The sequence below is a fragment of the Streptomyces sp. NPDC059906 genome, assembly GCF_042730645.1.
Lineage (GTDB): Bacteria > Actinomycetota > Actinomycetes > Streptomycetales > Streptomycetaceae > Streptomyces > Streptomyces rubrogriseus.
This window is the reverse complement of the sequence record NZ_JBHWKU010000007.1, coordinates 166,009-221,821: the sequence shown is the minus strand read 5'-3', so window position 1 is coordinate 221,821 and position 55,813 is coordinate 166,009. Positions and strand designations below refer to the sequence as shown.

The 55,813-nt window shown below is 73.2% G+C and carries 50 protein-coding genes and 1 riboswitch (2 of these 51 running past the window's edge); of the genes, 25 read left to right on the top strand and 25 right to left on the bottom strand.

The window, feature by feature from the left end; translation table 11 throughout:
- On the top strand, positions 1-475 hold the 3' portion of the coding sequence (locus ACFV9J_RS14450) for a helix-turn-helix domain-containing protein (RefSeq protein ID WP_385353958.1). It extends 365 nt beyond the left edge of the window; the window shows 475 of its 840 coding nt (coding positions 366-840); its start codon lies beyond the left edge, outside the window; the stop codon is at positions 473-475.
- Positions 459-659, top strand: coding sequence for a DUF397 domain-containing protein (locus ACFV9J_RS14445; RefSeq protein ID WP_385353956.1), 201 nt, complete (start codon positions 459-461; stop codon positions 657-659). Before ACFV9J_RS14450 ends, ACFV9J_RS14445 begins: the two co-directional genes overlap by 17 nt.
- A gap of 771 nt (positions 660-1,430) precedes the next feature.
- On the opposite strand, the gene ACFV9J_RS14440 is transcribed toward ACFV9J_RS14445, so the two are convergent.
- Entirely contained in the window at positions 1,431-2,972 is a 1,542-nt protein-coding gene (locus tag ACFV9J_RS14440; RefSeq protein ID WP_385353954.1) for a carboxylesterase/lipase family protein, read from the bottom strand.
- Between the two features lie 188 nt (positions 2,973-3,160).
- Between ACFV9J_RS14440 and ACFV9J_RS14435 the strand changes: the two genes are divergently transcribed.
- Positions 3,161-3,700: an AAA family ATPase gene (locus ACFV9J_RS14435; protein WP_385353952.1), complete on the top strand. Its 540-nt coding sequence runs from the start codon at positions 3,161-3,163 to the stop codon at positions 3,698-3,700.
- Here ACFV9J_RS14435 and ACFV9J_RS14430 read toward each other — a convergent pair.
- The 7 genes from ACFV9J_RS14430 to thrC all read right to left on the bottom strand — a co-directional run bounded on the left by ACFV9J_RS14430 (position 3,625) and on the right by thrC (position 12,125).
- On the bottom strand, positions 3,625-4,272 hold the full coding sequence (locus ACFV9J_RS14430; RefSeq protein ID WP_385353950.1) for a hypothetical protein: 648 nt from the start codon (positions 4,270-4,272) through the stop codon (positions 3,625-3,627). The two genes, ACFV9J_RS14435 and ACFV9J_RS14430, sit on opposite strands and share 76 nt — an antisense overlap.
- A 312-nt stretch (positions 4,273-4,584) precedes the next feature.
- On the bottom strand, positions 4,585-6,213 hold the full coding sequence (locus ACFV9J_RS14425; protein WP_385353948.1) for an IS200/IS605 family accessory protein TnpB-related protein: 1,629 nt from the start codon (positions 6,211-6,213) through the stop codon (positions 4,585-4,587).
- A 412-nt stretch (positions 6,214-6,625) separates the two neighbouring features.
- Positions 6,626-7,756, bottom strand: coding sequence for an NADH:flavin oxidoreductase (locus ACFV9J_RS14420; protein WP_385353946.1), 1,131 nt, complete (start codon positions 7,754-7,756; stop codon positions 6,626-6,628).
- Positions 7,757-7,989: 233 nt separating this feature from the next.
- Positions 7,990-9,615 carry a chaperonin GroEL gene (gene groL, locus ACFV9J_RS14415; RefSeq protein ID WP_061444067.1) on the bottom strand — a complete coding sequence of 542 codons (1,626 nt, stop codon included), beginning with the start codon at positions 9,613-9,615 and terminating at the stop codon, positions 7,990-7,992.
- 325 nt (positions 9,616-9,940) lie between these two features.
- Positions 9,941-10,144 carry a cold-shock protein gene (locus tag ACFV9J_RS14410; RefSeq protein WP_004929928.1) on the bottom strand — a complete coding sequence of 68 codons (204 nt, stop codon included), beginning with the start codon at positions 10,142-10,144 and terminating at the stop codon, positions 9,941-9,943.
- 407 nt (positions 10,145-10,551) lie between these two features.
- Entirely contained in the window at positions 10,552-10,827 is a 276-nt protein-coding gene (locus ACFV9J_RS14405; RefSeq protein WP_030186288.1) for a MoaD/ThiS family protein, read from the bottom strand.
- On the bottom strand, positions 10,824-12,125 hold the full coding sequence (thrC, locus tag ACFV9J_RS14400; protein ID WP_385353943.1) for a threonine synthase: 1,302 nt from the start codon (positions 12,123-12,125) through the stop codon (positions 10,824-10,826). The genes ACFV9J_RS14405 and thrC overlap by 4 nt, the downstream gene beginning before the upstream one ends.
- A 17-nt stretch (positions 12,126-12,142) precedes the next feature.
- Positions 12,143-12,290, bottom strand: a riboswitch (SAM riboswitch).
- Between the two features lie 152 nt (positions 12,291-12,442).
- Here thrC and ACFV9J_RS14395 point away from each other — a divergent pair.
- Positions 12,443-13,387 carry a glucosyl-3-phosphoglycerate synthase gene (locus ACFV9J_RS14395; RefSeq protein WP_385353941.1) on the top strand — a complete coding sequence of 315 codons (945 nt, stop codon included), beginning with the start codon at positions 12,443-12,445 and terminating at the stop codon, positions 13,385-13,387.
- Positions 13,388-13,409: 22 nt separating this feature from the next.
- Here ACFV9J_RS14395 and ACFV9J_RS14390 read toward each other — a convergent pair whose 3' ends face one another.
- Positions 13,410-14,114, bottom strand: coding sequence for a hypothetical protein (locus ACFV9J_RS14390; protein WP_385353939.1), 705 nt, complete (start codon positions 14,112-14,114; stop codon positions 13,410-13,412).
- A 149-nt stretch (positions 14,115-14,263) separates the two neighbouring features.
- Here ACFV9J_RS14390 and ACFV9J_RS14385 point away from each other — a divergent pair, with 149 nt between their 5' ends.
- Positions 14,264-15,667 (top strand): trehalose-6-phosphate synthase, encoded by a 1,404-nt coding sequence (locus tag ACFV9J_RS14385; RefSeq protein WP_385353937.1) that lies wholly within the window; start codon positions 14,264-14,266, stop codon positions 15,665-15,667.
- 6 nt (positions 15,668-15,673) lie between these two features.
- Here the strand turns inward: ACFV9J_RS14385 and ACFV9J_RS14380 are convergent, their stop codons facing one another.
- From ACFV9J_RS14380 to ACFV9J_RS14365, 4 genes are all read right to left on the bottom strand, one after another.
- Positions 15,674-16,168, bottom strand: a complete 495-nt coding sequence (locus tag ACFV9J_RS14380) for a hypothetical protein (protein ID WP_385353935.1) — start codon at positions 16,166-16,168, stop codon at positions 15,674-15,676.
- A 139-nt stretch (positions 16,169-16,307) separates the two neighbouring features.
- Positions 16,308-17,183, bottom strand: coding sequence for a trehalose-phosphatase (otsB, locus tag ACFV9J_RS14375; RefSeq protein WP_385353933.1), 876 nt, complete (start codon positions 17,181-17,183; stop codon positions 16,308-16,310).
- Positions 17,184-17,706: 523 nt separating this feature from the next.
- The gene (locus ACFV9J_RS14370; protein ID WP_385353931.1) at positions 17,707-17,940 is read right to left on the bottom strand and encodes a DUF3263 domain-containing protein; all 234 of its coding nucleotides are present in this window, start codon (positions 17,938-17,940) and stop codon (positions 17,707-17,709) included.
- A 36-nt stretch (positions 17,941-17,976) separates the two neighbouring features.
- Positions 17,977-19,242, bottom strand: coding sequence for an extracellular solute-binding protein (locus ACFV9J_RS14365; RefSeq protein WP_385353929.1), 1,266 nt, complete (start codon positions 19,240-19,242; stop codon positions 17,977-17,979).
- Positions 19,243-19,350: 108 nt separating this feature from the next.
- On the opposite strand from ACFV9J_RS14365, the gene ACFV9J_RS14360 reads away from it, so the two are divergent.
- The 3 genes from ACFV9J_RS14360 to ACFV9J_RS14350 all read left to right on the top strand — a co-directional run bounded on the left by ACFV9J_RS14360 (position 19,351) and on the right by ACFV9J_RS14350 (position 22,553).
- Positions 19,351-20,352 carry an ROK family protein gene (locus ACFV9J_RS14360; protein ID WP_385353927.1) on the top strand — a complete coding sequence of 334 codons (1,002 nt, stop codon included), beginning with the start codon at positions 19,351-19,353 and terminating at the stop codon, positions 20,350-20,352.
- Positions 20,352-21,497 (top strand): N-acetylglucosamine-6-phosphate deacetylase, encoded by a 1,146-nt coding sequence (gene nagA, locus ACFV9J_RS14355; protein WP_385353925.1) that lies wholly within the window; start codon positions 20,352-20,354, stop codon positions 21,495-21,497. Before ACFV9J_RS14360 ends, nagA begins: the two co-directional genes overlap by 1 nt.
- Before the next feature lie 123 nt (positions 21,498-21,620).
- Positions 21,621-22,553 (top strand): 1-phosphofructokinase family hexose kinase, encoded by a 933-nt coding sequence (locus tag ACFV9J_RS14350; protein WP_385354105.1) that lies wholly within the window; start codon positions 21,621-21,623, stop codon positions 22,551-22,553.
- 208 nt (positions 22,554-22,761) lie between these two features.
- On the opposite strand, the gene ACFV9J_RS14345 is transcribed toward ACFV9J_RS14350, so the two are convergent.
- Entirely contained in the window at positions 22,762-23,739 is a 978-nt protein-coding gene (locus ACFV9J_RS14345; protein WP_385353923.1) for a CBM35 domain-containing protein, read from the bottom strand.
- Positions 23,740-23,857: 118 nt separating this feature from the next.
- The gene (gene cdgB / locus ACFV9J_RS14340) at positions 23,858-25,522 is read right to left on the bottom strand and encodes a diguanylate cyclase CdgB (RefSeq protein WP_385353921.1); all 1,665 of its coding nucleotides are present in this window, start codon (positions 25,520-25,522) and stop codon (positions 23,858-23,860) included.
- Between the two features lie 335 nt (positions 25,523-25,857).
- Here cdgB and ACFV9J_RS14335 point away from each other — a divergent pair, with 335 nt between their 5' ends.
- Together ACFV9J_RS14335 and ACFV9J_RS14330 are read left to right on the top strand one after the other, a co-directional pair.
- The gene (locus ACFV9J_RS14335; RefSeq protein ID WP_385353919.1) at positions 25,858-26,466 is read left to right on the top strand and encodes a flavin reductase family protein; all 609 of its coding nucleotides are present in this window, start codon (positions 25,858-25,860) and stop codon (positions 26,464-26,466) included.
- Between the two features lie 49 nt (positions 26,467-26,515).
- Entirely contained in the window at positions 26,516-26,986 is a 471-nt protein-coding gene (locus tag ACFV9J_RS14330) for a GNAT family N-acetyltransferase (protein ID WP_385353918.1), read from the top strand.
- A gap of 21 nt (positions 26,987-27,007) precedes the next feature.
- Here ACFV9J_RS14330 and arfB read toward each other — a convergent pair whose 3' ends face one another.
- On the bottom strand, positions 27,008-27,445 hold the full coding sequence (gene arfB / locus ACFV9J_RS14325) for an alternative ribosome rescue aminoacyl-tRNA hydrolase ArfB (protein ID WP_003974697.1): 438 nt from the start codon (positions 27,443-27,445) through the stop codon (positions 27,008-27,010).
- 157 nt (positions 27,446-27,602) lie between these two features.
- Here arfB and ACFV9J_RS14320 point away from each other — a divergent pair, with 157 nt between their 5' ends.
- On the top strand, positions 27,603-28,178 hold the full coding sequence (locus ACFV9J_RS14320) for a TerD family protein (protein ID WP_003974698.1): 576 nt from the start codon (positions 27,603-27,605) through the stop codon (positions 28,176-28,178).
- 115 nt (positions 28,179-28,293) lie between these two features.
- Here ACFV9J_RS14320 and ACFV9J_RS14315 read toward each other — a convergent pair whose 3' ends face one another.
- Both ACFV9J_RS14315 and ACFV9J_RS14310 read right to left on the bottom strand, forming a co-directional pair.
- Complete coding sequence (locus ACFV9J_RS14315; RefSeq protein ID WP_385353915.1) at positions 28,294-28,965, bottom strand: response regulator; 672 nt, start codon at positions 28,963-28,965, stop codon at positions 28,294-28,296.
- The gene (locus tag ACFV9J_RS14310; protein ID WP_385354103.1) at positions 28,962-30,257 is read right to left on the bottom strand and encodes a sensor histidine kinase; all 1,296 of its coding nucleotides are present in this window, start codon (positions 30,255-30,257) and stop codon (positions 28,962-28,964) included. The genes ACFV9J_RS14315 and ACFV9J_RS14310 overlap by 4 nt, the downstream gene beginning before the upstream one ends.
- A 256-nt stretch (positions 30,258-30,513) precedes the next feature.
- Here ACFV9J_RS14310 and ACFV9J_RS14305 point away from each other — a divergent pair, with 256 nt between their 5' ends.
- A complete protein-coding gene (locus ACFV9J_RS14305; protein ID WP_385353913.1) occupies positions 30,514-31,083 on the top strand; it encodes a heme-binding protein in 570 nt (189 codons plus the stop codon).
- 91 nt (positions 31,084-31,174) lie between these two features.
- Complete coding sequence (locus ACFV9J_RS14300; protein WP_385353911.1) at positions 31,175-32,626, top strand: M1 family metallopeptidase; 1,452 nt, start codon at positions 31,175-31,177, stop codon at positions 32,624-32,626.
- Between the two features lie 33 nt (positions 32,627-32,659).
- Here the strand turns inward: ACFV9J_RS14300 and ACFV9J_RS14295 are convergent, their stop codons facing one another.
- Both ACFV9J_RS14295 and ACFV9J_RS14290 read right to left on the bottom strand, forming a co-directional pair.
- Positions 32,660-33,631 (bottom strand): GNAT family N-acetyltransferase, encoded by a 972-nt coding sequence (locus ACFV9J_RS14295; RefSeq protein ID WP_385353909.1) that lies wholly within the window; start codon positions 33,629-33,631, stop codon positions 32,660-32,662.
- 9 nt (positions 33,632-33,640) lie between these two features.
- On the bottom strand, positions 33,641-34,714 hold the full coding sequence (locus tag ACFV9J_RS14290) for an NAD(P)-dependent alcohol dehydrogenase (RefSeq protein WP_385353907.1): 1,074 nt from the start codon (positions 34,712-34,714) through the stop codon (positions 33,641-33,643).
- Between the two features lie 108 nt (positions 34,715-34,822).
- On the opposite strand from ACFV9J_RS14290, the gene ACFV9J_RS14285 reads away from it, so the two are divergent.
- Positions 34,823-35,458 (top strand): TetR family transcriptional regulator, encoded by a 636-nt coding sequence (locus ACFV9J_RS14285; RefSeq protein ID WP_385353905.1) that lies wholly within the window; start codon positions 34,823-34,825, stop codon positions 35,456-35,458.
- Between the two features lie 2 nt (positions 35,459-35,460).
- Here ACFV9J_RS14285 and ACFV9J_RS14280 read toward each other — a convergent pair whose 3' ends face one another.
- Positions 35,461-37,254 (bottom strand): DUF4328 domain-containing protein, encoded by a 1,794-nt coding sequence (locus tag ACFV9J_RS14280; protein ID WP_385353903.1) that lies wholly within the window; start codon positions 37,252-37,254, stop codon positions 35,461-35,463.
- Between the two features lie 182 nt (positions 37,255-37,436).
- Between ACFV9J_RS14280 and ACFV9J_RS14275 the strand changes: the two genes are divergently transcribed.
- Together ACFV9J_RS14275 and ACFV9J_RS14270 are read left to right on the top strand one after the other, a co-directional pair.
- On the top strand, positions 37,437-37,943 hold the full coding sequence (locus tag ACFV9J_RS14275; RefSeq protein WP_385353901.1) for a hypothetical protein: 507 nt from the start codon (positions 37,437-37,439) through the stop codon (positions 37,941-37,943).
- 22 nt (positions 37,944-37,965) lie between these two features.
- Positions 37,966-38,715: a hypothetical protein gene (locus ACFV9J_RS14270; protein ID WP_385353899.1), complete on the top strand. Its 750-nt coding sequence runs from the start codon at positions 37,966-37,968 to the stop codon at positions 38,713-38,715.
- A gap of 635 nt (positions 38,716-39,350) precedes the next feature.
- On the opposite strand, the gene ACFV9J_RS14265 is transcribed toward ACFV9J_RS14270, so the two are convergent.
- On the bottom strand, positions 39,351-39,845 hold the full coding sequence (locus tag ACFV9J_RS14265) for a DUF5919 domain-containing protein (RefSeq protein WP_385353897.1): 495 nt from the start codon (positions 39,843-39,845) through the stop codon (positions 39,351-39,353).
- Positions 39,846-40,295: 450 nt separating this feature from the next.
- Between ACFV9J_RS14265 and ACFV9J_RS14260 the strand changes: the two genes are divergently transcribed.
- Complete coding sequence (locus ACFV9J_RS14260; RefSeq protein ID WP_385353895.1) at positions 40,296-40,676, top strand: DUF6415 family natural product biosynthesis protein; 381 nt, start codon at positions 40,296-40,298, stop codon at positions 40,674-40,676.
- 154 nt (positions 40,677-40,830) lie between these two features.
- A complete protein-coding gene (locus ACFV9J_RS14255; protein ID WP_385354101.1) occupies positions 40,831-41,289 on the top strand; it encodes a glycine-rich domain-containing protein in 459 nt (152 codons plus the stop codon).
- 381 nt (positions 41,290-41,670) lie between these two features.
- On the opposite strand, the gene ACFV9J_RS14250 is transcribed toward ACFV9J_RS14255, so the two are convergent.
- Positions 41,671-42,402: a pentapeptide repeat-containing protein gene (locus tag ACFV9J_RS14250; protein WP_385353893.1), complete on the bottom strand. Its 732-nt coding sequence runs from the start codon at positions 42,400-42,402 to the stop codon at positions 41,671-41,673.
- A 164-nt stretch (positions 42,403-42,566) separates the two neighbouring features.
- Here ACFV9J_RS14250 and ACFV9J_RS14245 point away from each other — a divergent pair, with 164 nt between their 5' ends.
- From ACFV9J_RS14245 to ACFV9J_RS14230, 4 genes are all read left to right on the top strand, one after another.
- The gene (locus tag ACFV9J_RS14245) at positions 42,567-43,727 is read left to right on the top strand and encodes an NAD(P)-binding protein (protein ID WP_385353891.1); all 1,161 of its coding nucleotides are present in this window, start codon (positions 42,567-42,569) and stop codon (positions 43,725-43,727) included.
- A gap of 54 nt (positions 43,728-43,781) precedes the next feature.
- Positions 43,782-44,762, top strand: a complete 981-nt coding sequence (locus tag ACFV9J_RS14240; RefSeq protein ID WP_385353889.1) for a zinc-binding dehydrogenase — start codon at positions 43,782-43,784, stop codon at positions 44,760-44,762.
- 79 nt (positions 44,763-44,841) lie between these two features.
- Complete coding sequence (locus ACFV9J_RS14235; protein WP_385353887.1) at positions 44,842-46,353, top strand: MFS transporter; 1,512 nt, start codon at positions 44,842-44,844, stop codon at positions 46,351-46,353.
- Positions 46,354-46,473: 120 nt separating this feature from the next.
- Positions 46,474-47,355 carry an aminoglycoside phosphotransferase family protein gene (locus tag ACFV9J_RS14230; RefSeq protein ID WP_385353885.1) on the top strand — a complete coding sequence of 294 codons (882 nt, stop codon included), beginning with the start codon at positions 46,474-46,476 and terminating at the stop codon, positions 47,353-47,355.
- A gap of 25 nt (positions 47,356-47,380) precedes the next feature.
- On the opposite strand, the gene ACFV9J_RS14225 is transcribed toward ACFV9J_RS14230, so the two are convergent.
- Positions 47,381-51,319 (bottom strand): AAA family ATPase, encoded by a 3,939-nt coding sequence (locus tag ACFV9J_RS14225; protein WP_385353883.1) that lies wholly within the window; start codon positions 51,317-51,319, stop codon positions 47,381-47,383.
- 309 nt (positions 51,320-51,628) lie between these two features.
- Between ACFV9J_RS14225 and ACFV9J_RS14220 the strand changes: the two genes are divergently transcribed.
- The 3 genes from ACFV9J_RS14220 to ACFV9J_RS14210 all read left to right on the top strand — a co-directional run bounded on the left by ACFV9J_RS14220 (position 51,629) and on the right by ACFV9J_RS14210 (position 55,345).
- Positions 51,629-52,348: a LuxR C-terminal-related transcriptional regulator gene (locus ACFV9J_RS14220; RefSeq protein ID WP_385353881.1), complete on the top strand. Its 720-nt coding sequence runs from the start codon at positions 51,629-51,631 to the stop codon at positions 52,346-52,348.
- Between the two features lie 193 nt (positions 52,349-52,541).
- Positions 52,542-53,219 (top strand): DUF4255 domain-containing protein, encoded by a 678-nt coding sequence (locus tag ACFV9J_RS14215; RefSeq protein WP_385353879.1) that lies wholly within the window; start codon positions 52,542-52,544, stop codon positions 53,217-53,219.
- Positions 53,220-53,224: 5 nt separating this feature from the next.
- A complete protein-coding gene (locus ACFV9J_RS14210) occupies positions 53,225-55,345 on the top strand; it encodes an ATP-binding protein (RefSeq protein WP_385353877.1) in 2,121 nt (706 codons plus the stop codon).
- Positions 55,346-55,369: 24 nt separating this feature from the next.
- Here ACFV9J_RS14210 and ACFV9J_RS14205 read toward each other — a convergent pair whose 3' ends face one another.
- Positions 55,370-55,813, bottom strand: the end of a protein-coding gene (locus ACFV9J_RS14205) for an RICIN domain-containing protein (RefSeq protein ID WP_385353875.1). Its footprint extends 1,011 nt past the window's final position; only the last 444 of its 1,455 coding nucleotides appear in the window; its start codon lies beyond the right edge, outside the window; the stop codon is at positions 55,370-55,372.

Sequence of the window (55,813 nt, the reverse complement as noted above, 5' to 3'; positions counted from 1 at the left end):
AGCGGTGTGCCGTGCCTATCAGCCCACCGCACCGGACGCCGTGATCGAGTCGCTCGTGACGGCACGAATGGAGAGGACCCAGCTGCTCGACGATCCAACAGAACCCTTGTTGTGGGTGGTGCTGGACGAGGCTGCGTTACGTCGGCCGACGGGAGGACGCCAGGTGATGGCCGAGGCGCTTGGCCACATCGTCGCCCTTGTCCGCCTAAACCGAATCATCGTGCAGGTACTGCCCTTCGAGTCGGGAGCACACGCAGCGCTGGAGGGCGCCATCAAGTTGATGGACTTCGACAACGCCCCGCCGCTGGCGTATTTCGAGGGCGTTGGGATGGGACGGCTTGAGGACGATCCTTCAACCGTGCGCTACCAGCGCCAGACCTACGACCTCCTTTCGGCCTGCGCCCTCCCCCCTCAGAACTCCCTGGCCCTTATCGAGGCGATGGCGCAGGATTACGCCCATGAGGAGCGACACTGAGGCGACTTGGTACAAGTCCAGCTACAGCGGCGGGAGCGGTGGCAACTGCCTCGAAGTCGCCACCGGCACCACCACCATCCCGGTCCGGGACTCGAAGAACCCCGAAGGGCGCACGCTCCGGTTCCAGGCCGATGCCTGGTCGGTCTTCCTCGACGGCATCAAGGCGACCCCGGCTTCCAAGTGACCGTGGGGCCACTCGCTTCCTTGCCAGTGTCGTGCCTCCGCAACCCGAGTAAAGGGCGCTGCGCGTCGGCTCCGCCGATGGGCCTGCGGCCCACCCTTGACTCGGCTCGTTCCAGCACGAGGGAGAAGCGAGCGAGCGGCCCGGAAAGACGGGTGGCCGAGGCACGCCGGTCCCCCAGGTCGGCCACCCAGTCCCCGGCACGAGGGAGCGCGCTCGCGCCTCGCCAGCACGCCGGGCAGGCTTAGCGGCTTTCGGCCGGAGGATGGATGGGCGGAGCATCCCTCTCGGCGTGACGGGGTGGCCGGGCATGGGCACGCGGCGCAGCCGACGGGACGGCGGGCCGGGAGGCACCCGTCCGGCGGCACAAAGGGACGATCGGACCCCTCACCACCCACCAGCGTTCGCCGCCAAGCGCACCCGGCGTGCAGGCGAGCAGCCGACGCGCACCCCGCACCACCCACCCACCGATCGCCGCTGAACCGGCCCGGCGTGCAAGCGAGGCGAGGCGCCGTCGCGCCCCCACACCCCGCCCGGCGACGCAACCCGCCCAAGGGACCGGCCCACCCGGGACACCCACCCTCCCCGGCCGCCCGCACGCTTCTCACCCGTGCTGGAGCGAGCCGGGTCAAGGGGGACCCGAAGGGGCATCGCCGCAGGCGACGCGGAGCGCCCTTGACGCGGGTCGCGGAAGCACGACACTGGCCAAGAAGCGGGCGGCCCCACGGCCACTTGGAAGCCGGGGATGCCTGAGATGCCTGAGGCCCCGGAAGGTCATGCCGGCGGATCCAGCAGGGGCAAGGGTGCGAACTCGTACCCCTCCCACAGGCGTCGGGAGGTCTCCTCCGGGTACGGCGCGACGGTCGGCTCGGCGTCGAAGACCCGCACCAGGCGCCGCTCCGTGTCGTACGCGGGCCAGTCCGGGTCGCCGGTGCGGGCGAACGCCGTCCAGGCGGTGCGGAAGCGGGCGGACAGGGCCAGCGCCTCCTCGGAGGGCTCCGCACCGCCGAACTGGAGCAGCGCGAGGCTCTCCTGGAAGGTGCCGAAGACGAGCGGGATGTCCAGGGCGTGACAGGCACCCAGGGCGCCGTCGAAGGCCGGTGCGGGCCAGGTGAGTTCGTAGACGTGGGACCGGCCGCCGCCCGCGAGGTGGGCCTCGGCCAGGTGCAGGGACGGCATCGCGAACAGCCAGTCGGTCTGGACACGTTCGTAAAGGTCGTTGGCCGACGCCTCCGGGAACGCGGCGCGGTAGGCGGCCTCGCCGCCCGGGGCGTACAGGCGCAGGGCGGCGCTCGCACGGTCCTCGCCGATCTCGCCGAGCTTGCCCGCCATCGCAGTGAACAGGCGGTTCTCGTCGCGGTTGTGACCGGCAATCAGCTCGACGTCGCGGGCCGCGCCGGACGCGAGCGCCTGCCACGGCGTGACCGGCAGGAACTCGCCGTCCACGACGGGCGCGTACGGGGTGACCGTGGGCGCCGCCTGGCCCCAGCGGGGGACGTTGCCCGGCATCTTCGGGGCAAGGGCCTGGCCCGCCTTGACGAGCTGGTCCGGAGTGACCTCCGAGAGGTCGGAGACCGTCGGGCGCAGGCCCAGCTCGGCGGCGAGGGCGGTGCCGATGTCGGCGGCGAGGGCGGTGGAGAAGAACGTGCCCGGCACGCTCTGGGCGATGGCCCGCCGGAAGAGTCCGGCCGCCCGGGGCATCGCGAGCAGGGAGGCCACGGAACCGGCCCCGGCCGACTCGCCGAAGACGGTGACCTGGTCGGGGTCACCGCCGAACGCGGCGATGTTCTCCTGCACCCAGGCCAGCGCCGCGATCTGGTCGAGCAGGCCCCGGTTGGCGGGGGCGCCCTCGATGTGGGCGAAACCCTCCATGCCGACGCGGTAGTTGAGGGTGACGACGACGAGGTCGCCGTCGGCGGCTATGCGGCGGGCGTCGTAGGCGGGGCTGCCGGAGTGGCCCAACTTGTAGGCGCCGCCGTAGATCCAGACCATGACCGGGCGGTGGGCGGCCGGGTCGGGTGCGGGGGTCCAGACGTTGACCGTGAGCCAGTCGTCGCCCTCGGGGACGGCCGGGACACCGGTGGCGCCCACGGCGCCGAGGTCCTGCGGGGGCGGCGGGCCGAAGGCGTGGGCGTCGCGCACGCCGTTCCAGGGGCGGGGGCGGCGCGGGGCGGCGAAGCGGGCGTCCCCCACCGGGGGTTGTGCGAAGGGGATGCCGCGGAAAACGGTCAGCCCGTCCTCGGTCCGGCCGCGCACCGCACCGGCGGAGGTGCGCACCACGGGTTCCACCGACTCGACAGGTCCAGGGATCGTCATACTCCGGACCCTATGCCGTGCGACTCCCTGTCCGTCCGCGCTTGATGGCCGAGCGTCTCAACAAACTGTGCGTGCCTGCACCGGGATCAAGAGGAGAGAGGCACGGCACTCGTGGATCTCAGGGCCCCGAGGCCTTGGAGGTGGCAGTCTGGAAGTGGAGAGAGCGATGCCACGCGAGGAGTGCACGAGTGAACACCGAGTCCAGGCAGAGAGCCGCCTCGGACGCCGCCCCGACCGTCTACCTGCTGGTCGGGCTGACAGGGTCGGGCAAGACCACGTACGCAAAGCAGCGACTGGAGCCCGCAGGCGCTGTCCGGCTCTCGGTCGACGAGCGGGTCCACGAACGGCACGGCCGATACGGCGTCGACTACCCCGAGCCCGACTACTTCGCTCTGGAGACGCCGATCGTCGCCGAGATCCGCGAAGAACTGCTCGAGCTCGTCTCAGCCGGCCGGGACGTCGTCCTCGACCACGGCCTGTGGCTGCGCCCGGCCCGGGAGGAGTGGAAGAAGCTCGTGGAGTCGGCAGGCGGCCAGTGGCGGCTGCTGTACTTCCCCGTCGACCGGGCCGAGCTGCTGCGCCGCCTGGAAGAACGCAACCAGCGCCAGGACGCCAACGCCCTCACGGTCAGCGAAAGCGCCCTGGACGACTTCTACGCCCGGTTCGACCCGCCCTCCGTGGAAGGCGAGGAAGTCATCGACCAGGACTCGTTCCAGGCGCGGCCGTAGACGGGGGGCCGCCAGGCGGAGACAAGCTGAGTCGCCTCGGCCGCCCACCAGTCGGGCACCGCCCTCAGCGACACCGGCCGGAAGCCGAACCTCGGATCGTCCACGTTGATCCGTCCGCCATGCTGGACGAGGTGGCCCATGCACTGGCGGGCCTCGGAGAGCCACGCAGGAGAAGCGGTCTGCCATGTGCCATCCGCCGAGTGCAGGGCCCGCCGCTCGACGTCCTCGGCGACGCCGCCGCGCCACTTGAAGTGGTGCACGACGACCGGTGGGCGGTTCCCTGGCCGGTGTCCTTCCGCCCGGTGATTCCCGGACGGCCGCACCTGCACCCGGAGCTCGGCGAAGCGGCCGGCGAGATCGGTACGGACCGCTTCCGTGGGCGCGAGCACCTGCACCCGCCGCTCACCGGGGCGCACGAGGCGGCCCAGCAGCCGCAGCGCGGCGTCCTCTGTGGTGACGACCTCGTGGACGAAACGAGTGTGCGGGCCGCCGAGGAGACCGGCGAGCCCGTGCAGGGCCTCGCTGGCACTGAGCACGACCACGGCACCCACGCCGAAGCGGTACTCAGGCACGCCGCTTCGGCCATGCAGCGGGACAGCAGCGTCACCTGGTGCGGGAGACGGCGTAGGGCGTCGGGCCAGCGGCGGGAGCGCAGCACCCGCCGCCCGACCTCGGCCACGGCATCCAGGACGAGCGCTGCCGCGGCCAACGGCGCCGCCGACGCCCCCGCGGGGGGTACACCCGGGCGCCGGCCGCCCGTAGTTGCCGCCATGTCTCACCAAGGACACCTGTACACCTATCGGATGAGGCCCGGCGTGGAGCCCATCCCAGTGGCCGAGTACCGGCAGACGGGCCGCAGTTGGTCGTACGAGCCCTGACCGTTCCTATTCAGTGAGCAGGAGTGGGTCTTGGACCCACTCCTGCCCGCTGCGGACATCCCGAACGGTGTTGGGTGTCCTGGTCGCCCGCGTTCGCTCCGTGTCCGGTGGCACGGATCGTGTCCGTGGTCCGGGGATACGGGGGCGGGTTCCCTCACGTCCAGGAGTCTCCGGTCCGGCCTGGACGGTCCGATGCCCGCATCCATCGCTCTGGTGGGTGCGGGGCGGTGCCGTCCGACGCCGGATGGGAAAGCCCTGGGCGCGTCGCCCGATCGCGATGCTCGCCGCATCGTGCCGGGTCGTTTTACGGGTGCTGCTGGTGAGGGGTTTCTGCCAGTGCTGGGCACCCCAGCGGGAGGTGTAGGCGGGGTCGACTGCAATGATCGTGATGCCGGTCTGGTCGGCCATGGAAATGAGTCGGGCGCGGAGCCGTCCGGTGGGCATGCCGGAGACCAACTGCCGGAACCGCTTCCTGCGGCCGTGCTTCTCCCTGGTCTTCTCCGCGGTGAAGTCCAGGTCCTCGACGGCGATCGCTTTCACGCCGCAGGTGGTGGCCCAGTGCAGGAGCCGGGTCAGGGTGTGGCGGACCTGCGCGTCACGATGCTCAGCGGGGCCGGTGAGGTCGTAGGAGAAGCGGCGCGGATTGCCGACGGGGTTGCCGTGGAGGTCGAGGCGCCAGGCGGCGAGGTGGCCGGCGTTCATGTCGACCCCGATCACCCCCTCTGCCAGCGCCGCAGTCAGCGGGAGGGTGCGGGTGACAGGTTTCTGCCAGGACGCGGTCAGATACCAGCGGCCGCGCGTCGTGTCGTGGTGGATGCGGTAGGCGACAGCCCGGTGCGCGGCCACGCGGTCGGCCCACTCCTGCCCCCGGTGCGCAAATACCACCCGGCCGGTGAGGACGTACCGGCCGTGCGCCGCGTTGGCCAGATGAGCGAGCGGAGCCGGGAGCCGGAGGGACACCTCGCCGTCAGGGCTGATGCGGATGGTTTCGTTGCCGAAGCGTTTCCCGGACTCCCCGTCCGCCTGCACGAACCAACGCTCTGCTTCCCACCGCTCACGCCACCCGGCCTCGGTGAGCCTGGCGTCCGTCAGGTGATGCCGCGTGCGAGCCAGCCGCTTGCCACCCCGCACCACGCGCACCCGCCCGGCCTCCCAGTCCGCACGCGCCCGCGCGAGCCGGTCCTCCAGCACGTGCAGGCGCCGGGCCTTGGCGTGCCACTCCCGCCCACTCCTGTACCCACCCGGAGCGCGTTTCGAGCCCTTCTCACCGACCGGGAGTGACAGCCGGTGGCGCAGCGTCCGCACCCCCGCCTCCAGGGACTGGATGTGGGCGTGGGCACCGCGTCGGGCCAGCGCCCACTGATCATGCGTGGCTTTGGTGATCGCACCCGCCCAACGGGCCGACGACACCGGCGTCAACTCCCGCTTGCGCACCGCCCACGCCCCGGCATCATGGTCCAGCCCGTCACGACAGCGCGCCCTCAGGTCACGGGACGCCAGTGCGCCCAGATGCGCCCCGACCTGCCGCAGTACCTCCACGTCCATGGTGGTGAGCTGTTTGAACCGGGTACGCACCGCCACCCCCGACGGGCCCAGTGCCACGAACGGCGCCGCAAGCTTCCGCAGACCACCCACCCGGAACCCCCGATCAGCCGAGACGACCTTGCACACCACCCTCAACGAACGCCCTCGCCAAAGGACACGCATTCGGCAGGCGAACTCTCATTCGCTCTCGGAGACAGAACCTTCCAACCCCACCACCGTGCTCACCCATTCATGCCAGAGCACACTCCTACACAGTCAACGGCCAGCAGTTCCCAACCCCTTGCCCACACCGGTGCAGGCAGGTTCTCAATCTTGGGCCGGTGTGCGGACGTGGTGGGCGTTCTCCCCCGGGGTGCGTGGGTGCCGGCACCCGCACGGAGGCCGGACACGACAACGCGTCGATGATCAGCGGCGTGCGGGTGGGTGCAGGGGCGCAGGCCAGTTTGCGTGCCGGCCGGGTAGCGGCGGCTACACGATCACCAGCTGGAGGCCCGCACTCCGCTCAGCTCAGGGTCCTGATAGCCGACGCGTCGTACGGGGCGAGCGTGTCGAAACGGCCGGTGAGGACCTTCTCGGCCCACCGCGGGTCCTGGAGCAGCGCGCGGCCGACGGCGACGAGGTCGAACTCGTCGCGCTCCATGCGGTCGAGGAGGTTGTCGAGGCCGCGCACGGAGGCGCCCTCGCCCTGGAAGGCCTTGTCGAAGTCGCCGTCGAGACCGACCGAGCCGACGGTGATGGCGGTCCTGCCGGTGAGCTTCTTGGTCCAGCCGGCGAGGTTGAGGTCCGAGTCCTCGAACTCCGGGACCCAGTAACGGCGGGTGGAGGCGTGGAAGGCGTCCACTCCGGCCGAGGCGAGCGGGGCGAGGATGGCCTCCAGCTCCTGGGGGGTCTCGGCGAGACGGGCGTCGTAGGCCTCCTGCTTCCACTGCGAGTAGCGGAAGATCACGGGGAAGTCCGGGGAGACGGTCTCCCGTACGGCGGCCACGATCTCGGCGGCGAACTTCGCCCGGGCCACGGGGTCGCCGCCGTAGGCGTCGGTGCGGCGGTTGGTGCCGGACCACAGGAACTGGTCGATCAGGTAGCCGTGGGCGCCGTGGATCTCCACGCCGTCGAAGCCGATGCGCTCGGCGGCCGCGGCGGACTCGGCGAAGGCGCCGATGACGTCGGCCAGGTCGCGCTGGGTCATCGCCCTGCCGGTGGGCTCGTCCTCGCCGATGCGCAGGCCGGACGGGCCGACGGCGGGGGCCTCCGGGAAGGGCTGGTCCCCGGCCTTGCGGACCATGCCGATGTGCCACAGCTGCGGCACGATCGTGCCGCCCGCCGCGTGCACCGCCCCGGCGACCTTCGCCCACCCGGCGAGCTGCTCCTCGCCGTGGAAACGCGGCACGCGGTCGCTCTGCCCGGCGGACTCGTGCCCGACGTAGGTGCCCTCGGTGACGATCAGGCCGACCCCGGCGGCGGCGCGGCGCGCGTAGTACGAGACCACGTCCTCGCAAGGGATGCCGCCCGGGGAGAACATGCGGGTCATCGGCGCCATCGCGATGCGGTTCGGCACGGTGAGGCCGTTGATCGTGGCCGGGCGGGCGAGCAGTTGGGCGGCGCGGGTGGCGGCCTCGGTGGGGGTGGCGGTCACTTGCGGGCTCCCTGGAGTAGGTACCGGGTGGTATGTGCGCGCGCATTCATCGCACTCCTCGGTGAACGGCCCGGCCCGCTCGGGGCATTCCGTCCGTGGCCGCCGATCCGCCGTGACCCGGGACACATACGGCGCCCGGCCGGGAACGCGGAAAGGCCCGAGGGCGGCACCCCCCTCTCGGGGAGTGCCGCCCTCGGTCCGTGCTGGACGGTCGATCAACCGGAAACGGTCGATCAGAAGTCCATGTCACCGCCCGGCATGCCGCCCGGGGCGCCCGCCGGAGCGGCCTTCTCGGGCTTGTCGGCGATGACGGCCTCGGTGGTGAGGAACAGCGCGGCGATGGAGGCGGCGTTCTGCAGGGCAGAGCGGGTCACCTTCGCCGGGTCGATGATGCCCTCGGCGATCATGTCGACGTACTCACCGGAGGCGGCGTTCAGGCCGTGGCCGACGGTCAGGTTGCGGACCTTCTCCACGACGACGCCGCCCTCGAGACCGCCGTTGACGGCGATCTGCTTCAGCGGGGCCTCCAGGGCGAGCTTCACGGCGTTGGCGCCGGTCGCCTCGTCACCCGTCAGCTCCAGCTTCTCGAAGACCTGGGAGGCCTGGAGCAGGGCCACGCCACCACCGGCGACGATGCCCTCCTCGACGGCCGCCTTCGCGTTGCGGACGGCGTCCTCGATGCGGTGCTTGCGCTCCTTGAGCTCGACCTCGGTGGCGGCACCGGCCTTGATGACGGCCACGCCGCCGGCCAGCTTCGCCAGGCGCTCCTGGAGCTTCTCGCGGTCGTAGTCCGAGTCGCTGTTCTCGATCTCGGCGCGGATCTGGTTGACCCGGCCCTGGACCTGGTCGGCCGAGCCGGCGCCGTCCACGATCGTGGTCTCGTCCTTGGTGATGACGACCTTGCGCGCGCTGCCCAGCAGGTCCAGCGTGGCGTTCTCCAGCTTGAGGCCGACCTCCTCGGAGATGACCTCGCCGCCCGTGAGGATGGCGATGTCGCCGAGCATGGCCTTGCGGCGGTCGCCGAAGCCCGGGGCCTTGACGGCGACGGACTTGAAGGTGCCGCGGATCTTGTTGACGACCAGGGTCGACAGGGCCTCGCCCTCGACGTCCTCGGCGATGATCAGCAGCGGCTTGCCCGACTGCATGACCTTCTCCAGGAGCGGCAGCAGGTCCTTGACGTTGCCGATCTTGGAGTTGGCGATCAGGATGTACGGGTCGTCGAGCGACGCCTCCATACGCTCCATGTCGGTGGCGAAGTACGCCGAGATGTAGCCCTTGTCGAAGCGCATACCCTCGGTGAGCTCCAGCTCCAGACCGAAGGTCTGGGACTCCTCGACGGTGATGACGCCTTCCTTGCCGACCTTGTCCATGGCCTCGGCGATCAGCTCGCCGATCTGGGTGTCGGCGGCGGAGATGGAGGCCGTGGAAGCGATCTGCTCCTTGGTCTCGACGTCCTTGGCCTGCTCGAGCAGGGCGGCGGAGACGGCCTCGACGGCCTTCTCGATACCGCGCTTGAGGGCCATCGGGTTGGCACCGGCCGCGACGTTGCGCAGGCCTTCCTTGACCAGGGCCTGGGCGAGGACGGTCGCGGTGGTCGTACCGTCACCGGCGACGTCGTCCGTCTTCTTGGCGACTTCCTTGACCAGCTCGGCGCCGATCTTCTCGTACGGGTCCTCGAGCTCGATCTCCTTGGCGATGGAGACACCATCGTTGGTGATCGTGGGGGCGCCCCACTTCTTCTCGAGGACGACGTTGCGGCCCTTGGGGCCGAGCGTCACCTTGACGGCGTCCGCGAGCTGGTTCATGCCGCGCTCGAGGCCGCGCCGCGCCTCCTCGTCGAACGCGATGATCTTGGCCATGTGAAGTGGTCCCTCCAGGACTGGGGGTGATTCCTTCGGACCGCGCCCGCGCCCGCGACGGACGGCTCGCCGGCCTTGTGGTTCCTTCCCCACCCGGCCTGCGGGCCTCACCGACCCGGTCCTTCGTTGTCACTCTCACCTTCAGAGTGCTAACGCCAATGATTAGCACTCGGCATGGTCGAGTGCAAGCGCCTCTCGGGGATCGAGCCCTCCCGTCAGCCACCCGCGAACAAGGGGACGACGGGCGTCCGGGCAGGCCGAAGGGCCCGTACCCCAGGAGGTACGGGCCCTTCGGATGAAGACCGGGTTGCGGTGGCCGCGCGTCTCAGGCGCTGAGGCGAACCATGTCGGCCTGCGGGCCCTTCTGACCCTGCGAGATCTCGAACTCGACCCGCTGGCCTTCTTCGAGGGTGCGGTAGCCGTCCATCTGAATCGCGCTGTAGTGGACGAAAACATCCGCACCACCGTCGACCGCGATGAAGCCGTACCCCTTCTCCGCGTTGAACCACTTGACGGTGCCCTGAGCCATGCCTAACTCCCCTATTACTGGCCCTTGCACAGATCCGCACTTCGCGGACCCGGGTCAGACCTCGCCCCCTCACGACTGGGGGCGTGCGCCGGAACGCGTCGACCGCGGCTGAATGTATCTGTCCAACTGCCGTCTGCAACAGGTCAATCGGACGAGAAATCTGGACGTACCCGGTCCGGAATGTGGCGAACTTTCGCCTGAATACGGGTCAAGTCGGGTCACGCAAAGGGAACAAAAGCCGCGAAATACGCTCGCACTTTGGCTGCTTCTTGTCGGGCGGGCGGCAGGAATTAACGGTTCCCGTTGTGCCGATCGGGAGCGCGTTCCCCAACTCTACCGTGCTCAACCACATGGAATTGCCCCCTCCGTTTCTCTCACGGAGAGGGCAATTCACGCTACGACACGTATCAGCCGCCAGCGACCGCCGGGATGATCGAGACGCCCGCGCCGTCCGGCGTCGCGGTCTCCAGCCCCTGCTCGAAGCGGACGTCGTCGTCGTTGACGTAGACGTTGACGAAGCGGCGCAGCTTGCCCTGGTCGTCCAGGACGCGGGCGGCGATGCCGGTGTGGTTCTTCTCCAGGTCGGAGATGACCTCCCCGAGGTTGGCACCGTCGGCGCTGACCTCGGCCTTGCCGCCGGTGTAGGTGCGCAGGATGGTCGGGATGCGAACGGTCACGCTCATGCGAGGCCAGCCTCTCGGAAGGAGTCCAGGTTCGGGCGGATGGTGGCGGTGAGGCCGGTGCCGGCCACCGCGTCGAGGGTCTTCAGGCCGTCGCCGGTGTTGAGGACGACGGTGGTGAGCGACGGGTCGAGCACCCCGTTCTCGATCAGCTTCTTCGTGACGCCGACCGTCACGCCGCCCGCCGTCTCCGCGAAGATGCCCTCCGTGCGGGCGAGCAGCTTGATCGCGTCCACGACCTGCTCGTCGGTCACGTCCTCCACGGCGCCGCCGGTGCGGCGGGCGATGTCCAGGACGTAGGGGCCGTCGGCCGGGTTGCCGATGGCCAGCGACTTGGCGATGGTGTTCGGCTTCTGCGGGCGGACCACGTCGTGCCCGGCCTTGTACGCCGCGGAGACCGGCGAGCAGCCCTCGGCCTGCGCACCGAAGATCTTGTACGGCCTGTCCTCGACCAGACCCAGCTCGATCAGCTCCTTGAGCCCCTTGTCGATCTTCGTCAGCTGGGAGCCGGATGCGATCGGCACGACGATCTGGTCGGGCAGCCGCCAGCCGAGCTGCTCGCAGATCTCGTAGGCGAGGGTCTTGGAACCCTCGGCGTAGTACGGCCGCAGGTTGACGTTGACGAAGCCCCAGCCCTCGCCGGCCGGGTCGCCGATCAGCTCGGAGCAGAAGCGGTTCACGTCGTCGTAGTTGCCCTGGATGCCGACCAGCTCGCCGCCGTAGACGGCGGCCATGACGACCTTGCCCTGCTCCAGGTCGTGCGGGATGAACACGCAGGAGCGGAAGCCGGCCCGGGCGGCGGCGGCGCCGACGGCACCGGCGAGGTTGCCGGTGGAGGAGCAGGACAGGGTGGTGAAGCCGAAGGCGCGGGCGGCCTCGATGGCCTGGGCGACGACGCGGTCCTTGAAGGAGTGCGTGGGGTTGCCGGAGTCGTCCTTGACGTACAGACCGCCGGTGACGCCCAGCTCGCGGGCGAGGTTGTCGGCCTGGACGAGCTTGGTCCAGCCGGGGTTGATGTTCGGCTTGGTCGCGACGTCGGCCGGGACGGGCAGCAGGGGGGCGTAGCGCCAGATGTTCGCGGGGCCCGCTTCGATCCGCCCCCGCAGTTCCTCGGTGTCGTAGGCCGAGAAGTCGTAGGCGATCTCGAGGGGGCCGAAACACTCTTCGCAGGCGAAGACCGGTCCGAGCGGAACCCGGTGGCCGCACTCCCGGCAGCTCAGCGCGGCGGCGGGGCCGAGGTCGACGGTGCCGTCGGTGGCGCCCGGGGTGTTCGTGGAGGTTTCGGCAGTCTGCACAGCCATGGAGGCGAGGCCCTTTCTCCTCATCTTCCTCACGACGCATCTCGCCGTGAGACGGATTTGGCACCTTCCCTAGCCGGGAGCCTCGCCACGTCCGTGTGACAAGAACCGACTGGAGGGTTGCCGGGGCTTCATCGGGCCGTATCCCTCTGCCCCTCTGGATGAGCGGTATGAAGTTGTTTCGCGGTGGTACACGCGGCGACCCCGGCATGCGGTGGTCCCACGCGTTGTTCAAGACTGTAACCGAAGGCCAGGACGGTTGAGATAGTCGTCCGTACCGCGAGATGGATCACAATGGATCACGAAGGAGACCACGGGACGTGCTGGAAGAAGTCGAGCGCTGGCTGAACGCACGCTCCTGGTCGGCCGCGGACCGGCCGGTCCAGCACCTTCTGTCCGCCAAGCACGCCACCGGGCAGTCGGTGAGCGTGGTGCTGCCCGCGCTGGACGAGGAGGCGACCGTCGGCGACATCGTCTCGGTGATCCGGCGGGAGCTGGTGCTCCGCCACCCGCTCGTCGACGAGATCGTGGTCGTGGACTCCGGGTCGAGCGACCGGACGGCCGAGGTGGCCGCGGCGGCCGGGGCGCGCGTCGTGCACCGCGACGCGATCCTGCCCCGCATCCCCGCCGTGCCCGGCAAGGGCGAGGTGCTGTGGCGTTCGCTGCTGGTCACCGGCGGGGACATCGTCTGCTTCGTCGACGCGGACCTGCGCGAGTTCTCCGCCGACTTCGTCTCCGGGATCGTGGGCCCGCTGCTCACCGATCCGGACGTGCACCTCGTCAAGGCCATGTACGACCGCCCGCTGGCCGGGGCGGCCGGGCAGGGCGGCCGGGTCACGGAGCTGATGGCCCGCCCGCTGCTCAACATGCACTGGCCGCGGCTGGCCGGCTTCGTCCAGCCGCTGGGCGGGGAGTACGCGGCCCGCCGCTCGCTGCTGGAACGGCTCCCGTTCCCGGTCGGCTACGGCGTCGAGCTGGGCATGCTGGTCGACGCCCTGCACCTGGTGGGCCTGGACGCGCTCGCGCAGGTCGACGTCGGGGTCCGCGTCCACCGCCACCAGGACGGGCGGGCGCTGGGCCGGATGGCCGCGGCGATCTACCGCACCGCCCAGCTCCGCCTGGCCCGCGGCCACCTGGTGCGCCCGGCCCTCACCCAGTTCGAGCGGGGCGTCGACGGCTTCGAGCCGCGCACCTACGCCGTGGACACCGAGGAACGGCCCCCGATGACGGAGATCGCGGAGTACGCGGCCCGGAAGGTGGCCTAGGAACCGGAAACGGCCCACCAGCTCAGCCGGAGACGCCGTCCGACCAGCGCCACCTGCCGCCGGAGTCCCGCTCGCAGGTCAGGTACTCGCCGCCGCGGCCGTGGGTGCTCAGGCCCCGGTGCTTCTTGGCGCAGAACTGGCCGTCGGCGTAGCAGTTGCCCGCGGGGCTCATCAGCTCGCAGGCGCCGGCGCCGCCGCCCCCGGTGCCGCCGCTGGTTCCGCCCGTGCCGCTGTCCCGGGTCTTCGACGGCTCGGGGGCCGGCTTGGGCGTGTGCAGCAGGCGCCCGGCGCAGTCGCGGCCGTCGCGGGGGACGGTGAAGGTCACGGTGCCGGAGCCGCCGCTCTGCTCGCAGACCTTCTCGTCGAGGCCCCAGGAGGAGGCCCGCTGCCCGGTGCCCTGGAGGAGCACGGTGTAGTCGACGTGCGCCCCCTTGGCGGCGAGGACGGCCGAGCCCATGGTCCGGCCGGTGAAGTCCGGCAGGGTGACGGCGGTCGGGGTGGGCGTGGGCGTCGGGGTTTCGGTACTGGGGGACGCCTCGGGGGTGGGGCTGCCGCTCGGCGTGGCGGTGACGGTGGCGGTCGGGGACGCCGTCGTGGCCGCCGCCGCCTTGGCGCTCGCGTCGCCGTCTCCGTCGCCGCAGCCCGCCAGGGCCAGCGCGGAGGCCGCGATCAGTGCCGCCGTGCCCGCGAGTCTGCTCGTGCGCCGGTGCCGTGTGCGTATGGGCATGGTGCGCCCACCCCCCCCCAGAAAGTTGAAATGTGCACCGCACATCCTCAACCTGTTCACACTTCCCGCACAAGTTCCGTGACCGAATCGCCGCCGGGGTGACACGGGGAAACGTTTGAGGTGCGAGGGGCCGGGCTAGGTTGAGGCGTATGGCTTCAAGCTTCGGTGCTGCTCAGGTGCTGGTCGCCTCCAACCGTGGGCCGGTCTCGTACGAGGTGCGCAAGGACGGGTCGCTGCACGCCAAGCGGGGCGGCGGCGGGCTCGTGTCGGGACTGTCGGCCATCGGGCCCGACGCCGGGGCGCTGTGGGTGTGCTCGGCGCTGTCCGACGGGGACCGCGAGGCGGTGCGGCGCGGGGCCGGCGAGGACGGCGTACGGATGCTGGACGTGCCGGCCGACGTGCACGCGGACGCGTACAACGGGATCGCCAACTCGGTGCTGTGGTTCGTGCACCACATGCTCTACCAGACGCCCCTGGAGCCGGTCTTCGACGCGGAGTTCCGGCGGCAGTGGGCCTCCTACGAGGCGTACAACCGGGCCTTCGCCGAGGCGCTGGCCGAGGAGGCGGCCGAGGGCGCGGTCGCGATCGTGCAGGACTACCACCTGACGCTGGTGCCGGGGATGCTGCGCGAGCTGCGTCCGGATCTGCGCATCGGCCACTTCTCGCACACGCCCTGGGCCCCGGTCGACTACTTCCGGCTGCTGCCGGACGACATCGCCGAGCAGGTGCTGCGCGGGATGCTGGGCGCCGACCGGCTCGGGTTCCTCACCCGGCGCTGGGCCGACGCGTTCACCGCCTGCTGCGACACCGTGGTGGGCGGGCTCGGCGGCACGGAGATCGGTGTGCACGGTCTCGGCGCCGACGGCGACTTCCTGCGCAAGCGGTCGCACGAGGCCGACGTCGAGGAGCGGATGGCGGCGCTGCGGGAGGAGATCGGCACCGCGCCCGGGGGCGGCGCGCGCCGCACGGTCGTGCGGGTGGACCGCACCGAGCTGTCCAAGAACATCGTGCGGGGGCTGCTGGCCTACCGGGAACTGCTGGCCGGGCGGCCCGAGTGGCGCGAGCGGGTCGTGCACGTCGCGTTCGCCTACCCCTCGCGGCAGGACCTCGCCGTGTACCGGGAGTACACGGCCGAGGTGGAGCGGGTCGCGAACGCGGTCAACGAGGAGTTCGGGACGCCGGGGTGGACGCCGGTCGTGCTCAATCTGGAGGACGACTTCGCGCGGTCGCTGGCGGCGTACCGGCTGGCGGACGTGGCGCTCGTCAACCCCGTCCGGGACGGGATGAACCTGGTCGCGAAGGAGGTGCCGGTCGTCTCCGACGCGGGGTGCGCGCTGGTGCTGTCGCGGGAGGCGGGCGCGTACGAGGAGCTGGGCGAGGACGCGGTGGTGGTCAACCCGTACGACGTGGTGGGCACGGCGGACGCGCTGCACGCGGCGCTCGGCCTGCCGGCGGGGGACCGGGCCGAGCGCTCGAAGCGGCTGGCGGCCGCCGGCACCGCGCTGCCCCCGGCCCGGTGGTTCCTGGAGCAGTTGGAGGCGCTGCGGGGCTGACGCGGGCTACTTGTCCTGGACCGGCGGGCAGGTGCCGGTCTCCTCGCCGATGGAGTTGATCTCGGCGTTCGGCCGCGGGTCACCGGCGTAGTTCACCTGGTCCGTGCACTTGACCCCGTCCTCCTTGGGGGTGCCGGAAGACGTGCCGCCCGGCTGCGGCTCGGGGCAGGTGCCGGTGTCCGCGCCGATCGAGTTGATCTCGGCGTTCGACCTCGGGTCACCGGCGTAGTCCAGCCGGTCCGTGCACTTCTCCCCCGCCCCCTGGTCCGGCTTCGACGCCGCCGGGGGCTGCGAGGACGCGCCGCCGGTGGCGGTCCCGTCGTCCGCGGTGGGGGGCTGTGCGGTGCTCGTCGCGGTCGCGGTCGCGGTAGCGGTAGCGGCGGGGGCGGCGGCGTCGTCGGTGCCGCCGTTCCCGCCGTCGCCGCCGGTGCCGCAGGCGGTCAGCGCCAGGCCGAGGGCCACGGCGGCGAGGGCGAGCATCGGGGTCTTCCGAGCGGACATGGCGGTTTCCTCCACGGTCGTGGGCCTCACTGAGCAGGCCTTACGGCGTGCAAGACAGCGGGGGCGGCGGGCCGGGTTGCCCCGCCCGCGGTGTCCGGACACGCCTGTGACAGGCGGGGGAACCGTCCGTGACGTTGTCTCAGGCCAGCCGGCGCGCGAGGGCCGCCAGCAGGGCCACCACTCCGGCGGGGCCGGGCACCTCGACGTCCGCGCGCTTCCTCAGTTCCGTCACCTCGTCGCTGGCGCTGCAGACCAGGAGGCCCGGGGTGCCCTCGGTGCGGAGGGTGTCGACGGCCGCGTAGGCCGGGAGGTCCCCGAGGTCGTCGCCGGCGAAGAGGACGCAGGCCGCGCCGAGGGAGTGGACGTACGACCGCAGCGCCGCGCCCTTGTCCATGCCGGGCGGGCGCAGTTCCAGGACCAGGCGGCCCGGCTCGACGATCAGGCCGTGCCGGGAGGCCAGGCCGGTGAGCGGGGCGCGCAGGGCGTCGAAGGCGGCCTGCGGGTCGGGGGCGCGGCGGGTGTGGACGGCGACCGCGTGGCCCTTGTCCTCCGTCCAGGTGCCCTGCGCCGCCGGCCCGGACCGCTCGAGCAGGCCCGGCAGCTCGGCGCGTACGGCGGCGACGCCGGGGTGCGGCTCGGGCGTGGTGAGGGTGGCGGTGGCGGCGTCCCAGCGCTCGGCGCCGTAGTGGCCGAGGACCACGAGGCGGTCGAGGCCGGGGACGTCCGCGAAGCCGCCGTGGTGGACGGCGACCTCGGCGGGGCGCCCGGTGATCACCGCGATCGAGGCGACCTTCGGGGCCAGGGCCGCGAGCGCCGGTACGGCGTCCGGGTGGGCGCGGGCCCGGTCGGGGTCGGGCACGATCGGGGCGAGCGTGCCGTCGAAGTCGAGCGCGACCACCGCGCGGCCGGGGTCGGCGAGGAGGGCGTCGAGCCCTTCACGTCCGGCCGCCGTCGCGGGCGTCGGCAGGGACGGTGGGGAGTCGTCTCGGGTGGAGTAGTCCTGGTGGCTGCCCATACGGCGAACCTATCCCCCCGGGACCGCACCCACGCGTCGCGCACAAGCCCCGGCACGACGACCGGCTCCCGGCGTGCCCGGCCCCATCATCCCGGGGCGGCCTCTTCCCGCCCGGAACCCCCGCCCGGCACCGGCGCCTCGCGCAAACCGACGCGGTCCCCCCATACCGACGGCCCGGCCCCGCGGCCCCACAGCCGGCATGCCCGGATGGCCGGCCCCATCATCCCGAGGCGGCCCCTTCCGACCCGGAACCCCCGCCCGGCACCCCACCCACCACCGGCGCCTCGCAGAAACCGACGCGGTCCCCCATACCGACGACCCGGCCCCGTGCCCCGAGCGGACCCGGCGTGGCGGGCCGGCCGGAGCGGCGAGCCGCTGTGGCGGGCGGGCCCGGCGGCCCATGTGGACCGGGGCGGTGGCCCGGCTCGCACGGTGAACGGATGGTGCGGGCTCCCCCCCCCCCGCACTCAGGCACTCGACGCGGGACCCGCGCCAGGTCCCGCCCGGTCCGGCGGGGCGGGGCTCAGCGGTCCGTGCGGCGGGATTGGCGTATGCGGCGCAGGCGGTTGACGGTCACCGGGTCGGTCGTCAGGGCGCGGGGGTCGTCGAGGAGGGCGTTGAGGAGCTGGTAGTAGCGGACGGGGGCCAGGCCCAGCTCCTCGCGGATGGCGCGCTCCTTGGCGCCGGGGCCGGTGAAGCCCCGGCGTTCCAGCGCGAGGATGCTCCGCTCGCGCTCGGCCAGCTCTCCCGGGTCCATGTACGGCACCGTAACGCCCGCCGCCGACAGCGGCCGCTACTCCGCGCTGCCCGCCTTCATCGCCGTCGCCTGGATCTGACCGAGGACCTCCTTGGGGCTGGCGCCCGTGGCGACCGCCTGGCCGATGCGCTTCTTGACGTCCGCGCTGACCGCGGCCCAGGAGGTCTTGCCGACCGGATACAGCTCGGAGAGCAGCAGCTCGTCCAGGAAGGGCTTGAGGTTCTCGTCCTCCGGCGCGGCGCTCATGGTCTGGGAGGCGGAGGTGGTCACCGGCAGCAGGTCGTACTCGCGGGAGAAGTCGAGGACGTTCTCCTCGCTGTAGACGAAGTCGAGGAAGTCGCCGATCTCGTCCTGGTGGCCGTTCTTCTTGAAGGCCGTCATCCAGTCGGAGACCCCGAGGGTGTTCTTGCTCTCGCCGTCGATGCCGGGCGTGGTCACCATGCCGTACTTCACACCCTTGTCGGACGCCATCTTCATCAGCGAGGGGTGCCCGTTGAGCATGCCCACGTCGCCGGCCGCGAACGCGGCGAAGGCGTCGGCGCGGTTGAGCTTGCCGGGGGCGACGGGGCCGGTGAGGCCCTTGCCGACCAGTTCGTCGCGCAGCCAGGTGAAGGTGGTGACGTTCTGCGGGGAGTCGACGGAGTAGGTGCCCACGTCGTCGGTGTAGCCGCCCTCGCCGCTGAGCATCCACTGCATCGTCTCGGCCTGCGCCTCCTCGGCGCCCAGCGGCAGGGCGTAGGGGTACTTCACGCCCTTCTCCTTGAGCGCCTCGGCGGCCTCGGCGAGGTCGTCCCAGGACTTGGGCGGCTGGACCCCGGCCTTGTCGAAGAGGGTCTTGTTGTAGAAGAGCACGCGGGTGGAGGCCGCGAAGGGCAGGCCGTACTGCACGCCGTTGACCTGGCCCGCGGCGGCCAGCTGGGAGACGAAGTCGGCCTGGACCGGGATGGAGAGCACGTCGTCGGCCCGGTAGAGCAGGTCCTTGTCCGCGTAGTCGGAGTAGGCGCCGATCTGCGCCATGTCGGGCGCCTCGCCCGCCTCGACCATCTCGCGGACCTTGCGGTCGACGTCGTTCCAGGAGTAGACGCTGACGTCCACCTGCACGTCGGGGTTCTTGGCCTCGTAGGACTTGGCCAGCTCGTCCCAGTACTTCTGGGAGCTGTTGTCCTTGCTGTCGCCGTAGTCGGCGGCGACGAGCTTCAGGGTCACTCCGTTTGAGTCGCCGGTGAGACCGCAGCCGCCGAGGACCGCCGTCATGCCCAGTGCGGACACCACCGCGATCGTTCCTGTCCTACGCCGCTGCACCCTGTTCCCCAACCCTGACTGCTCGTTCGCGCGTTCGCTTACCGGATTAAGGTCTACACCACCGCAGTGGACTAGACCTCTCCCGGGTGTACGGGCCACACTGTCCCCGTGAGACATGTCATCGCCCTCGATGTGGGCGGCACCGGGATGAAGGCCGCCCTTGCGGGGCCTGGGGGCGAACTGCTGCACCAGGCGCGCCGGGCCACCGGACGCGAGCGGGGACCCGAGGCGGTCGTCGCGGGCATCCTGGACTTCGCCGCCGAGCTGCGGGCCTACGGCGCGGACCGGTTCGGCGAGCCCGCCCGCGCCGCCGGCGTCGCCGTCCCCGGCATCGTCGACGCCGAGCGCGGCGTCGCCGTGTACGCGGCCAACCTCGGCTGGCGCGACGTGCCGCTGCGGACGCTGCTCGGCGAACGGCTCGGCGGTATTCCGGTCGCCCTCGGCCACGACGTGCGCACCGGCGGCCTCGCCGAGGGCCGGATCGGGGCCGGGCAGGGCGCCGACCGGTTCCTGTTCGTGCCGCTGGGCACCGGGATCGCGGGCGCCATCGGCATCGACGGCCGCGTCGAGGCGGGCGCCCACGGCTTCGCGGGCGAGATCGGCCACGTCGTCGTACGCCCCGGCGGCATCGCCTGTCCGTGCGGTCAGCGCGGCTGCCTGGAGCGCTTCGCCTCCGCGTCGGCGGTCAGCCAGGCGTGGGCCCAGGCCTGCGGCGACCCCGGGGCGGACGCGGCCGACTGCGCCAAGGCCGTCGAATCGGGGGATGCCCGCGCGCTCGCCGTGTGGCAGGACGCCGTGGACGCGCTCGCCGACGGGCTGGTCACCGCGCTCACCCTGCTGGACCCACGTGTCCTGATCATCGGTGGCGGCCTCGCCGAGGCGGGGGAAACCTTGTTCACACCGCTGCGGGACGCCGTCCGGCGGCGCGTCACCTTCCAGAAACTGCCGGAGATCGTCCCCGCCGCACTCGGGGACACCGCCGGTTGCCTGGGTGCCGGGCTGATGGCCTGGGACCTGCTCGACACCGCTGCTCCGCCCGCTCCGCCCGCTCCGACTTCCCCAGCTTCCACGGCCGCCACGGCCGCGACTCCCCCGGAGGTAACCACCTGATGGCCCCAAGCAAGGTTCTCGCCGGTGCCCGGGTGGTACTGCCCACCGGGACCGTGGACGACGGCCGCGTGATCGTCGACGGCACGCGGATCGCGGACACGGCTCCCCCGCAGGCCGAGACCGTCGACCTGGCGGGCCACTGGGTGGTCCCCGGCTTCGTCGACATCCACAACCACGGTGGCGGCGGCGCCTCCTTCACCAGCGGCACGCCCGAGGAGATCCTCAAGGGCGTCGAGACCCACCGCAGGCACGGCACCACCACGGTGGTCGCCTCCGCCGTCACCGGTGAGCTGGACTTCCTCGCCCGGCGGGCCGGACTGCTCGCCGAACTCGCGCAGCAGGGCGACATCGTTGGCATCCACTTCGAGGGGCCGTTCATCTCGCCGTGCCGCAAGGGCGCGCACGACGAGCAGCTGCTGCGCGACCCTGACCCGGCCGAGGTGCGCAAGCTGGTCGACGCGGCGCACGGGCACGCGAAGATGATGACGCTGGCGACCGAGCTGCCTGGCGGCCTGGACTCCGTACGGCTGCTGGTCGAGCACGGCGTCATCGCGGCCGTCGGGCACACCGACGCGACGTACGAGCAGACCGTGCAGGCCATCGACGCGGGCGCCACCGTCGCCACCCACCTCTTCAACGCGATGCCCCCGGTCGGCCACCGCGCCCCGGGTCCGATCACGGCGCTGCTTGAGGACGAGCGGATCACCGTCGAGCTGATCAACGACGGCACGCACCTGCATCCGGCCGCGCTCCAGCTGGCCTTCCACCACGCGGGTGCCGCCCGGGTCGCCTTCATCACCGACGCGATGGACGCGGCCGGCTTCGGCGACGGCCGCTACCAGCTCGGCCCGATGGACGTCGAGGTCACCGACGGCGTGGCCCGGCTGGTGGAGGGCGGCTCGATCGCGGGCTCCACGCTCACCCTGGACCGCGCCTTCAAGCGGGCGGTGACGGTGGACCGGCTGCCCGTCGGGGACGTCGTCGCCGCGATCTCCGCCAACCCGGCGCGGCTCCTCGGCCTGGACGACCGGATCGGCTCCCTGGAACCCGGCAAGGACGCCGACCTGGTCGTCCTGGACGACGCCTTCGACCTGGTGGGCGTGATGCGCCGGGGCGCATGGGTGGTCGATCCCCAACTGGGCTGATCCGTCCCCGGGTCCCCTCGGGGCCGGGGGCTGGGCCGACCGCCTCCCGTTTGGCATGATCGTGTCGTGGAGCACTGCTCCGCGGGCACACCCAGCCGCAGACGATCGGGGGAGGTCGGCACGGTGATCCTCACCGTCACTCTCAACACCGCGCTCGACATCACCTACCGCGTGCAGGGTCTCAGGCCGCACGCCTCGCACCGGGTGACCGAGGTGACCGAGCGGCCCGGCGGCAAGGGGCTGAACGTGGCCCGCGTGCTGGCGGCCCTCGGCCACGAGGTCACGGTCACCGGTTTCGCGGGCGGCACCACCGGGGGCGTCGTGCGCGAGGGGCTGACCGGCGTCCCCGGGGTGACCGACGCGCTGGTGCCGGTCGCGGGGGCGACGCGGCGCACCGTCGCCGTCGTCGACGAGCGCACCGGCGACACCACCCAGCTCAACGAGCCGGGACCGACCGTGGCGCCCGCCGAGTGGAACGCCTTCCAGGAGGCGTACGAGGACCTGCTGGCCGGCGTGGCCGCGGTGGCCCTGTGCGGCAGCCTGCCGCCGGGTGTCCCGGTGGGCGCCTACGCCGGGCTGGTGCGGGTCGCGCGGACCGCGGGCGTGCCGGTGCTCCTCGACACGAGCGGGGAGCCGCTGCGCCGGGGGCTGGCCGCCCGCCCGGACCTGATCAAGCCGAACGCCGACGAACTGGCCGAGCTGACCGGCTCGCACGAGCCGCAGCGGGCCGCGCAGGCCGCCCGGCGCCGCGGTGCCCGCTCGGTCATCGCCTCGCTCGGCGCCGAGGGGCTGCTGGCAGTGACCCCGGAGGGACGCTGGCGTGCCGCTCCGCCGGCTCACGTGCGCGGCAACCCGACCGGCGCGGGCGACTCCGCGGTCGCGGGCCTGCTCTCCGGGCTGGTGGAGCACCTGCCCTGGCCGGACCGGCTGGCCCGCGCGGTCGCCCTGTCGGCGGCGACGGTGCTGGCGCCGGTGGCGGGCGAGTTCGACCGGGCGGCGTACGAGGAGCTGCTCGGACGCGGCGTCGCGGTGACGGCGGAGGCGGGCGCGGCCTGAGTGCGGGGCCCGGATGCGGGGCCCGGGTGCGGATGCGGGGCCCGGGTGCGGATGCGGGGCCCGGATGCGGGTGCGGATGCGGGGCCCGGGTGCGGGTGCGGGGCCCGGGTGCTGGGCCCGGGTGCTGGGCCCAGGTGCGGGGCCCGGGTGCGGATGCGGGGCCCAGGTGCGGATGCGGGGCCCGGGTGCGGTTACCCGGGCCGGCCGGTCACTCGGACGAGAGCGAGAGCTTGTCGAGGACGAGGTCGCACTTGTTGCCCTCGTTGCACGCCAGCTCGATGGTGTTGGTGCCCTTGGTCAGGTTCACGTTGGCCCAGGTGGTCTGCCAGCCCTTTTCCCAGTCGCCCTCGGGCGTGCCGCCGAAGTTCTTCATGTTCAGCGGGCGCGCGGAGGCCTTGCCGTTGATGACCAGGGTCGCGTCGGCGTCCTTGCCCGGAATGCCGTAGCGCACGTTCAGCCGGTAGCCGCCGGCCTTCTCGATGCCGTCGACGGTCCAGGTGACCTTCGCGCCGACCTGGTTGAAGCCCGTGACGTAGACGCCACCGTCGGACTCCGCGCCCTCGAAGTCGGAGGCGGTCCCCATGCCGGGCGACAGCCGCAGCGCCTTCGCGTCGGTCGCGGGCAGCTCGACCTCCTCCTCGGCGCCGTCGCTCGCGGACGGGCTGGGCTCGGTGCTCTCGGACTGGGTGGGGGCCGGGTCGCCGCCCGCCTCGTTGCCGCCCTTGTCGTCGTCGGAGCCGCTGCTCGTCATGGCCACGGCGATGCCGATGACCACGGCGGCGACGACCGCCACCGCGCCGATCAGCAGGCCCTTGGTGTTGGGGCCGCGGCGTCCGCCGCCCCCGCCGCGCCCGGACGGCTGCTGCGGGGCACCGGGACCGCCACCGCCGGGGAGGGTCTCCGGCGCGGCGTAGTGCGCGTTCGGCTGCCCGTACGCGCCCTGCGGCTGGCCGTAGGCGCCCTGCTGGGGCGGGGCGGCCTGGCCGTAGGCGGCGGTCTGGGCGCCCTGGCCGCCCTGCGGTGCGCCGTACTGCCGTGTGCCGACGGGACGCACCCGGTTGACCGAGTTCGGATAGCCGTAGCCACCGGACGGCGGCTGGGCCCCGTTGGCCTGCCCGTCGGCGTAGAGGTAGCCGAAGGGGTCGTCGTCCTCGGGCGTGCTCGCGCCGTTGTTGCCGGGCGTCATCCCTAGGTCTCCTAACCAGATGCGGTGCGTGGTGCGGTACGGGTCGAGATGGCGAGCCTACCCGCTCCCACTGACCCAAAAGGGTGACTCGGACCGCATCAACGCGCTGACCTGGTGATCATCCGGCACGGCGGTGCTGTTTGGGACGAGATCGTTTCTCGACGTACATCCGTTCGTCAGCGGACTTGAGCACCTCGTCCGCCGTCATGCCGCAGTGGGCCCAGCCGATGCCGAAGCTGGCGCCCACCCGGACGGCCCGGCCCTCGGCCCGGATCGGCTGGATGATCTCGCCCCGCAGCCGTACGGCGAGGTCCTGGGCGTCGGCCCGGCCGAGCCCGTTGGCGAGGATCACGAACTCGTCGCCGCCGAGCCGGGCCACGGTGTCGCCGTCGCGGACGCCGCCGCTGAGCCGCCGGGCGACCTCGATGAGGACGGCGTCGCCCGCGTTGTGCCCGAACCGGTCGTTGATCGACTTGAAGCCGTCCAGGTCGCAGAAGAGGACCGCGAGCCCCTTGGTGCCGTCGTCGCGCCCGTCCTCGGGGGCCACCGCGTGCACGTGGTGGTCGAAGGCGCCGTACGGCTCGGCGGCGGCGGTGAAGTCGAAGGTGTGGCCGCCGGAGTCGAACACGGCGGAGTGCCCGTAGGCGGCGTCCATGGCGTCGGCCACGGCCGCGTGCGAGGACTGCGGGCGCTGGCAGAGCCGGGCGGCGAGGCGGGAGCGCAGCTCGGCGCTGTTCGGCAGGCCGGTGAGGGAGTCGTGGGAGGCGCGGTGGGCGAGGTGCAGCTCGCGCCGCTTGCGCTCCTCTATGTCCTCGACGTGCGTGAGCAGGAAGCGCGGTCCGTCGGCGGCGTCGGCGACGACGCTGTTGCGCAGCGAGACCCAGACGTAGGTGCCGTCGCGGCGGCCCAGGCGCAGCTCGGCCCGGCCGCCCTCGGCGGAGGTGCGCAGCAGGGTGCCGATGTCCTCGGGGTGCACGAGGTCGGAGAAGGCGTAGCGGCGCATCGAGGAGGCGCGGCGGCCCAGCAGCCGGCACAGGGCGTCGTTGGTGCGCAGGATGCGGCCGTGCTGGTCGCCGCCCATCTCGGCGATGGCCATGCCGGAGGGGGCGTACTCGAAGGCCTGGCGGAAGCTCTCCTCGCTGGCCCTGAGCGCCTGCTGGTCGCGCTCCAGGCGGACCAGGGCGCGCTGCATGTTGGAGCGGAGCCGGGCGTTGCTGATCGCGATGGCGGCCTGGAACGCGTACATCTGCAAAGCCTCGCGGCCCCAGGCGCCGGGGCGGCGGCCGTTGCGCGGGCGGTCCACGGACAGGACGCCGATCAGCTCGCCGCTGTTGCCGGCGCCCTGCGGGCCGGGGGCGTACATCGGGGCGAAGAGCCGGTCCGAGGGGTGCCACTCGTCCTCGAAGCGGGGCGCGGGCCCGTCGGTGTACCACTGCGGGACGTCGTCGTCGTCGAGGACCCAGCCCTCGGTGTGGGGTATGAAGATCAGGTCGCCCCACTGCTCGCCCATGCCCAGGCGCCGGTCCCAGGACTCGCGGGAGCCCGAGCGGCCGGTGATGAGTGCCTCGGCGGCCGGGTTGCCGGCGAAGGCGGCGACGACGAGGTCGCCGTCGGGGCCGACCAGGTTGACGCACGCCAGCTCGTAGTTGAGGGCCTGGACGACGCCGTCCGCGACGGCCTGCAGGGTGTCGGCCAGGCTGCGGGCCTTGTTCATGTCGGCCATGGCCTGGTGCAGCTGACGCAGGGAGGCAAGGCGGACGTAGGGCTCCGAGTCGGTCTCCATGCTCGCCCTCCCCCCGAGACCTCGCAGTGAATCAAGGGTTGTCTTCGGCGCCTTTACTGAGGGTGCCCCGGATCGTGCTCTTGCAGGTTCCCCGCCACTGAATCACAGTGCGCTCCGCACTCGGTACACAGGGTCAACAATTACCGCTTCTTGTGACTCAAGTCACAGCGAAACATGAACAATTGAGTGGGGATTTCTGGGTTTTCCGCGGGTTCCCCGTGCGTTTACCGATCGCAAAGTTCACAGGAATGCGCACGTCTCCTTCCATGGTCCTAGGTCCCGTTCGGGACCAGGGTCCGATGCCCCGCCCCCGCACCGGAGATTAGCGTGACGGGGTGCCGAACACTCCGTCTCTCACGTATCCCGGGTCTCCCGCGACCCCCGCGTCCCCCTTGACCTCGCCCGCCTCCGGGCATGCTGAGGGGGTGAGCAACGAGGAGTTCCGTGCCGCCATGTCCCGGCTGGCCTCGGGCGTGGTCCTGGTGACCGCGCAGGAGCCGCCGCTGGACCCCGACGACCCGCTGGCGCCGCGCGGCGAGGACGTCGGGATGACGGCCACCGCCTTCATGTCGGTGTCCCTGGACCCGCCCCTGGTCCTGGTCAGCCTGCGCGAGGGCTCCCGCATGGACGACCTGCTGGACGAGCAGCCCCTGTGGGCCGTGTCGGTCCTCTCCGAGAGCCAGCGGCACATCGCGGGCCGCTTCGCGATGAAGGGCCGGGTCAGCGACCGCCTCCTGTTCGCGGACATCCCGTACGCGCGGGGGGAGGCGACCGGGGCGCCCCTGGCGGGCGGCGCCCTGGCGACCCTGGAGTGCCGCACCGAACAGCGGGTGCCGGCCGGCGACCACACGCTGGTGATCGGCCGGGTCCTGACCGCGACGCTGCCGAGCGCGGACGGGGGTCCGCTGACGTACTTCCGGGGCCGGTACCGGCAGCTGGGCTGAGCGGGCAATTCGCTCGCCCGTGCCCTCGCGCCCTGCCTAGGGTGCGCACATGACGACCAGCGCCGGGCTCCGACTGGAGCCGATCACTCCCGCGAACATCGAGGCCGCGCTCGCCATACGGGTGCGCCCCGAGCAGGAGTTCGCCGTCGACCCGGTGGTGAAGTCCCTCGCCGAGGCGTACGTCCACGGTGAGAAGGCCTGGCCGCGCCTGATCCTCGACGGCGACCGTCCGGTCGGCTTCCTCATGGGCTTCTTCGGCGTCGACTGGTACGACGACGGCAGCGCGCTGCGCTCCGGCCTGTGGCGCCTCAACATCGCCGCCGCGGAGCAGGGCCGGGGATACGGCCGCTTCGCCGTGGAGTCGGTGGCCGGCGAGATCCGGCGCCGCGGCGGCACGCAGTGCTTCGTCACCTGGCATCCCGGCGGGCACGGTCCGCAGAACTTCTACCTGGGCCTCGGCTTCCGTCCCAACGGGGAGAAGGCCGAGGAGGAGACGGTCGGCGTGCTGGAGCTGGACTGAGACGCGGGCCCGCCGGTCAGGTCAGTCCCAGCCCCGCGCGGAGCGCCCGCGTTTGGTGTCCGAGCGCTGCTTCTTCTCCCGCAGCCGGCGTTCGTTGATGCCGCGCGGTATGCGGGTCGGCCTGCGGGGCCTGGGCGGGGGCGCGGTGGCCTCGGCGAGGAGCGCGGCCAGGCGTACGGCGGCGGTCTCCCGATTGCGCCACTGGGAGCGGTGCTCGGAGGCGCGGACGGTGACGACCCCGTCGGACAGGCGCCCGGCCAGCCGCTCCAGCGCCCGCTGCTTCCACACCTCGGGCAGGGCCTCGGTCCGCGCCAGGTCGAAGCGCAGCTCCACCGCCGTGTCCGTGGTGTTGACGTGCTGTCCGCCGGGCCCCGAGGAGCGCGAGAAACGCCAGACCAGCTCGGCCTCGGGCAGGGAGACGGAGCCGCGGATGACATGGGGACCGGACATGCCCTCCATGTTCCCGTCCGCGGGCGGCCCGCGTCACTCGAATATCCTGATCCCGCTCTTGGTAAAGAGAGTAAAGAGAGGCGGAACCTTGTGGACCCCTCTCGACGTTCATGGTGGTAGCTGTAGCTTTCTTGCCGTACGTAAACGAGGGAAGGGACTCCCAACAATGGCTGTAAGCCTGTCCAAGGGTGGCAACGTCTCGCTCACCAAGGAGGCTCCGGGCCTGACCGAAGTCACCGTGGGGCTCGGCTGGGACGTCCGCACCACCACCGGCACCGACTTCGACCTCGACGCCTCCGCGATCGCGGTCAACACGCAGGGCAAGGTCTACTCCGACGCCCACTTCGTCTTCTTCAACAACAAGCAGACGCCGGACAACACCATCGTCCACACCGGTGACAACCGCACCGGCGAGGGCGCCGGCGACGACGAGGCGATCAACGTCAACCTGGCGGGTCTCCCGGCCGACATCGAGAAGATCGTCTTCCCGGTCTCGATCTACGACGCCGAGAACCGCTCGCAGAACTTCGGCCAGGTGCGCAACGCCTACATCCGCATCCTCAACCAGGCCGGCGGCGCCGAGATCGCCCGCTACGACCTGTCCGAGGACGCCGCCACCGAGACCGCCATGGTCTTCGGCGAGCTGTACCGCAACGGCGCCGAGTGGAAGTTCCGCGCCGTCGGCCAGGGCTACGCCTCGGGCCTGACGGGCATCGCCCAGGACTTCGGCGTGAACGTCTGAGGTTCACCCGCCCGTCGGTTCCGTACGAAGGCCCCCCGGACGTCCGGCCGGGGGGCCTTCGGCGTTGTGCCGGACGGGCGGGGCGGGCCGGGGCGGGGCGGGGCGGGGCGGGGCCTCACGGCAGCAGGCGCTGCTCCTTGGCCACGGCGACCGCGCCGGCCCGGGTGTCGACGCCGAGCTTGTCGTAGATGCGGCGCAGATGCGTCTTCACCGTGGCCTCGCTGATGAACAGGGCGCGGGCGATCTCCCGGTTGCCGAGCCCGGTGGCGAGCTGGGCCAGGATGTCGCGCTCGCGGCCGGTGAGGGCGGGGCGCGGCCTGCGCAGGTTGGCCATGACCCGGCCGGCGACCGGCCCGGACAGTGCCGTACGGCCCTGGGCGGCGGCGTGGATGGCCGCGAACAGCTCCTCGGGGCGTTCCGCCTTCAACAGGTATCCGGTCGCGCCCGCCTCGATGGCGCGGGTGATGTCGGCGTCGGTGTCGTAGGTGGTCAGGACCAGGACGTGCGGTGTCCGGGCGGGGGCGGCTCCGGTGGCGACCGTGAGGCGGCGGGTGGTCTCCACGCCGTCGATGCCCGCACCGAGCTGAAGGTCCATCAGGACGACGTCCGGCGCCAGCCGTGCGGCGAGCGCGAGCGCCTCCTCTCCGGTGCCAGCCTCGCCGACCACCTCGATGCCGGGGGCGCTGTCGAGCAGGGCGAGCAGCCCGGCGCGTACGACGACGTGGTCGTCGCAGACCAGGATGCGCACGGGGGCGGACGCCGGGCGGCGGGCGGCCGGGTCGGTCATCGGGGTGCCTCCTGCGGGTCGGCCGGGTCTGGCGGATCTGCCGGGCCGGTCCGGGGCGGGTCCAGGGGGATCGCGGCGGACAGGGCGGTGCCCTCGCCGGGCGCGGACTCGACGGTCAGGGTGCCGCCGAGCTGGCGCAGGCGGGCGTGCATGGCGGGCAGCCCGTGCCCGCGCGTCCCGGCGGGGGCGTCGGACGGCTCGGCGGGGTCGAAGCCGTGCCCGTCGTCGGTGACGTCCAGGACGACCTCGTCGTCGAGGAGGGTGAGGCTGAGCGCGGCGGTGGACGCGCCCGCGTGCTCCCGGACGTTGGCCAGGGCGCCCTGGGCGATGCGCAGCAGGGCCGACTGGACGCGGTCGGGCAGCGGCGGGACGCGGGCGCCGTCGTCGACGTGGACGCGGACGGTGAGGTGGTCGCCGGACTCCCGGGCGGCCAGGGCCCGCAGCGCCGCCTCCAGGCCGCCGCCGCGGGCGAGGTCGGCCGGGGCCAGGTCGTGGACGAAGCGGCGGGCCTCGGCCAGGTTGTGCTCGGCGACGGAGGCCGCGCCCCGGACATGGGCGCGGGCCTTGTCCTGGTCGGACTCCCAGACCCGCTCGGCGGCCTGAAGCAGCATCCGCTGGCTGGACAGGCCCTGGGCGAGACTGTCGTGGATCTCCATGGACAGCCGCTGGCGCTCCGCGAGGGTGCCCTCGCGGCGTTCGGAGGCGGCGAGTTCGCGGCGGGTGCGGATCAGGTCGTCGATCAGGGCGCGCTGCCGGGCCGCCTGCCGTTCGGTGTGCAGGAACACGGCCGCGGCGATCGCGGCGACGGCGGGCGGGGCGAACAGCAGATTGGGGTCGAAACCCCCGGCGAGCCGGAACTGCGCGGCCACGACGAACACCGTCAGGACAGTGACCAGCACCAGCGCCGCCCGGGCGGGCAGGATGCGCAGGCCGGTGTAGAAGAGGGGCACCGCGCACCAGGAGAAGCTGGGTGCGAGGACGACGAGCACCATCCACACCGCGACCACGAGGCCCAGCCGGACCAGCCGTCGCCGGGCGGCCGGAGCGCCGGGACCGGACGGCCCGGGGCCGCTCAGGACCGGCCCGAGCAGGTGCAGCACCGCGAGGGTGAGGGACAGCGCGAGGATCCACGGGGTGCGGGGCTCACCGGGGTGGCGCAGCAGGAAGCGGGCGAGGGCACCGCCGAGCAGCAGGAAGAAGGCCACGTGCATCACGGCGCCGAGCCACCGGCTGTCCGCGTCGGCCGTGTCACTCGACGTGTCCGAGGCGTAGGAGTCGTACGGCATCGGCATCGGCATCCGGCACCCGCCTCCTCTCACCCGTCGCTTCCGCTCCGCTGTCCTACAACGTGCCGCAGAAGACGGCTGAGCTGCACGAACACTCCCATGGTGCCCTCTTTGGACGCCCTGCGGGTCAACCGATCGGACGACCCCTCCGTCGCCCGTTCCGTCGCCCACGAACAGCCGGAACGGCGACCGTGCGTCCCCGGTGCGGGCCGGAGAGTGGAGAGCACGAAGCCGACCGCCTGACCCGCAGGAGCAGACCACCATGAAGAAGACCCTCTCCCGCCGTGCCCGCATCGCCACCGGCGGTGCCGTGCTCGCCGCCGTCGCCGCCGGCACCTTCGGCACGGTGGCCGCGAACGCCTCCGCCCCCGAGGCGGCCCGGGACTCCGCGGTGTCGGCCGCCCCGGCCGCCGCGGCCGGCAAGCGCGACACCACCACCTCCACCCATCTGACGATCGACGCCGCCGCCGAGGCCGCGCAGGCCGCGCTGAAGGCCGCCAAGAAGGAGGGCCAGCGGATCACGGTCGCGGTCGTCGACCGCAACGGCAACACGATCCTCACCATGCGCGGCGACGGCGCCGGTCCGCAGTCCTACGCGTCGGCCGAGAAGAAGGCGTACACGGCCGTCTCCTGGAACGCCCCGACCAGCGAACTGGAGGGCCGCCTGGAGAACGCCCCGAACCTGAAGGACATCCCGGGCACGCTGTTCCTGGGCGGCGGCGTCCCGGTCACCGCGGGCAAGGCGCCGATCGCCGGTATCGGAGTCGCGGGCGCCCCGTCCGGCACCCTGGACGAGAAGTTCGCCCAGGCCGGGGCCGCGGCGCTGCGCTAGGCCCTGTCCGGGCCGCCGCTCTCGATCCCCCTCGGTCCCAACAGCCGCTCCCAGCGGGCGTTTCACGTGAAACACCCCATAGGATCACGAGGTGCGCACCCCTCGTCTGCTCGTAGCCGCCGCCACCGTCGTCGCCCTCGCGGCGTGCAGTGGCGGCGGCGCGGTCGAGGGCACCCCCGGCGGCTCGGGCGTGCGCGACCCGTACTTCCCCAAGGCGGGCAACGGGGGCTACGACATCGGCCACTACGACCTGAGGCTGGACTACGACCCGGGCCCCGATGCCGACGCCGACCCCGACGCCGACGCTGACGCCGGCTCCAGCGTCGGGCACCTCACCGGCACCGCGACGATCACCGCCCGTGCGACCCGCGACCTGTCCGCCTTCGACCTCGACCTCAAGGGCCTGGACGTCGAGGAGGTCACGGTCGAGGGCCGGGACGCCCGGTTCAACCGGGCCGGACAGGAACTGACGGTCCGCCCGGCCGAGGAACTGAACGACGGGGAGACGTTCCGGGTGACCGTCCGGTACTCCGGCGAGCCGGAGACGATCACCGACCCCGACGACTCCGAGGAGGGCTGGCTGCCCACCGCCGACGGCGCGGTCGGGCTGGGCGAGCCGACGGGCTCGATGGCCTGGTTCCCCGGCAGCCACCATCCCTCCGACAAGGCGACGTACGACCTCGCGATGACCGTGCCGGAGGGCCTCGGCGTGGTCTCCAACGGCGAGTTGCGGGACGAGCGGACCCGTGACGGCCGTACGACGTTCACCTGGCACACCGCCGAGCCGATGGCGAGCCATGTCGTCACCGTCGCCGTCGGCGAGTGGGAGACCGCCCGCTCCACCACGGACGACGGTCTGCCGGTGTACACGGCCGTCGACCCGACGCAGGCCGACGCGAGCCGGAAGGTCCTGAAGCGGATCCCCGAGATCATGGACTGGGCGCGGGAGAACTTCGGCCCCTACCCCTTCTCCTCCACCGGCGCGATCGTCGACCGCGACGAGGACGCCGGGTACGCCCTGGAGACCCAGAACCGGCCCTACTTCCCCGGCGCCCCCGACACCGTGCTGCTCGTCCACGAACTCGCCCACCAGTGGTACGGGAACTCCGTCAGCCCGAAGACCTGGCGGGACATGTGGCTCAACGAGGGCTTCGCCACCTACGCGGAGTGGCTGTGGGAGGAGGACCACGGCGGCGACACGGCGCAGGAGACCTTCGAGGCGCTCTACGACGGGACGTACTACGACGACGAGGCCGCGAACGACTCGATCTGGGCGTTCCCGCCCGCGGACCCGCCCGACGCGGCGCACATCTCCGACAGTCCCGTCTACCAGCGGGGCGCGATGGTCCTGCACAAGATCCGCGAGACGGTCGGCGACGACGCCTTCTGGAAGTTGCTGCACGGCTGGGCCGCGGCGCACCGCCACGGCAACGCGGACACCGAGGACTTCACGGCGTACGTGGAGAAGTCGGCGCCGGACGAGGACTTCTCGGAGATCTGGGCGGACTGGCTGCGCGGGGACGGCCGGCCGGACGCGCCGTGAGCCGCCGCCCGCTCCTCCTCCTCCGCCGCCGCCTCAGCCCTCGTGGCCCCCGAAGGTTTCGAGCAGCAGGGCCAGGTCCGGCGGCCAGAGCGGCTCGGGCGCCGCGGCCAGTTCGGCCCGGCTCCACCAGCGCCAGGTGAGGATGCCGTCCGCGGCGTGCGCGGCGGCCAGGTGGGGGCCGGTGGGCTCCCGGCGGGGCCCCTGGGCGACGTAGATGTGCTCGTACTGGCGGACGGGGCCGACGCTCAGGTGGGTGAAGTCGTGTTCCCAGGTGCAGAGCAGCGGACCCGGTGCCAGGTCGGTCCAGCCGGTCTCCTCGCGCATCTCGCGCAGGGCGCCCTCGCGGGGGTTCTCGTCCGCCTCCAGGCCGCCGCCGGGCATCGCCCAGTGCACGCCGACCTCGACGTTGTCGTAGCGCAGGAGGAAGACGGCGCCCTCGGGGTCGAGCACGGCGACGCGGGCGGCGCGGCGCGGGGTGCGCGGCCTGTCGCTCTCCAACTCCCTGCGCAGCACGGCGCAGGGGCGGTCGGACCGGAGGTCGCGGCGGTGGTCGACGGCCGTGTAGCCGAGGGCGGTCCAGAAGGAGAGCGCGTCGGTGTTGCCGTCGAGGACGGCGAGCCGTACGGCGGTGCGGCCCGCGGCGCGGAGACGCTCCTCGACGAGGGAGACGAGCCGGCTGCCGTGTCCCTGCCGGGTCAGCCCGGCGTCCACCATCAGCAGCCCGATCCAGGGGTCCGGGTCGGACGGGTCGGGGTGCCGGGCGAGCGTCACCGCGACCCCGACCAGCCGCCCCGCGTCCCGGGCCAGCAGCACCTCGGCGCCGGGCCGCGCCAGTTCGCCGGCGAGCGCGGCCGCGACCTGCTGCGGACGGATGTCCTGCGGGTCGGGGAAGTCGCCGCTGAGCGCGTGGAAGGCGCGGTGGGAGGCGTAGAGGGCGGTGAGTTCGGTGAAGACGGGGCCCGGGATGTCGTGGTCGGGGGTGAGGGCGAGCGGGGTGAGGATCACTCCGGCAACCTATCCGTCCGCCGGGCCCGGCGGTCCGGGCCGGTCCAGGTCGGAGAGGTCGAGGACGAAGCGGTGGCGGACGTCGCCCCGGTCCAGCCGGTCGAGGGCCTCGTTGACGCGCTCGGAGGGGAGGAGTTCGATGTCGGCGGTGATGCCGTGCGCGGCACAGAAGGCCAGCATCTCGGCGGTGCCCTTCCGGCCGCCGCTGCCCGCGGAGCCGAGCTTCTTGCGGCCGATGAGCAGGTCGAGGGTCTCCAGGGTGACCGGTCCCAGGTGCCCGAGGTGGCTGAGCGTGCCGTCCAGCGCGACCAGGCGGAGGTAGGCGCCGAGGTCGTGCGGGGCGGAGACGGTGTCGATGACGATGTCGAACCGGTCGCGGGCGGCGGCCATCCGCTCGGGGTCCGTCGAGACGACGAGTTCACGCGCGCCCAGTCGGCGCGCTTCCTCGGCCTTGTCCGGCGACCGGCTGATCACCGAGGTGTCGGCGCCGAGCGCGAGGGCGAACTTCACGGCGAGATGACCCAGGCCGCCGAGACCGGCCACGGCGACCCGGGTGCCGGGTCCGGCGCCCAGGGCGCGCAGGGGCTCCCAGACGGTGATCCCCGCGCACAGGAGCGGCGCGGCGGCGGCCGGGTCCAGAGCGGCGGGGAGGGCGTACGCGAACCGTTCGCCGAGCACGTACTCACGGGAGTAGCCGCCGAGGGTGGTCGATCCGTCGAGGCGGTCGGTGCCGCCGTAGGTCAGGGTGGGGAAGGCGTGGCAGAAGTTCTCCTGGCCGAGCCGGCACATGGCGCAGGCGCCGCAGGAGTCGACGATGTTGCCGACCGCGACCGGGTCGCCGGCCCGGAACCGGGTGACGCCGGTGCCGGTCTCGGTCACCACGCCCGTGAACTCGTGGCCCGGGACGAGGGGCTGCGGGCCGCTCCCGTCGGCGGCCCCGGCCCGGACGGCGTGCAGGTCCGTGCGGCAGACGCCGCAGTAGTCGACCCGGACGGCGAGGTCGTCGGGGCGCAGGTCGCGCCGTTCCAGCGGTGCGCGGCGCAGCGTCGGCCCGGTCGCCCGCCAGCCCACAGTGGTCCTCATGACTCTCTCCGGCTCTTCAGACAGACTGTTCGGTCTATTTGAGCCTAGGCGCCCGTTCGGCATCAGGCAAACCAACTGTTCTGTTTAAGCGTGGGATAGTCTGCGGAGATGCCCGACCGCACCCCCGACCACACCCCCGACCACACCCCCGGCCACACCCCCGACCAGCCCCTGACCTCCCGCGGCGCCGCCACCCACCGGCGCATCCTGGACGTCGCGACCCGGGAGTTCGCCGAACACGGGATCGCCGGGGCGCGCGTCGAGCGGATCGTGGCCGCCGCCCGCACCAACAAGGCTCAGCTCTACGCGTACTTCGGCAGCAAGGACGGGCTGTTCGACGCGATCTTCTTCGGCTCGCTGGACCGCATCGTGAACGTCGTCCCGATCGACGCCGGCGACCTCGCGGACTGGGCCGTGCGCCTCTACGACGAGTACCTGCGCCGCCCCGACCTGATCCGGCTGGCCACCTGGGCGCGGCTGGAGCGGCGTCCGGCGGGGCACCTGGTCGACGACGCCGACCGCCGCGACGACGCCAAGCTGCGGGCCGTCGCCGAGGCCCAGGCGGCGGGCCGGGTGCGGCCGGGCGACCCGTTCGACGTGCTGGCCCTCGTCATCGCCATGTCCATGGCCTGGTCACCGGTCAGCAACGTCTACGCGGCGACCGCCGACGAGCCCGCGGACGTGCACGACCGCCGACGCGCCCTGCTCCGCGACGCGGTCCGCCGCGCCACGGCACCGGACTGACCTCAGCGGGCCCCGGCGACCCGGCCGGCCCCGGCGGCGCGGTCCCCCTGGAGCCTGGTGAGCCGGGAGACGAAGAGCACGGCGAACACGGTGCTCACGACGGCGACGACGTCGCCGCCCAGGGCGTTGAGGACGGTCTCCCTGGCGCCCGCGGCGGTCTTCCTCTCGTCCCAGGTCTGGTAGGCGCTCAGTTCTGTCGCGAGGTGGGCCACCCAGAGCCACCACCAGGTGTGCATCAGCCACCGTCCGGCGCCCGCCGGGCGGCCGGTCGTCGCCGTCCAGATGTCGTTGGCGATCTGCTTGGGCAGGAGGACGTTGGCGACGGGGATGAACCAGGAGCCCACCGCCAGGCCCGGCCGGTAGCGGATGCGGCCCGGCGCGAACGACTCGGCGTTCTGCCGCATCCGGCGGAACCAGCACACCCACACGACCGCCGCCGCGAGCAGCACCAGCAGGCCCAGGCCGTCGGCCACGAGACCCGTCACCTGCAGCGCCCTGAAGTCGTCGATGCCCCTGGGGGACGACGAACCGGACCGCCCGCCCAGCTCGCCGTAGACGGTCGCAAGGACGATGAAACTGAACAGCACCGGCACGACGAACAGGATGAGCAGGACGTTCAGCGCCGTGGCCAGCCCCTTCGCCGGGCGGGCGGCCGGCGGGGCGTACGGCGACGGGGTGACCGGCGCCGCCGCGGGGGCCGGGGTGGCGTACGGCGAGGGCCGGGCGGCGCCGGGCCCCGCGTCGAGCGGTGAGCGGCCCTGCCACGGGGGCGTCGCCGGACCGTACGCGGCGGGCGGCGGCCCGAAGCCCGCGGCGGGAGCCGCTCCGACGGGAGCCGCTCCGGCGGGAGCCGCTCCGACCGGCGACCGGTCCTCCGGGTCCTCGCTGTCCAGGAGCTGTACGGCGTGCCGGCCCAGCTCCGCCAGCACCTCGCCGGGCAGCCACGCGCCGCCCGGGGTGTCGTCCGCGCCCGCCATGTCCTCGATCGACGTCAGCAGTTCCTCGGGGGTGGGGCGCTTCTCGGGCTCCTTCACCAGGCAGGCCGAGACGACGCCCTGCCAGGGTTCGGGAACCCCGGTCAGGTCCGCCTCCTCGGTCGCGATACGGAAGAGCAGCGAGTGCAGCCCGCCCTCGTCGGTGCCGAAGGGCATCCGGCCGGTCGCCGCGTAGGCCAGCACCGCGCCGAGGCAGAAGACGTCACTCGCGTACGACACCTTCTCGCCGCGCACCTGCTCCGGGGACATGAAGCCGGGCGACCCCACGACGGCGCCGGCTTTGGTGAGCCCCTCGGCGGACTGCGTGGAGGCGTCCAGGGCGCGGGCGATGCCGAAGTCGATGACGCGGGGCCCGTCGATCGTCACCAGGACGTTGGAGGGCTTGAGGTCGCGGTGGACCAGGCCGGCGGCGTGGATGGCCTGCAACGCCCGCGTCAGGCCCGCCGCCAGCACCCGCAGGGTGGGGGACGGCAGCGGCCCGTACTGCCGGTCGACGACCTCGGCGAGCGAGGGCCCGGCGACATACCCGGTGGCGACCCAGGGGGTGGGGGCGTCGGTGTCGGCGTCCAGCACCGGCGCGGTCCACTCACCGCCGACGCGCTGCGCCGCCCGCACCTCCTGCGCGAAACGCCGCCGGAAGTCCGGCATGCGGGCCAGTTCCTCCCGGACGGTCTTGACGGCCACCGTCCGGCCCCGGTCGGAGCGCGCCAGGTACACCCGGCCCATGCCGCCCTCACCGAGCCTGCCGAGCAACCGGTACCTGCCGATCCGTTCGGGATCATCCGGAATCAACCCGTCCATGCCTGCTCCCTCTCCCCCGACGACACTTTGCGCACCGGGATTGGGGACGAGGATAGAGACAGGGGGCGACGGGTGGAAAAGCCGGTGCTCCCGGCGCAGTTGACCCCGTCGGGCCCCGCGGTCGTGGCCGCGGCCGCGGACCCGCCCCTCTCCGCGCCCCCGTCCGTGACACCATCACCTGCGTGCTCGACATCGGCTACGCCCTCTCCACCCGCTTCCCGGACCCGCCGCAGACGGACTACCGCCGCGCGGACGTCCACGCGCTGCGCCACGACCTGTTCTGCGGGGACGTGTACCTCGCCGACACCAAGGCGGACCGGGAGCTGTCCACAGCCTGGGGATGGGTGCCGGTGCTCGACTTCGCCTGGGCGCTGTGCGACATCGTCGAGCACGTCGACCGCGACCCGGCCGGCTCCCGGGCCGCCCGGCCGCAGCGGGCGGAGCTGGACTTCACCGAGTCCACCGACCGCCTGCTCTTCGAGCGCCGCTTCGGCTGGGTCGACATCGAGGCGGAGTGGCTCCCGGCGGACGAACCCCCGCTCTCCTTCTCCCACACCGAACTGCGCCGCGAGGCCCGCGACTTCCTCCACGACCTGCTCGCCGACCTCACCGACCTCCACGACGACCTCGCGGACAACCCGGCCGTCTGGACCCTCCAGGCCCGCTTTCCGCGGATGCCCTCCGACTAGACAGCAAGGAGCGTCACTTCCGATGACCGCCCAGCCCGCGCCGTTCAAGCCTTCCCTCGTCAAAGCGGTGTTCCGGGACGTGACCCCGCTGCACGTCTCCCGGTCGGCCGCGTGGGCCGCCGCGTCGGTGACGCGGACGGTGCTGACGGAGATCATCGACGGCGCGAGGAGAGCGGCGGCGGAGCAGTCCCGGAGGAAGCTGATACCCGGGGACCTGATCTCGGCGACCGACCGCGACGTCGAGCTGGAAGTGGGGGGCACATGGTACGAACACAGCCCGACGTTCCGATGCCGGACCGGTGACCTGTACGACGCCGACGGTGTCCTCGTCCCCCTTCGTCAGCGCAGGGGGACGCGCACCCCAAGTGCCGTGGCCGGAGCCCACCGGTTCGAGGCCGGGATGAGGAAGCTGCTGCGGAGCCGGGGTGCGACGGCCGTCCCGGCGATGGTCCGCGACCTGGACGGCATCGCGAGCGTGTTCCTGACGGACCTCGCCCGGGGCGCGGCCGTGGTCGTCCGCGAGGGCGGGGTCAAACGCTTCGGCACGGTCATCCTGGGGACGCCGGACGAAGCGGCCGCGCTCCCGTTCCCCAAGGATGTCGTCGGGGCCCTGTCCACCCGCACGGGAGACCGGCGGACCGTCGGCAGGGACGACGTCCTGGCCGCCACCACGATGGTGTTGTTCGGCGACCTCAGGCAGCGGGCCCTCACAGAAGCAAAGGTGTCCACACGGAACATCTCGGCCTCGACTGGTAACGAGGGCGACGTCTGACAGCGGTCACACCCAGGTGAGATTCTATCCACCGGGCCGACGTGCAGCCGCCTGCGGTCGGCCGACGGGCGCCCGTCGGCCCGCCACCGCGCAAGGCGCACGGTGATCTCGTCCCACAGCCGAGCCGGGCCGCCCTGCCGCACCATCCACCGTGCGCCGTCCTGGAAGAGGACCGCCCATGTCCCGGCGGCACGTCGATCAGGACGTGTTCCGTCCTGCCGTCACGTTCCAGTGTGAGCCGCTGTGCGTGCGGTGCGGCGAACTGCGCGACGAAGCGCGCGGTCCAGTCGTCGAGCACGTCCGCGCCCGGTTCGGCGGGGAGCGCGTCGCCCTCGCCGAGATTCGGCAGGAGACCCAGCGGCGGCGGGAGATGAGGGCGCGCGAGCATGAACGAGACCTGTCCGACCTGATCGGGGAAGACGGCTCCGGCCACCTGCGTCACGAGGGAGTCGAAACCACCATCCGCCGTCCGCGGTCACGGCGAAGCCGAAAGCACCGAAGTTCAGCCCGAAGTCGGCAAGGAACCGAATCAACGCCTCGCGCATCCCGTCCGGGCAGGCGACCGCAGCCCCGCTCTCCTTCGGGAGGGCGGGGCCGCTTTCGTGCGTCCAGGGGTTTCCGTGAGAGCGAGACCCCTACGCCTGATTGGGGACGACGGCGCTGGGAACCGGCATACCTCGGCCCCACAGCTCTTCGGCGTGCTCGGAGAACCGGTCGAACAGTCCGCCCTGCCCTCGGCGCCGCACGTGCATCAGCGGGGAGTCGTGGCCGACGACGCGCGCCAGATGCGGGGTGATCAGCGCCTGGTCGTCGAAGCGGAAGACGGACAGGCTCACGTGGTTCACTGCATCCTCGGCCGCCGAGTAGCGCACCTCGATCTCCGGAACGTCAGCCAGCTTGGCCAGCTCTTCCAAGGACATGTGGATGCGGGTGGACACCGTGAGCGCCACGCCCTCGATGGCTTCCCGCTGCCTGGTGACGTCGCCGTCGGGGTCGCCGAGCAGGAACCGCACCCGGCACCCAGCCGCCGCCTTCTGCCGCAGCGTCGCCGCGATCGCCGGTACCTGGGTCCACAGGAAGTAGTTGGTGTACCCGGCGAAGAGCAGCTCCTCGGACGCGTCAGCGATCATCCCTGCCCAGACTGTCGACGGGCAGGCAGATCGGTACGGGTAGGTCTGGACGACTTCGCGGTCCCCGCCCGTCTTCAGCCGGTCCCTGACGGCCTTGGGCCACAGCATGTCTGACTCAACTCCCAACGCCTGCGATGCGTCTTCCCTGTTCCGTGCGTGCGGGATCAGCTCGTCGTCGGCGATCCAGCGCTCCACCGTCTTCCCCGAGACACCGACGCGAAGCGCGAGCTGCCGCGGCGAAAGTCCGGCGGAATCCATAGCTGATCGTAAGGCCGTATTCAAGGCTCCCCCTGTGGACGTTTGGACGCTTTCGAAGCTAGCGCCCTTACGCCCCAACTGTCTGCCCGCCCGCGCCGGTTAGGGCCTGATGGGGCATCACCATGGGCTGGAAGACCCCGGCGACCGCGCGAACGGCCCCGGGGCGTGACCAACGCTGCAAGGAGCGTCGACATGGCAAACGCTGCAACCCCGGCCGCCACCGAAGCGGGGGGAGCCTCGGCCCCGCCGGACATCGCCACGGTCCGCGATACGGCGCGCCGGCTGCTCGCGGCTGACGCCGAGTCGTTCGAGGCCGCGGAGGTCGCGGAGATGACCGCTCGGCTGCGCGAGGACATCGCCGGGCTGATCCCCGCGGTGGAGGCCCTCACCCGAGCACTGCCCAAGGACGACGTTCCCCGGGCGTGCGCACTGGCGTGCATCGGAGAGGCCCGCATGCGGCTCCGCCTCGGCGACGGCGACACCGACCGGGTGCGCCTGTCCGTCGCCGTCCGTATGGCCCGCACCGCGAACGCCCTCGCCGACCACCACCAGGCCCTGGGTCGCGCGTCGTAGGCCGCCCACAGACTCCCGCCCAGGCCGGGCAGACCCGGCAAGGTGCCCCGACCCGGGCGGGCCATCCCCATCCGCAACCAGCGAAGGAGATCCCGTGACCCTACCTCCAGGCCCGACCCCGCCGCCCGCCCTGGCGCTGCCCGCCCTCGTGCGCATGCTCATCACCGACCAGCAGTTCGCCAGCGTCCGCGGCACCGTCATGGACGCCAACCCGGACATGGCCAAGGAGATGGCCGGCCGGATCGTCGACGAGGGCCTCAAGTTCGTCGCGGCCTGCGCGACCAACCCGGGCGTGGGCCTGGCCCCGTCGCGGATCGTCGACGAGGGCTGGCACGCCCTGATCCTGCACACCCATATGTACGCCAGCCTGTGCGAGCGGCTCGGCGGCGCGGGCACGTTCGTACACCACTCCCCGGGCTACGACCCCACCAGCTACGACCCGCCGATCCTGGACCGGACCCGCGAGACCATCGCGGCGCTCGGCTGGGAGGCGGACCCGGAGCTGTGGGGGCCGCCGACGGACGAGACCCTCGTCTCGGTGGCGGCGAAGTGCCAGCACGCCCCGGAGTGCACCATCATCATCACGCCCAAGCCGAAGCCCGGGGCGGCGTAGCCTGCCCGTGAAGGGAGGCACCGTGTCCGAATGGATCGACCCACGCTACGCGGAACTGGTGGCAGCGTGGAGACGTTCGCAGCAGCCCGCCACGCGTGACCCGAAGGAGCAGCGGCCTGTCCGGGGATTCGTGTCCCCGCCCAAGCCCTGACCGCTCACCGCGGCCCCGGATCGACGTCCCCCGTCGTCGGTCCGGGAGCCGCGGGGTTGCGTGAGCGGAGGTCCCCGAGAGGGCTGGACTCCCCGGAGCGAGCCGGAGGAGTCGTGATGGGGTGGCCGGTCTCGTGGAGTTCGCCAAGCTCCACGGGTGACCTGCGCCCACGATCACCCTTGAGTAACCGGTCCTCGCCAAAGTACTGGCGGGGACCGGGGGCCGGGGCTCTACTCCTCCCCCAGCACCCGCACCCCCAGCTCCGCCGCCAGCACCGGGGCGAGGTCGAGGAGTTGGGTGGGGCTGATCACCGCGCCCGAGAGGCGGTCCACGCCTCGGGACAGGTCCAGTGGGGCGGCGCCGCGCAGGTCGACGTCGGTGAGGGTGGCCGCGCTGAGGTCCGCCTGCTTCAGGGCGCAGTCCACGAACTCGACCCGCTCCAGGCGGGCGCCCCCGAAGTCCGGCTCGACCAGGACGCAGCTCTCGAAGACGACGTCCTTGAGGCGGGCCCGGCGCAGGTTGAGATAGTCGATCTTGCCGCCGCGGATCAGGACCCGCTCCAGTACGGCGCCGTGCAGCTGGGTGCCGCCGAGGCGGGCGTCGAGCAGCTCCACGTCGCGCAGGGTCGCCTCCGCGAGGTTCGTGCCGACGCCCCGGACGCCGGTGAGGCGGGTGTCGAGCAGCCGGGCGGCGCGCAGTGAGGCCTCGTCCAGCGCGCAGCCGGTCAGCGCGCAGTCCATGAAGCGGGCGCCCGCGCCGTCCTGGCCGGTCAGGTCCGTCTCCCGGAAGTCCAGCGCGTCGTAGTCCCCGTCCGGCTCCAGGCCGCCGTCGTCCTCGTACGGCGTGAGCGGCGGCAGGCGCAGCTCCGGGCGTCTCGCCGCTCGGAGCGTCGTCGTGCCGCGCCCGCCCGCCGTTCCCGCCGTGCCCGTCGTGCCCGTCGTGCGTGCCGTTCTCCTCGCCATGCGAACATGCTGCACCCCGCCACTGACATCCCTCCGCGACCTGCGGAAATCTTCCTTCCTCCGGCCGGATGTCACATCCGGCACCCCCTCGGACGTCGTACGGGCAGACAGGCGCCGTGCCAGGCGACCCGACCGCGACCCCGAACCGAGGGAGAACCCGAGCCATGCATCGCATCACCGTCATCGGCGGCGGCTTCGCCGGACTGACCGCGGCCATCACCGCCGCCGAGGCGGGCGCCAAGGTCACCGTCCACGAGGCCCACCACACGCTCGGCGGACGGGCCCGGACGGCCGACGGCCCCTACCGGACCAATGACGGCCCGCACGCCCTCTACAACGGCGGCCCGCACTGGGCCTGGCTGCGCCGGCGCGACCTGATCGGTCCGCTCGCCCCCATCCCGCCGCTGGAGGCGGCCCGGCTGCGGCTGCGGCACAAGGGGGCGCTGCGCCGCACCCCGCCGTTCGCCATGCTGAAACTGCTGCGCCGGGGGGTGGGGCCGGCGCCGGTCGACGTCGACTTCCTGACCTGGGCGACCGGGATCGCGGGTGAGGAGGGGGCCCGGGCCGCCGCCCACTACTGCGCGGTCGCCCTCTTCCACCACGATCCGGGGTCGCTGTCCGCCGCCTTCGTGCAGGAGCGGCTGCGCCGGGCCGCCAAGCTGCCGCCCGAGGCGCACTACCCGCGCGGCGGCTGGGGCGGGGTGGTGGACCGGATGGCCGCCCTGGCCTGGAACCTCGGGGTGCGGATGGAGACGCTGTCCCGCGTGGACACGCTGCCCACCGACGCCCCCGTCATCGTCGCCACGTCCCTCGACGCGGCCCGCCGGCTGCTGGACGACCCCGCGCTGACCTGGCCGAGCGGCCGCACCACCCTGGTCGACCTGGCCGTACGGACCCGGCGCGGCGACGCCTTCGCCGTCTCCGACCTGGACGCGCCGGGGTGGATCGAGCGGTTCACGGCGCAGGACCGCACGCTCGCGCCGGCGGGCGAGCAGCTGATCCAGGGGCAGATCCCCATCGCGCCCGACGAGTCGAAGGCGGACGGCACCGCACGCGCCGAGCACCTGCTCGACCTGGGCTTCCCCGGCTGGCGCGAGCGGCTGACCTGGCGGCGCGAGGCGGTCGCGAACGGCCGTACCGGCGCCGTCGACCTGCCCGGCACCACCTGGCGCGACCGGCCGGCCGTCGACCGCGGCGACGGCGTCTACCTCGCCGGTGACCAGGTCGCCTCGCCCGGTCTGCTCTCCGAGGTCTCCTTCAACAGCGCCCTGACGGCGGTCTCCCTCGCCCTCGGGCGGCGCGAACTTGACCTCAAGCGTGCTTGAGGTCGTTGAGTGGGGCCGGTAACCGCTCCACTCCTCAAACCTGGGGGTCTCGCCATGCACGCCATCCGACTGCACTCCTTCGGCCCGGCCGGGAATCTCGTCCTGGACGAGGTCGAGGACCCGGCGCCCGGCCCCGGCCAGGTCCGCATCGCCGTCCGCGCGGCGGGCGTCCACCTCCTGGACACCGCCCTGCGCGAGGGCGTCAAGGGGCCCTCGCCCACGCTTCCGGAGCTGCCCACCATCCCCGGCCGCGAGGTCGCCGGCCTCGTCGACGCCCTCGGGCAGGGCGCGCCGGAGAGCTGGCTGGGCAGGCGCGTCGTCGCCCACCTCGGCTTCGCCCCGGGGGGCTACGCCGCACTCGCCGTCACGGACCTCGCCCGCGTCCACGAGATCCCCGCGAACCTGGACTTCGCCGAGGCCGTCGCCATGATCGGCACGGGGCGTACGGCGATGGGCATCCTGCAGTTCGCCGACCTCGGACCCGGCTCGGTGGCCGTGGTCCCGGCTGCCGCGGGCGGCATCGGCACGCTGCTGGTGCAGTACGCGAAGAACGCCGGCGCCACCGTGGTCGGCCTCGCGGGCGGCCCGGACAAGACCGCGCTCGTCGCCGCGAACGGCGCCGATCTCGCCGTCGACTACCTGGACCCCCAGTGGCCGGCGAAGGTCCGCGCCCATCTGGGCGGCAGGGAGGCCACCGTCGTCTTCGACGGCGTCGGCGGGGACGTCGCCCGCGAGGCGGTCGCCCTGCTCGGTCCCGGCGGCCGCCACCTGGTCTTCGGCTGGTCGGGCAAGGGCCTGCACGACGGCGCCCCGTACTTCGTCGACGGCGTCTCCCAGCAGGTGCTCGGCCCGGTCATGATGGAACGGGCCGGCGGCGCCAACCCCGTACGCACCCTCGAACTGCGCGCCCTCGCCGAGGCCGCCGAGGGCCGGCTCGTCCCGGCCGTGCGGCGCTTCCCGCTCGCCGACGCCGCCGCCGCGCACCGCGCCCTGGAGAACCGGGGAACCACCGGGAAGGTGGTCCTCGAACCATGACCGGCGGCCTGCGCGGCGATCCGCCCGGCGGCTCGGGCAACAGGATGCGACACCTCCCGAATCGTGGTCTTCTGGCGAAATGAGTGGCTCCCGGACAGGTCGGACAGGTGGGCCCGCCGCGCCCGCGGAGGCCGACCCCCGCCGCTGGTGGGGGCTGGTGGTGATCGCCCTGGCCCAGTTGATGGTCGTCCTCGACGCGACGATCGTGAACATCGCGCTGCCCTCGGCCCAGCGCGATCTGGGCATGTCCGACGCCAACCGCCAGTGGGTGATCACCGCCTACACCCTCGCCTTCGGCGGCCTGCTGCTGCTCGGCGGGCGGGTCGCGGACCTGGTGGGGCGCAAACGCACCTTCGTCATCGGGCTGATCGGCTTCGCCGCCGCCTCCGCGATCGGCGGCGCCGCCACCACCTCGGCGATGCTCTTCGGCGCCCGCGCCCTCCAGGGCGTCTTCGCCGCCGTCCTCGCGCCGTCCGCGCTGTCCCTGCTGACGACGACGTTCACCGACCCGAAGGAACGCGGCAAGGCCTTCGGCATCTACGGCGCGCTGGCCGGCAGCGGCTCCGCGATCGGCTTCATCGTCGGCGGCGTGCTCACCGAGTACCTGAACTGGCGCTGGTGCCTGTACGTCAACATCCCCATCGCCGTCATCGCCGTGATCGGCGCGTTCGCCCTGCTGCACGACCGGCCCGGGCACGCCGACGCCCGGCTCGACGTGCCCGGCGTGGTCCTCGGCTGCGGCGGTCTCGTCGCCCTCGTCTACGGCTTCAGCGAGGCCCAGCCCCGCGGCTGGACCGACCCGCTGGTGCTGGCCCTGTTCGGCCTGGCCGTGGTCCTCCTGGCCGCCTTCGTGTGGTGGCAGACCCGGGCGCCGACGCCCCTGCTGCCGCTGCACGTCATCCGGGAACGCAACCGCGCGGGCTGCTTCCTGACGATGATGCTGGCGGTCATCGGCATGTTCGGGCTGTTCCTGTTCATGACCTACTACCTCCAGGAGATCCTGGGGTACTCCCCCGTGAAGACCGGCCTGGCGTTCCTGCCGCTGACCGCCGCGATCGTCGTGGGCTCCACCCAGATCTCGGCCCGGCTGCTGCCGCACGTGGGCCCGCGCATGCTGATGGTCCCCGGCATGCTCCTCGCCTCCGGCGGCATGGTGATCCTCACGCGGATGACCGTGCACTCGGAGTACGTCTCCGAGATCCTCCCGGCGCTGCTCCTGATGGGCCTCGGCATGGGTCTGACCTTCATGCCGGTGTTCTCCACGGCCACCGCCGGGGTCGCCCCGAAGGACTCCGGCGTGACCTCGGCGACGGTCAACACCTCGCAGCAGGTGGGCGGCTCGATCGGCACGGCGCTGCTCAACACCATCGCGACCAGCACGAGCGCGTCGTGGATCGCGTCGCATCTGCGGGACCCGTCCCAGCGGGAGCTGATCGTGCGGGAGGGGATCGTGCACGGGTACACGGTCGCCATCTGGGTGGCGGCCGGGGTGATGCTGCTGGCGGGGGTGGTGGCGGGGGTGATGGTGACGGCGAAGGCGCCCAAGCACGGGGTGCCGGCGGATCGGGCGGTGCGGGAGCCGGTGGGCTGAGGGCGGGGTGGGGTGCGCGGCCCGGCGCTGCGGGGTGCCGCTGCGCCCACCCGTGCCGCCCTGCGGCACGACTGCCCGCAGCTGGGTAGACGACTGCCCGCAGCTGGGTAGCCTCTGGGGGTGATTGTCGTACCTGAAGGGCTCGTTGCCGCGCAGGCCAAATACAACGGGGCGGCCGGGCGGGCCTTCGTCGAGGGGCTGCCCGCGCTGGCGGCCGGGTTCCTGGAGCGGTGGGAGCTGCGGCTCGACGGGCCGTCGATGCACGGGTGGGCGGCGCTGGTCCTGCCGGTGGTGCGCCGCGACGGCACCGGGGCCGTGCTGAAGCTCCAGATCCGCGACGCCGAGTCCGAGGGCGAGCCGATCGCCCTACAGGTGTGGGACGGGGACGGCGCGGTGCGGCTGCTCGACCACGACCCTGCGACCGGGACGATGCTCCTGGAGCGCCTGGACGCCGGCCGGATGCTCAGCCACGTCGCGGACTCCCGCGAGGCCGTCCTGGTCATCGCCCGGCTGCTGGCCCACCTCACCGCGGCCCCCGCACCGCCCGGCATGCGCCGTCTCGGCGACATCGCGCGGGGCATGCTGGAGCGCACGCCCAAAACCCTGGAGCGCATCCCCGACCCGGCCGACCGGCGGCTGGTCGCCGACTGCGCCGCCGCCGTGCGGGAGGTCGCCGACGAGCCGGGAGACCGGCTGCTGCACTGGGACCTGCACTACGAGAACGTCCTCGCCGCGGACCGCGCCCCCTGGATCGCCATCGACCCCAAGCCGCTGGCCGGCGACCCGGGGTTCGACCTGCTGCCCGCCCTGGACAACCGCTACGACCCGGGCGAGACCCGGTGGCGTTTCGACGCCATGACCGACGTCCTCGGGCTCGACCGGGAGCGGGCCCGCGCCTGGTCGCTGGGCCGCGTGCTGCAGAACAGCCTGTGGAACGTCGAGGACGGCGACCCGCTGGAGACGGAGCAGCTGGAGATCGGGCGGCTGCTGCGCGACCTGTGAGGACCGCGCGGGTCACCGGCGTTCCTCAGCGCCGGCTGTCGGGGCGCGGCTCCCGTTCCCGGCGTCCGCCGCGCTCCAGGGCGGCCGGCAGCTCCGTCCTGCGCCGTATCCGCAGCTTGCGGTAGGTACTGGTCAGGTGGGTCTCCACGGTCCGCCGGGCGAGGTGCAGCAGGTCGGCGATCTCGGTGTTGGTGCGGCCGTCGGCGGCCAGTTCGGCGATCCGGCGCTCACTGCCGGTCAGTGCGTCGGCGCCGGTGCGGGACGCCACCGGGCCGCGGGCGCCGCCCTCGCGCAGGGCCTGCCCGGCCAGGGTGAGCCAGCGCAGGGCGCCCTTGCCTTCGGCCAGTTCCGCCGCCTCGCGCAGCCGGGCCCGGGCGCGTCCGCGCTCGCCCGCGCCGAGCAGCTGGCGGCCCTGGGCCAGCAGCGCGGGGATCAGCTCCATGTCGGTGTCGGCGGGCGCGTCCCGCAGGGTCCGTACGGCCTCCTCGGCCAGTTCCAGGCCGCGGCGCCCGCCGGTCGCGGTGCCCAGCACGCGCAGGGCGCGGCCCACGGTGCGCGGGGTGTTCCACACCCGGGCCAGCCGCAGTTCCTCCGTCGCCAGGGCCAGTGCCTCCGGGCCGCCGCCCAGCGCCAGCCGGCATTCGGCGACGGCGGTCCGCCACGGGGTGACGACCGGGCTGATCACCTCCCGGGCCGCCTGGCGGCGCCCGCACTCCAGGAAGTCGTGCAGGGCGCCCGCCGGGTCGCCGGTGGCGGCGCGCAGGACGCCCCGCGCGTACAGGTAGCGGTTCAGCTCCCAGTTCTCCGGCACCTCGCGCAGGTCGAAGCGGTCGGCGTAGTGCAGGGCCTCGTCGGTGCGGCCGGTGTGCACCAGGGCCATCAGGGCGTGGGCGTCCCGGTTGGTGGGTCCGGGGCCGGGTCCGGGCCCGCGGTCGGCGGCGAGGGCGAGCAGCCGGGCGTGGTCGCCGCGGGAGGCAACGATGTCGGCGCGGGTGTTGAGCAGCGCGTGCTGCATCGGGTGCAGCAGGGCGGGGTGCTGTCCGGCCAGGCCGCGTTCCACGAGCCGTTCGGCCTCGTCGAGTTCGTCGGCCCACTGGGCGACCGCGGCGGCCGTGCCGAGGAGGAAGGGTTCGGCCAGCGGGTCGGTGGGCTGGGCGAGCAGGTCCCGCACCCGGACCATCGCCTCGTCGGCGGAGATCAGCGCGGCCGTCGCCGCGTACCGCACCAGCAGGGCCTGCCCCGCGGTGCCGACCAGTTCCGGGGAGTGCCGACCGGTCTCGGACAGCCACCGGTACACCTCCTGCCGGGTCGCCAGGTCCTCGTCGGACAGCAGCGCGGTGGCGGTCTGCACGGTGCGGGCCAGGCCCGGGTGGCCGGACAGCCGGCCCTCGGTGCGGCGCAGTACCTCCATCGCCGTACGGATCTCGCCGCGCCCTGCCAGGGCGGTGCCGAGGGCGACGGCGGTACGCACCCGGTTGCGCGGCTCGGCGGGCAGGTGCTGGGCCTCGGCGAGCCGGGCGATGGCGGCCGGGGTGTCGGCCGACGCGTACTCCAGGGAGCCCAGTTCGGTCAGCAGCCGCTGCCTGAGATCGTCGGACACCGGCTCGTCCAGCGCCCGGCGCAGATAGCCGACGGCGTCGGCGGGACGGGCGTCGTGCACGGCGACGGTCACGGCGTCGCGCAGGACGCGCAGCGCCCAGGACAGGCCGACGGCCGGGGTGCGCAGCAGGTGCCGGGCGACCGACTCGACACGGTCGCCGCGGCGCAGCATCGCCTCCGCCGCCGACCGGTGCACGGCCTCGCGGCGCGGCCGGGGCCAGCCGGTCAGTACGGCGTCGCGCAGCAACGGGTGCGCGTAGCGGGGGCGGCCGCGCTCGTCGGGGCGCAGCAGACCGAGCCGCGTCATGGCGGCGAGCCAGCCCTCGATCCGCGCGGGGTCGGCCCCGGCCGCCTCGGCGAGCACGTCGACCGGGTCCCCGGCCGACCCCTGCGCCGGGGGCGGGGGCGGGGTGCGCCACAGCGTCGTACGGTGCGGCGCGTGGGCGGGCGGTCCGGTGCGGCCGTAGGCGGCGCGGGGTGCGGACTCCGGTCGTCCGTCGTAAGGCTCGCCGTACGGCCGGTGGAACGGGTACGGTGCCCCGCCGACGGGTCCGGCGAGTTCGTCGGGGTGCGGATACGGGCCGTGCTCCGGGAGCCCCGCGCCGGGGCCGGGGCCGCCGGGCAGCGGTGTCCGCGGATCCGCGCCGCCGCCGGGGTCCGCGCTCCACACGTCCCGGCAGCCCGGCGCGATGTCCCGAGGCCGACGCGTCCGCGCCGTGGGCGTCTCATGAGTGTGCCGACGCACGACACCGAACACCGAGCCCGGCCGGTACGCACCGTCCGACGGCGGGGTCTGCGGGTACGTGCCGTCCGACAGCGGGGTCTGCGGGTACCCGGCACCCGACAGCGGGGTCTGCGGGTACGCGCCGTCCGACAGCGGGGCCTGCGGGTACCCGGCACCCGACGCAGACGCCTGCCGGTCCACGGCACCGAACGGCGAAGCCTGCCGGTCCGCGCCGTCCGACGGCGACGCCTGCCCGTACGCGGTGCCCGGCGGCGACGCCTGCCCGTACGCGGCACCCGACGCAGACGCCTGCCGGTCCGCGGCACCGAACGGCGAAGCCTGCCGGTCCGCGCCGGCCGACGGCGAAGCCTGCCCGTACGCGCTGTCCGACAGCGGGGCCTGCGGGTACGCGCCGTCCGACGGCGGTACCTGCCCGTACGCGGCACCCGACGCAGACGCCTGCCGGTCCGCGCCGGCCGGCGGCGATGCCTGACCGTACGCGCCGTCCGACGGCGGTGCCTGCCCGTACGCGGCACCCGACGCAGACGCCTGCGGGTACGCGGCATCCGACGGCGACGCCTCCCAGTACACGCCGTTCAGCGGCGACGCCTGCCGGCCCGCGGCATCCGACGGCGACGCCAGCCGGTCCGCGCCGGCCGGCGGCGATGCCTGACCGTACGCGCCGGTCAACGGCGACGCCTCCCGGTACACGCCGTCCGACGGCGGGGACTGCCGGTACGCGGCGCCCGGCGGGGACGGCTGTGGGTGTGGGAGGGCATGCCGGAGGGCGGCCCGGTGGTCCGGCGGGCCGGTGGGCCAGGCCTGTTCCAGGGCCGCCAGGCAGCGCGCCACGTCGGCCGTCGCCGGGCCCGCGCTGTTCAGCCACCAGGAGACGGCCGCCGGGTAGGACCCGGGGTACAGCGCGGCGCAGCTGTCCGGCACGGGCGGGACGCCGTCGGGGTGCGGGGTGCCGCCGAGGTCGTCCAGCAGGGCGTGCAGGAGCAGCGGGCTGCCCGCACCGGCCCGTACGCACTCCTCGGTCCAGCGGGCGGACGCGTCCGGGAAGGCGTCGCGGACCAGCCCGGCCGCCGCCGAGTCGCTGAGCGGGGCGAGGGTGTGGGTGCGCACCAGGGACGGCGACAGCGCCTGGGTGAGTCCGGCGGGCCGCGGGTCGACGTCGTACTGGCTGCGCTCGGTGGCGACCAGCAGTACCGGTAATCGGTCGACGTGCCGGGCCGCCTCCGTCAGCCAGCGGCGCGAGGAGTCGTCGGCGAGGTGGACGTCGTCGACGGCCACCAGCACCGGTCCCTCGGCCGCGTAGGAGCGCAGCAGCCGCCACAGCCGGGCCGCGCTGCCCCGGTCGTCGCCGCCGGGCGCCATGTCCGTGAACTCCGGTACCGGCCCGAGGAGGTGGAGGACCATGGCGAAGGGCACCGAGGTGTCCTCGGGCGAGCAGCGCACGCGCAGCACCCGCAGGCCGCGGTCCTCGGCGTGCCGGGCGGCGGTCTCCAGTACGGCGGTGCGTCCGGTGCCGCTGGCGCCGCGCAGCAGGACGAGGCGGCCGGTGCCGGCCCGGGCGCGCTCGATCTCGGCGGACAACAGCGCATGGGCGTCGTCGCGTTCACGGAGCGGTCCGGTCATCGGTGCCTCCTGTGGTGGATGGTGCTCCCCCGGTGTGTGAGACGAACGACTGCGGTGAACGGTGGTGCGAAGTGGCGCGGGTCACGGTGGGCCGTGGCCGCCTCCACGGGCCCCCGCGACCTCGCGGGGCCCCTCTGACCTGCCGGGACGCCCGCGCGACGGCCGTTCGCGGGGGTCGGCGCGCTGGTCTCGTGGTGTGCCTCGTGGTGCTCCACGATTGCGAAGTCCCAGCAGTCCCATAAGTGTGGAACTCGCACATCCGCTACCGGCCTGTGCCGGAGTGCGGGCACGTGAACAGGGGGGAAACGGTTGCTCAACTCACCCCGGAACACCACCACATCCATCACATCCGCCACATCCACGACGTCCACGACGTCCACGCACGGGCCGGGCAAAGCGGTCGGCGTCACCGACCGGCGGGTCCCGGTGGCGGTGTCCGCTCCGGACCCGATCAGCCGTGAGGGCGCGGTCAGCCAGTTGCGCCGGCACCCGGAGATCGACCTGCGCGAGGAGTCGGGGCCCGGCACGGTGGCCCTGCTCATCGAGGACGCGCTCGACGACGCGGCGCTCACCCGGCTGCGCCGGATCGTGCGCAGCGAGGGCGCGCGCGCCGTGCTGGTGACCGGTGCGATCCGCGAGAGCGAACTGCTCGACGTCGTCGAGTGCGGCGTCGGCGCCATCGTCTGGCGGCACGAGGCCACCGCCCACCGGCTGGTGCAGGCCGTACTGGCCGCCTCGCGCGGCGACGGCGACCTGCCGGCCGACCTGCTGGGCCGGCTCATCAGCCAGGTGGGCACGCTGCACCGAGGCGCGGCGGGTCGCCCCGGCGCCCCCTCGCTGGGCCTCGCACCCCGAGAGGTGGACGTCCTGCGGCTGGTCGCCGAGGGTCTCGACACCGGAGAGATCGCCGGCAAGTTGTCCTACTCCGAACGCACCGTCAAGAACGTGATGCACGGACTCACCACGCGGCTCCATCTGCGCAACCGCGCCCACGCCGTGGCCTATGCCCTTCGGGAAGGCTACATCTGACCGAACGGGCAATCGAGAGCGGGCCCGTCGGTCCGCGCGGGCACGGCATCCTGCCCGTCCGTCGTCCCCGGGGCGCGTGCGGGCGGGACGGGCCGGAGGAACGATCGGTGAGAGCATCGGTGACCGGCACCGGTGACCGGCGGCAGCGGGCGGGCCGCGCGGACTCGAGTGCGGGCAGAGCGGGAGCGCTAGCGTGATCCACGAGGTGGACGAGGTCCTCAAAGCCCTCCTCAAGGGCGGGGCGTTGACGGACTCGGGCATCGACGTGGCCTTCGAGGCACCCACCCGTGACTGGGCGGCCCGGCGCAACGCGCCCGTGGTCAACGCCTACTTGTACGACATCCGCGAGGACGTGGGCCGTCGGCACCGCGGCCAGGTGGCGGTGCGCGACCAGGACGACATCGTCGTCAAGCGCCGCCAGCCGCCCCGCTGGTTCCGGCTGTCGTACCTGGTGACCGCCTGGACGAAGACCCCGCAGGACGAACACCGGCTGCTGTCCGCCGTACTGGCGACCCTGCTGCCCCGCGAGCAGCTTCCCCCCCACGAGCTCCCCGGCGCGCTCGGCGCGATGAATCTCCCGGTGCCGATGACGGTGGCCGGTGTCCAGACCGAGTCCCGTTCCCTCGCCGAGATCTGGTCCGCCCTGGGCGGCGAGCTGAAGCCGTCCCTCGACCTGGTGGTGACCGCGCCCTTCCCGGCCTACCCCGAGTACGACGCCGGGCCCCCGGTCACCGAGGGCGCGACGGTCCGGATCGGCGGCGTCGAGGGCGACCCGCCGATGTCCGAGGGCCGCTCGCACCGGCCGCACCAGGTGGTGGCGGCCCGCGCGGCCCGCAAGGCCGTGACGGACGGCCGCACGAAACGACAGTGACGACAGTGACGACCGCCGACACCCGCACTCCCGCCCCCGCCCCCGCTCCCGCCCCCGCCTCGACCACCGGCACACCGGCCGCCGCCCCGCCCGGCGATTCCGGCCGGGCGCTGCTCGCCCGGCTCGAAGTCCTGCGGGAGCGGGTGGCCGCGCTGGTCGAGCACCGCACCGCCGACGACCCCACGGCCGACGATCCGCTGCGCGGCCTGTACCTGCCCGACGAGGCCGTCCACCACCTGCTGCGCACCTGGCCGTCCGCCGACGCCGAGCCCGCAGCCGCGGCCGTGGGCGAGGGCGTGGCCGCGGGCGTGGGCGAGGGCGTGCCCGTGGCGCCCGTCCCCGCCGGCACTCCGGCCGGCCTCGGGGACCGGCTGGCCCGGCTGGCCGAGCAGGCAGGGCTGACCGAGCTGGACAAGGCCGCCCTGCTCGTCGCCCTCGCCCCCGACGTCGACCGTACGTTCGAGCCGCTCTACGGCTACCTCAACAACGACGTGAGCCGCCGCCGCGCCACCGTGGGCCTCGCCCTCGACCTGTGCGGGGTGCCCGCGCACGTGGCCACGGCCCGGTCCCGCTTCCACGCCTCGGCCCCGCTGCGCGCCCTGGGTCTGCTGGAGGTCGAGGAACCCGAGCGCCCCTTCCTGACCCGTTCGCTGCGCGTCCCGGACCGGCTCGTCGGCCACCTCCTCGGCGACGACACCCCGGACGCCGCGCTCCTCGGCCTGCTGCTTCCGATGCCGGGCCCGCTGCCCGCCGCGGGCGGCGACGCCGACGTGTTCGTCCGGCGCCTGGCCGCCCGGCTGCAGGACGGCCCGCTCACCGCCTATCTGCGCGAACCGCGCGAGGGCGACGGCCTGGCCGCCCTCGCCACCGTCCTGGACGCCGCGGGCGCCGACGCGCTGCGCTGCACCGAGCCCGAGGACCACGTACCCGAACTGCTGCGCGAGGCCCGCCTCGGCGGCCGGGCGATCGTGGTGTCGGGCCTGCCCGAGAAGCCGGGCCCGTTGGTGCGGGCGCTGACCGCCGCGACCGGCGTGACCGTACTCATGACCGACCCGCGCCCCTACGACCCCCACTGGGCCCCGGCCGACCCGCTCGTCCTGGACGCCCCGGGCCGCCGGGCCGGTGGCGTGACCGTCTGGCGGGCCGCGCTGGGAGCCGACGCCGACGGGTTCGACCTGGCCACGGCCGTCGCCCCGTACCGGCTCGGCGGCGACCGCATCCAGCGGGCCGCGCACACCGCCCAGGCCCTCGCCGCCTTCGACGGCACCCCGGTCGGCGCCGAGCACGTCCGGCTCGCCGCCCGGCGTCAGTCGGCCTCCGGGCTGGAGAGCCACGCCCGCCGGATCCGGCCGGACGTGGACTGGCAGGACCTGGTGCTGCCCCACAAACCCCTGGTGCAGCTCCGCGAGCTGGCCCTGCGCGCCCGCCACCGCGACCGGGTCCTGGGCGACTGGCGGCTCAGCGCGGGCGGTGGCCGGGGCCGGGGCGTCCTCGGCCTGTTCGCGGGCGAGTCCGGCACCGGCAAGACGCTGTCGGCCGAGGTGGTCGCCGCCGACCTGGGCCTCGACCTGTACGTGGTCCAGTTGTCGTCGGTCGTCGACAAGTACGTCGGCGAGACCGAGAAGAACCTGGAGCGGATCTTCACGGAGGCCGACCGCACGGACGCCGTACTCCTCTTCGACGAGGCCGACGCCGTCTTCGGCAAGCGCTCCGAGGTCAAGGACGCCCACGACAAGTACGCCAACATGGAGAGCGCCTACCTGCTCCAGCGGCTGGAGTCCTTCGACGGCATCGCCCTGCTCACCACCAACCTGCGGGCCAACATCGACGAGGCGTTCACCCGGCGCCTGGACCTGGTCGTCGACTTCCCGTTCCCGGACGTCGAGCAGCGCCTGGCGCTGTGGCGGCACAGCCTGTCGCGGGTCCCGTCCTCCGACGGCATCGACCCGGGGGTGCTGGCACGGGACTTCGAGCTGGCCGGCGGTTCGATCCGCAGCGCGGTCGTCACGGCCGCGTACCTCGCCGCCGGACGCGACGACATGGTGACGGCGGACGACCTCCTGGAGGGCGCCCGCCGCGAGTACCGCAAGGCCGGGAGGCTGGTACCGGGGGAAGGCGGCTGGTGACGGCCGCCGGGTCCCCTCCGGCCGTCAGCCCTTCTTCGGGTGGATGATCTCCCACTCCTGGTCGTCGACGTTGCTGCAGTTGTCGAGCACCATCTTGGAGAAGAGGGCGCCGCCGTTCGCGCCCTCGACGCCGAGGCACTTCTGGTTGCTGGAGAAGTTGCGGATCCAGTAGGCCCCGCTCTCCTGCTTGTCGACCCACCAGAACTGGTTGTCGGTCGCGCTGGTGCTGTCGCACTTGAACTCGGTGACGGGCGTCCCCACGGAAACGGCACCGTGGTAGGGCAGGTCCATGCAGTACTGGTCCTTGATGTTCCGGATCTGGAAGAGGTCCGCCCCGCCGGGACCGGCCTTCTTGTACTTCACCTCGAGGTTCCAGATCTGGTTGTCCCCGTCGGTGTCGTCGCAGACGGCCTGCTGGACGGGTCCGTCCAGCTCGCCCTTCTCCCGTCCGGGGAGTTCGGCGCACAT

Coding starts and splice junctions, on each gene's coding strand:
- ACFV9J_RS14410 (WP_004929928.1), bottom strand. CDS start 10,144: ATGGCTCAGGGCACCGTCAAGTGGTTCAACGCGGAGAAGGGGTACGGC.
- ACFV9J_RS14235 (WP_385353887.1), top strand. CDS start 44,842: ATGAGTGGCTCCCGGACAGGTCGGACAGGTGGGCCCGCCGCGCCCGCG.
- ACFV9J_RS14270 (WP_385353899.1), top strand. CDS start 37,966: ATGACCGCCCAGCCCGCGCCGTTCAAGCCTTCCCTCGTCAAAGCGGTG.
- ACFV9J_RS14440 (WP_385353954.1), bottom strand. CDS start 2,972: ATGACGATCCCTGGACCTGTCGAGTCGGTGGAACCCGTGGTGCGCACC.
- otsB (WP_385353933.1), bottom strand. CDS start 17,183: ATGGGCAGCCACCAGGACTACTCCACCCGAGACGACTCCCCACCGTCC.
- nagA (WP_385353925.1), top strand. CDS start 20,352: ATGGCCCCAAGCAAGGTTCTCGCCGGTGCCCGGGTGGTACTGCCCACC.
- ACFV9J_RS14310 (WP_385354103.1), bottom strand. CDS start 30,257: ATGCCGATGCCGTACGACTCCTACGCCTCGGACACGTCGAGTGACACG.
- arfB (WP_003974697.1), bottom strand. CDS start 27,445: ATGGAGGGCATGTCCGGTCCCCATGTCATCCGCGGCTCCGTCTCCCTG.
- ACFV9J_RS14405 (WP_030186288.1), bottom strand. CDS start 10,827: ATGAGCGTGACCGTTCGCATCCCGACCATCCTGCGCACCTACACCGGC.
- groL (WP_061444067.1), bottom strand. CDS start 9,615: ATGGCCAAGATCATCGCGTTCGACGAGGAGGCGCGGCGCGGCCTCGAG.
- ACFV9J_RS14320 (WP_003974698.1), top strand. CDS start 27,603: ATGGCTGTAAGCCTGTCCAAGGGTGGCAACGTCTCGCTCACCAAGGAG.
- ACFV9J_RS14290 (WP_385353907.1), bottom strand. CDS start 34,714: ATGAGGACCACTGTGGGCTGGCGGGCGACCGGGCCGACGCTGCGCCGC.
- ACFV9J_RS14250 (WP_385353893.1), bottom strand. CDS start 42,402: ATGGCGAGGAGAACGGCACGCACGACGGGCACGACGGGCACGGCGGGA.
- ACFV9J_RS14285 (WP_385353905.1), top strand. CDS start 34,823: ATGCCCGACCGCACCCCCGACCACACCCCCGACCACACCCCCGGCCAC.
- ACFV9J_RS14385 (WP_385353937.1), top strand. CDS start 14,264: ATGGCTTCAAGCTTCGGTGCTGCTCAGGTGCTGGTCGCCTCCAACCGT.
- ACFV9J_RS14260 (WP_385353895.1), top strand. CDS start 40,296: ATGGCAAACGCTGCAACCCCGGCCGCCACCGAAGCGGGGGGAGCCTCG.
- ACFV9J_RS14315 (WP_385353915.1), bottom strand. CDS start 28,965: ATGACCGACCCGGCCGCCCGCCGCCCGGCGTCCGCCCCCGTGCGCATC.
- ACFV9J_RS14380 (WP_385353935.1), bottom strand. CDS start 16,168: ATGTCCGCTCGGAAGACCCCGATGCTCGCCCTCGCCGCCGTGGCCCTC.
- ACFV9J_RS14330 (WP_385353918.1), top strand. CDS start 26,516: ATGACGACCAGCGCCGGGCTCCGACTGGAGCCGATCACTCCCGCGAAC.
- ACFV9J_RS14265 (WP_385353897.1), bottom strand. CDS start 39,845: ATGATCGCTGACGCGTCCGAGGAGCTGCTCTTCGCCGGGTACACCAAC.
- ACFV9J_RS14370 (WP_385353931.1), bottom strand. CDS start 17,940: ATGGACCCGGGAGAGCTGGCCGAGCGCGAGCGGAGCATCCTCGCGCTG.
- thrC (WP_385353943.1), bottom strand. CDS start 12,125: ATGGCTGTGCAGACTGCCGAAACCTCCACGAACACCCCGGGCGCCACC.
- ACFV9J_RS14240 (WP_385353889.1), top strand. CDS start 43,782: ATGCACGCCATCCGACTGCACTCCTTCGGCCCGGCCGGGAATCTCGTC.
- ACFV9J_RS14255 (WP_385354101.1), top strand. CDS start 40,831: ATGCTCATCACCGACCAGCAGTTCGCCAGCGTCCGCGGCACCGTCATG.
- cdgB (WP_385353921.1), bottom strand. CDS start 25,522: ATGGAGACCGACTCGGAGCCCTACGTCCGCCTTGCCTCCCTGCGTCAG.
- ACFV9J_RS14280 (WP_385353903.1), bottom strand. CDS start 37,254: ATGGACGGGTTGATTCCGGATGATCCCGAACGGATCGGCAGGTACCGG.
- ACFV9J_RS14225 (WP_385353883.1), bottom strand. CDS start 51,319: ATGACCGGACCGCTCCGTGAACGCGACGACGCCCATGCGCTGTTGTCC.
- ACFV9J_RS14445 (WP_385353956.1), top strand. CDS start 459: ATGAGGAGCGACACTGAGGCGACTTGGTACAAGTCCAGCTACAGCGGC.
- ACFV9J_RS14345 (WP_385353923.1), bottom strand. CDS start 23,739: ATGACGCCCGGCAACAACGGCGCGAGCACGCCCGAGGACGACGACCCC.
- ACFV9J_RS14390 (WP_385353939.1), bottom strand. CDS start 14,114: ATGCCCATACGCACACGGCACCGGCGCACGAGCAGACTCGCGGGCACG.
- ACFV9J_RS14245 (WP_385353891.1), top strand. CDS start 42,567: ATGCATCGCATCACCGTCATCGGCGGCGGCTTCGCCGGACTGACCGCG.
- ACFV9J_RS14305 (WP_385353913.1), top strand. CDS start 30,514: ATGAAGAAGACCCTCTCCCGCCGTGCCCGCATCGCCACCGGCGGTGCC.